General features: G+C 40.3%; 40 protein-coding genes and 1 other annotated feature. Of the genes, 18 read left to right on the plus strand and 22 right to left on the minus strand.

The features are described 5' to 3' along the window. Positions 1 to 124 precede the first annotated feature (124 nt). Together rplL and H6G41_RS28245 are read left to right on the plus strand one after the other, a co-directional pair. On the plus strand, positions 125 to 505 hold the full coding sequence (gene rplL, locus H6G41_RS28240; RefSeq protein ID WP_190750852.1) for a 50S ribosomal protein L7/L12: 381 nt from the start codon (positions 125 to 127) through the stop codon (positions 503 to 505). 296 nt (positions 506 to 801) lie between these two features. After that, entirely contained in the window at positions 802 to 2,226 is a 1,425-nt protein-coding gene (locus tag H6G41_RS28245) for a VWA domain-containing protein (RefSeq protein ID WP_190750854.1), read from the plus strand. 175 nt (positions 2,227 to 2,401) lie between these two features. Here the strand turns inward: H6G41_RS28245 and H6G41_RS28250 are convergent, their stop codons facing one another. Beyond that, on the minus strand, positions 2,402 to 2,701 hold the full coding sequence (locus tag H6G41_RS28250; protein WP_242038080.1) for a hypothetical protein: 300 nt from the start codon (positions 2,699 to 2,701) through the stop codon (positions 2,402 to 2,404). Positions 2,702 to 2,747: 46 nt separating this feature from the next. Between H6G41_RS28250 and H6G41_RS28255 the strand changes: the two genes are divergently transcribed. Continuing rightward, complete coding sequence (locus tag H6G41_RS28255) at positions 2,748 to 3,860, plus strand: IS630 family transposase (protein ID WP_190750856.1); 1,113 nt, start codon at positions 2,748 to 2,750, stop codon at positions 3,858 to 3,860. A gap of 42 nt (positions 3,861 to 3,902) precedes the next feature. On the opposite strand, the gene H6G41_RS28260 is transcribed toward H6G41_RS28255, so the two are convergent. Next, a complete protein-coding gene (locus tag H6G41_RS28260) occupies positions 3,903 to 4,148 on the minus strand; it encodes a hypothetical protein (RefSeq protein WP_190750858.1) in 246 nt (81 codons plus the stop codon). A 241-nt stretch (positions 4,149 to 4,389) separates the two neighbouring features. Then, positions 4,390 to 4,445, plus strand: a sequence feature (23S ribosomal RNA rRNA prediction is too short). A gap of 265 nt (positions 4,446 to 4,710) precedes the next feature. Here H6G41_RS28260 and H6G41_RS28265 point away from each other — a divergent pair. The 3 genes from H6G41_RS28265 to H6G41_RS36270 all read left to right on the plus strand — a co-directional run bounded on the left by H6G41_RS28265 (position 4,711) and on the right by H6G41_RS36270 (position 6,597). Then, entirely contained in the window at positions 4,711 to 5,541 is an 831-nt protein-coding gene (locus H6G41_RS28265; protein WP_190750860.1) for a hypothetical protein, read from the plus strand. Between the two features lie 5 nt (positions 5,542 to 5,546). Continuing rightward, on the plus strand, positions 5,547 to 6,185 hold the full coding sequence (locus H6G41_RS28270) for a ThiF family adenylyltransferase (protein ID WP_190750862.1): 639 nt from the start codon (positions 5,547 to 5,549) through the stop codon (positions 6,183 to 6,185). Between the two features lie 235 nt (positions 6,186 to 6,420). Further along, positions 6,421 to 6,597 (plus strand): hypothetical protein, encoded by a 177-nt coding sequence (locus H6G41_RS36270; RefSeq protein ID WP_374939447.1) that lies wholly within the window; start codon positions 6,421 to 6,423, stop codon positions 6,595 to 6,597. Here H6G41_RS36270 and leuD read toward each other — a convergent pair. The 6 genes from leuD to H6G41_RS28305 form a co-directional block, all read right to left on the minus strand. Continuing rightward, positions 6,594 to 7,202 carry a 3-isopropylmalate dehydratase small subunit gene (gene leuD, locus H6G41_RS28280; RefSeq protein ID WP_190750864.1) on the minus strand — a complete coding sequence of 203 codons (609 nt, stop codon included), beginning with the start codon at positions 7,200 to 7,202 and terminating at the stop codon, positions 6,594 to 6,596. The two genes, H6G41_RS36270 and leuD, sit on opposite strands and share 4 nt — an antisense overlap. Positions 7,203 to 7,361: 159 nt before the next feature. Beyond that, entirely contained in the window at positions 7,362 to 8,777 is a 1,416-nt protein-coding gene (gene leuC, locus H6G41_RS28285) for a 3-isopropylmalate dehydratase large subunit (protein WP_190750866.1), read from the minus strand. 123 nt (positions 8,778 to 8,900) lie between these two features. Next, positions 8,901 to 9,716 carry a hypothetical protein gene (locus tag H6G41_RS28290; RefSeq protein ID WP_190750868.1) on the minus strand — a complete coding sequence of 272 codons (816 nt, stop codon included), beginning with the start codon at positions 9,714 to 9,716 and terminating at the stop codon, positions 8,901 to 8,903. Between the two features lie 478 nt (positions 9,717 to 10,194). Continuing rightward, a complete protein-coding gene (locus H6G41_RS28295; RefSeq protein WP_190750870.1) occupies positions 10,195 to 11,643 on the minus strand; it encodes a DUF1802 family protein in 1,449 nt (482 codons plus the stop codon). A 2-nt stretch (positions 11,644 to 11,645) separates the two neighbouring features. Further along, positions 11,646 to 13,634: a P-loop NTPase fold protein gene (locus H6G41_RS28300; RefSeq protein WP_190750872.1), complete on the minus strand. Its 1,989-nt coding sequence runs from the start codon at positions 13,632 to 13,634 to the stop codon at positions 11,646 to 11,648. Between the two features lie 47 nt (positions 13,635 to 13,681). Next, the gene (locus H6G41_RS28305; protein WP_190750874.1) at positions 13,682 to 14,338 is read right to left on the minus strand and encodes a hypothetical protein; all 657 of its coding nucleotides are present in this window, start codon (positions 14,336 to 14,338) and stop codon (positions 13,682 to 13,684) included. A gap of 487 nt (positions 14,339 to 14,825) precedes the next feature. Between H6G41_RS28305 and H6G41_RS28310 the strand changes: the two genes are divergently transcribed. Both H6G41_RS28310 and H6G41_RS28315 read left to right on the plus strand, forming a co-directional pair. Further along, positions 14,826 to 15,317 carry a hypothetical protein gene (locus H6G41_RS28310; protein ID WP_190750876.1) on the plus strand — a complete coding sequence of 164 codons (492 nt, stop codon included), beginning with the start codon at positions 14,826 to 14,828 and terminating at the stop codon, positions 15,315 to 15,317. Positions 15,318 to 15,407: 90 nt separating this feature from the next. Further along, positions 15,408 to 15,782 carry a translation initiation factor gene (locus tag H6G41_RS28315; RefSeq protein ID WP_190750878.1) on the plus strand — a complete coding sequence of 125 codons (375 nt, stop codon included), beginning with the start codon at positions 15,408 to 15,410 and terminating at the stop codon, positions 15,780 to 15,782. A 281-nt stretch (positions 15,783 to 16,063) separates the two neighbouring features. Here H6G41_RS28315 and mdh read toward each other — a convergent pair whose 3' ends face one another. The 5 genes from mdh to H6G41_RS28340 form a co-directional block, all read right to left on the minus strand. Continuing rightward, entirely contained in the window at positions 16,064 to 17,044 is a 981-nt protein-coding gene (gene mdh, locus H6G41_RS28320; RefSeq protein ID WP_190750880.1) for a malate dehydrogenase, read from the minus strand. A gap of 249 nt (positions 17,045 to 17,293) precedes the next feature. Then, positions 17,294 to 17,509 carry an NAD(P)H-quinone oxidoreductase subunit O gene (locus H6G41_RS28325; RefSeq protein ID WP_096644372.1) on the minus strand — a complete coding sequence of 72 codons (216 nt, stop codon included), beginning with the start codon at positions 17,507 to 17,509 and terminating at the stop codon, positions 17,294 to 17,296. Between the two features lie 182 nt (positions 17,510 to 17,691). Then, positions 17,692 to 18,603, minus strand: coding sequence for a DNA-formamidopyrimidine glycosylase (locus H6G41_RS28330; RefSeq protein WP_190750882.1), 912 nt, complete (start codon positions 18,601 to 18,603; stop codon positions 17,692 to 17,694). 150 nt (positions 18,604 to 18,753) lie between these two features. Continuing rightward, positions 18,754 to 18,966, minus strand: a complete 213-nt coding sequence (locus tag H6G41_RS28335) for a photosystem I reaction center subunit IV (RefSeq protein WP_190750884.1) — start codon at positions 18,964 to 18,966, stop codon at positions 18,754 to 18,756. A 253-nt stretch (positions 18,967 to 19,219) separates the two neighbouring features. Continuing rightward, complete coding sequence (locus H6G41_RS28340; protein ID WP_190750886.1) at positions 19,220 to 19,804, minus strand: PAP/fibrillin family protein; 585 nt, start codon at positions 19,802 to 19,804, stop codon at positions 19,220 to 19,222. Between the two features lie 243 nt (positions 19,805 to 20,047). On the opposite strand from H6G41_RS28340, the gene H6G41_RS28345 reads away from it, so the two are divergent. Together H6G41_RS28345 and mraY are read left to right on the plus strand one after the other, a co-directional pair. Next, the gene (locus tag H6G41_RS28345; RefSeq protein ID WP_190750888.1) at positions 20,048 to 20,287 is read left to right on the plus strand and encodes a DUF3134 domain-containing protein; all 240 of its coding nucleotides are present in this window, start codon (positions 20,048 to 20,050) and stop codon (positions 20,285 to 20,287) included. An 80-nt stretch (positions 20,288 to 20,367) separates the two neighbouring features. After that, the gene (mraY, locus tag H6G41_RS28350) at positions 20,368 to 21,465 is read left to right on the plus strand and encodes a phospho-N-acetylmuramoyl-pentapeptide-transferase (protein ID WP_190750890.1); all 1,098 of its coding nucleotides are present in this window, start codon (positions 20,368 to 20,370) and stop codon (positions 21,463 to 21,465) included. 183 nt (positions 21,466 to 21,648) lie between these two features. On the opposite strand, the gene H6G41_RS28355 is transcribed toward mraY, so the two are convergent. The 4 genes from H6G41_RS28355 to H6G41_RS28370 all read right to left on the minus strand — a co-directional run bounded on the left by H6G41_RS28355 (position 21,649) and on the right by H6G41_RS28370 (position 24,683). After that, positions 21,649 to 22,152, minus strand: coding sequence for a molybdenum cofactor biosynthesis protein B (locus tag H6G41_RS28355; RefSeq protein ID WP_190750892.1), 504 nt, complete (start codon positions 22,150 to 22,152; stop codon positions 21,649 to 21,651). Positions 22,153 to 22,281: 129 nt separating this feature from the next. After that, positions 22,282 to 22,617: a photosystem II reaction center protein Psb28 gene (gene psb28 / locus H6G41_RS28360; RefSeq protein WP_190750894.1), complete on the minus strand. Its 336-nt coding sequence runs from the start codon at positions 22,615 to 22,617 to the stop codon at positions 22,282 to 22,284. Positions 22,618 to 22,723: 106 nt separating this feature from the next. Next, positions 22,724 to 23,176, minus strand: coding sequence for a D-aminoacyl-tRNA deacylase (dtd, locus tag H6G41_RS28365; RefSeq protein ID WP_190750896.1), 453 nt, complete (start codon positions 23,174 to 23,176; stop codon positions 22,724 to 22,726). 358 nt (positions 23,177 to 23,534) lie between these two features. After that, positions 23,535 to 24,683 (minus strand): GTP-binding protein, encoded by a 1,149-nt coding sequence (locus tag H6G41_RS28370; RefSeq protein ID WP_190750898.1) that lies wholly within the window; start codon positions 24,681 to 24,683, stop codon positions 23,535 to 23,537. Between the two features lie 249 nt (positions 24,684 to 24,932). On the opposite strand from H6G41_RS28370, the gene cysS reads away from it, so the two are divergent. From cysS to H6G41_RS28385, 3 genes are all read left to right on the plus strand, one after another. Continuing rightward, positions 24,933 to 26,390, plus strand: coding sequence for a cysteine--tRNA ligase (gene cysS, locus H6G41_RS28375; RefSeq protein WP_190750900.1), 1,458 nt, complete (start codon positions 24,933 to 24,935; stop codon positions 26,388 to 26,390). Positions 26,391 to 26,428: 38 nt separating this feature from the next. Continuing rightward, the gene (locus H6G41_RS28380) at positions 26,429 to 27,868 is read left to right on the plus strand and encodes a TldD/PmbA family protein (RefSeq protein ID WP_190750902.1); all 1,440 of its coding nucleotides are present in this window, start codon (positions 26,429 to 26,431) and stop codon (positions 27,866 to 27,868) included. A gap of 76 nt (positions 27,869 to 27,944) precedes the next feature. Then, positions 27,945 to 29,291 carry a TldD/PmbA family protein gene (locus H6G41_RS28385; protein ID WP_190750904.1) on the plus strand — a complete coding sequence of 449 codons (1,347 nt, stop codon included), beginning with the start codon at positions 27,945 to 27,947 and terminating at the stop codon, positions 29,289 to 29,291. Positions 29,292 to 29,452: 161 nt separating this feature from the next. Here H6G41_RS28385 and H6G41_RS28390 read toward each other — a convergent pair whose 3' ends face one another. Further along, positions 29,453 to 30,094, minus strand: a complete 642-nt coding sequence (locus H6G41_RS28390) for an iron-containing redox enzyme family protein (protein ID WP_190750906.1) — start codon at positions 30,092 to 30,094, stop codon at positions 29,453 to 29,455. 571 nt (positions 30,095 to 30,665) lie between these two features. Here H6G41_RS28390 and H6G41_RS28395 point away from each other — a divergent pair. Further along, on the plus strand, positions 30,666 to 33,422 hold the full coding sequence (locus tag H6G41_RS28395; RefSeq protein WP_190750908.1) for a hybrid sensor histidine kinase/response regulator: 2,757 nt from the start codon (positions 30,666 to 30,668) through the stop codon (positions 33,420 to 33,422). Next, on the plus strand, positions 33,419 to 34,753 hold the full coding sequence (locus H6G41_RS28400; RefSeq protein WP_190750910.1) for a response regulator: 1,335 nt from the start codon (positions 33,419 to 33,421) through the stop codon (positions 34,751 to 34,753). Before H6G41_RS28395 ends, H6G41_RS28400 begins: the two co-directional genes overlap by 4 nt. A 14-nt stretch (positions 34,754 to 34,767) precedes the next feature. On the opposite strand, the gene H6G41_RS28405 is transcribed toward H6G41_RS28400, so the two are convergent. The 4 genes from H6G41_RS28405 to coaD form a co-directional block, all read right to left on the minus strand. Further along, on the minus strand, positions 34,768 to 35,502 hold the full coding sequence (locus H6G41_RS28405; RefSeq protein ID WP_190750912.1) for a DUF554 domain-containing protein: 735 nt from the start codon (positions 35,500 to 35,502) through the stop codon (positions 34,768 to 34,770). Positions 35,503 to 35,577: 75 nt separating this feature from the next. Then, entirely contained in the window at positions 35,578 to 35,922 is a 345-nt protein-coding gene (locus H6G41_RS28410) for a Ycf66 family protein (protein ID WP_242038082.1), read from the minus strand. Positions 35,923 to 36,221: 299 nt separating this feature from the next. Continuing rightward, positions 36,222 to 36,890, minus strand: coding sequence for a DivIVA domain-containing protein (locus tag H6G41_RS28415; RefSeq protein WP_190750914.1), 669 nt, complete (start codon positions 36,888 to 36,890; stop codon positions 36,222 to 36,224). Then, positions 36,800 to 37,351 carry a pantetheine-phosphate adenylyltransferase gene (gene coaD / locus H6G41_RS28420; RefSeq protein WP_190750916.1) on the minus strand — a complete coding sequence of 184 codons (552 nt, stop codon included), beginning with the start codon at positions 37,349 to 37,351 and terminating at the stop codon, positions 36,800 to 36,802. The genes H6G41_RS28415 and coaD overlap by 91 nt, the downstream gene beginning before the upstream one ends. 343 nt (positions 37,352 to 37,694) lie before the next feature. Between coaD and lgt the strand changes: the two genes are divergently transcribed. The 3 genes from lgt (at position 37,695) to H6G41_RS28435 (ending at position 40,230) form a co-directional block, all read left to right on the plus strand. After that, positions 37,695 to 38,570: a prolipoprotein diacylglyceryl transferase gene (gene lgt / locus H6G41_RS28425; RefSeq protein ID WP_190750918.1), complete on the plus strand. Its 876-nt coding sequence runs from the start codon at positions 37,695 to 37,697 to the stop codon at positions 38,568 to 38,570. Between the two features lie 382 nt (positions 38,571 to 38,952). Continuing rightward, positions 38,953 to 39,762 carry a precorrin-4 C(11)-methyltransferase gene (gene cobM, locus H6G41_RS28430; RefSeq protein ID WP_190750920.1) on the plus strand — a complete coding sequence of 270 codons (810 nt, stop codon included), beginning with the start codon at positions 38,953 to 38,955 and terminating at the stop codon, positions 39,760 to 39,762. A 114-nt stretch (positions 39,763 to 39,876) separates the two neighbouring features. Then, the gene (locus H6G41_RS28435) at positions 39,877 to 40,230 is read left to right on the plus strand and encodes a phenylpyruvate tautomerase MIF-related protein (RefSeq protein ID WP_190750922.1); all 354 of its coding nucleotides are present in this window, start codon (positions 39,877 to 39,879) and stop codon (positions 40,228 to 40,230) included. Positions 40,231 to 40,666: the final 436 nt, after the last annotated feature.

Raw genomic sequence — 40,666 nt, forward strand, 5'->3', positions numbered from 1 at the left:
CTCTATTTGCTGGGAAGTTAAATGATTTTTTGCTGGCATTATTCCATTTTTTGACTGAATTCGGCTTTTTATTATACCCTATTTAAATGCTGAACAGCTTAACTGCAACTCATTGGAGGTTGCCATGTCTGTGAAAACTCTAGAAATTTTAGAACAAATCAAGTTTCTAAATGTCAACGAAACTGCTCAACTAGTAAAGCAGATTGAAGCAACTTTCAATGTTGATATTTTCATACCGAAGCTCATTCAAATTGATAAACGAGATGAAGATGAGGTTCAATTACAAGTTCAGACAGAATTTGATGTGTTATTGGTATCGGTTCCAGCAGAGAAAAAGATTGCCTTACTCAAGGTCATTCGGACGGTGACTGGACTGGGATTGAAGGAAGCAAAAGACTTTGTGGACTCTCTTCCTAAAGTCGTGCAGACAGGATTGGATCAAGAAGCTGCCCAAATCCTCAAGCAACAGTTAGAGGAAACAGGAGCGATCGTTTCTTTGACATAAAACGGTGCAATTAAAGATTTCCTCTTTGCGTCTTTGCGTGAGATTCTTTTTTAAACGAACCGCAAAGGCGCAAAGGACACGAAGAGAAGAAAAGAGATAGAGGATTTCACAAGTGAATTAGGACAGATATATAGAAATTCAAATTTATTAATTGGCAGTTGTTGCCGCGCCCCGATCGCAGAAGCTTACATAACTCTGAATAAGTTATACACTATGCTTCTACAACTTGCGCGGTGAATTTATCGCCCCGTGTGCAACATCTGCCTCCTCATTTATCACAACTGGAGGAGGTTATTATGAATACAGCAGAACGCGATTTACGCTTGGAAATGCTCAATAGTTTGCTCACAACTCCTCACCGCAAACTTGAGCAAGTCGCAGAAATTCATAAGTTAATTGTTGAATTAGATCCCCTGTTCTACGGACACCTAGCGGTTTGGTATCAGCGTTATGGTGATGTCCGCGATCATAAGGAAGTATTTATTGCTCACCTGTTAACTAGCAATCTAACTGAACACCGAGATGCTGGATTTATGATGCTGCAAGAGTTTCCGCCCTATCAGGTGGCTCGTGTAGTGGACTTTATGAAGCAGCAGCAAAATAAACTACCTCGTTCGGCGCGGACTGCGGTGCGGCGTTACCTGAAAGCACGGGAAAGCAATCCAGCATTGTTTGATCGGGCGGCGCTGCGGGGTCGAAAGGCGATGAAGCACTTGTATGCTTCGCTACACATCAAGCCAAATGAACGAGCAAATGCGATTCTCTTCCGCGATACTCCGCCAGAGGGTTCTTTAGCAAATGTGCTGAAGCAGCTTGCTAAGGCGGAAAGTGCCCCAGAACAAGCACAGCTAATTGTGGAATTCAATATTCCCTATGCGATCGCAATTGGTGCAATCAAGCAACTCACACCTGTTGTTTTGGTGGCGTTAATCAACAGTATGACTCCCCAAGAAGTGATCAACAACCTCAAGTCTCTCCAGGCGAGAGGTGCAATGGATCACCCAGAAGTCAAAAAGCTGATTGACTCCAAGCTGGAGGAAGCATCTAAGAGTGGGCGTGTGTCAGCTTTCAAAGCACAGATTGCCGCAGATTTAGACGCAGACACCCTTGCTAAACTGGAAAAAGTGACCAACGAGCAGGTAAAGCGGCGTGGTGCGATCGCTCGTCCTACTGCTTTACTGGTGGATAAGTCTGGTTCAATGGAAAATGCGATCGCAGTTGGTAAGCAACTTGCTGCCCTCATCTCTGGTATCACCCAGGCAGATTTGTATGTCTACGCCTTCGATACTATTCCTTATGCTGTCACCGCCAAGGGCAAGGAGTTAAGCGACTGGGAGCGTGCTTTCCAGCACATCAATGCAGGTGGTGGTACTAGTATCGGTTGTGCATTGGAAGCAATGCGCAAGAAAAAGCAGGTAGTTGACCAGATCATTATAGTGACTGATGAAGGTGAAAATGCTACACCTTACTTCAGTGAAGTCTACAAGACTTACTGCCGAGAATTGGCGGTAATCCCCAATGTAGTGATTGTCCGTGTAGGTACTCATTACAACTGGCTGGAGAGTCAACTGAAGCAGCAGCAAGCACCTGTAGATACGTTTACCTTTGCGGGTGACTACTACAGCTTGCCGAATCTTGTCCCACTGCTAACGCGCCCCTCTCGCCTGGATTTGCTGATGGAGATTATGGATCTGCCTTTGCCGGTGCGCGACGATAAGTAAGGTTAGAATACGGCATTGCTCATCAGATTTAATAATGAGCAATGCTAATTCAGCAGATAACACTTCAAATGAAAAGGTTAATTATGTTTTTATGAATGAATAGAAATCATTTTAATGCTTTGAGTGCGATGAATTGATCTTTCTAGTTTTTCATTAGTAATAAATTCCGTTGCTCCTACAAATATAGCGGACGCAATATGTAAAGCGTCCATTGCCCCACTCCAAATTTACTTGCTTCTTCATAAGCTGTTGCAATAATTGAATTGATATCCTTTGCCCAATAGGAAACTTCATCAAAGAATGCTTCGTAAAATTTAAATTCGCTTTTTTGTTGATTGTAAATTGCTTTCGGTAATACTTCTAATTTGAGAAAAATACTAGAAGCAAATTCTCGGTTTTCATCCTCTAAAATTTGTAAAGCTTTCTCAGCCATATCCCCTTGAGAACGAGCAGCGTAAATTAAGCTGTTCCACATTTAAAGCGCATAAAATAGCAATAAGATAAATTTCCGTGTGTGCATCATGCCAGTCAAAGGATTTCTCAAAACAGAACAGAGAGAAAACTTACAAAAAGTAGTGAAAGAGAGCGATTGTGCATTAGTAAGAGAAAGAGCATTAATGTTGCTGCTGATGAACGATGGAAAGAAATACAGAGAAATTAGTGAGTTTCTCGGATGCGGACTGAGAACAGTAATATATTGGTGTGTGCATGGAGACCCAAATAATATAGAAAGCCTTAAAGATAAACGGCAGAAAGGAAATAATTTAAAAGCTACGGATGAGTACGTTCAATTATTAATGGAAACAATTGAAAAACCACCAACAGAGTTAGGATATGAGTTTGGGAGATGGACGGCAGCAAGATTAGCAACTTACCTGGGAGAAAAAACAGGAATAAAATTAAGTGGAGAACAAGTAAGGAGGATACTACTTAAAAAAAAGTACGTTTACCTCTGGGCTAAGTATAGCTTAGAAGATAAGCAAGACCCAACTAAAAGAGCAGCATTTAAGCAGAAGTTAGAAGGATATCTAGAAGTGTCCAAATCAGAACCAGCAAAGCTTCAGGTCTGGTTTTGGGATGAATCAGGTTTCAGTTTAAGAGTAATTCGACGGAAAAATTGGAGCCAAAAAGGTCAAAGAAAAAAAGTTACAGGACAACGTAGCAGTGGCAAAGTCAATCTTATGGGAGCAGTAAGATTTAATGACCGTAAAAGAATGTGTTTTTTTGTAGAGAAAGGAAACGGTGAAATTTTTTATCAACAATTACAACAATTATATGAACAAATAAAGCAAGAATGGATAGAGCAGGGTAACGCATCGGAAGACTTTCCTGAAAAAGGTACAAAGATTCTCATTGTTTTAGATAATGCTAGCTATCATAAAAAGAAAATAATCTTAGCTGAAATTGAAACAAATTTACCAAATATTCAACTGTATTTTCTACCGCCCTATAATCCCGATTATAATCTCATCGAGTTAGTGTGGCACTCAGCCAAGGAATATATTGCTCATAGATTATTCCAATCAGTTGAGCAATTAAAGAATCTATTAGACCGCTTACTAAATCAAGGCGAATTAATTATTAAATGGCATCGTCGAGTGAAAAACAAAGGTAATGCTGTTACAGCAACTTAAATGTGGAACAGCTTAAAACACCAGCATCAATGAAAGTACGAATCATATCAGGTCTTCTCCACAGCCACCTCGACGTTCTGCTTTTTTTCTATCTGCTTCTTCAGCCGTTAACAAAGGAAGACCAGAATCAATAATTTCTTGACGAATTTGTCTTAATTTTTTACCTAACTTAGAGCCAGATTTTAGCTGCTGCTTTTGACGTTCGAGTGAATCAATAAATGCTAAAACTTTTTCTTGCTCATCTGCATTTAAAGCTGGCAATTTCTCCAGTATTTGTTCGATGCTCATATTGATTATTACTCTGATTATCAACAATAGGAATACATTTATATTGTACTTCCCAAGATTTGATTTGCATCAACAGTAAATCAACGACCAAAATATATTTTGGAAAATAGCAAATTTTAATTGTAGTATAATGTAATATATTTCTTGCGTGCCCCAACTCGTGGAGCCTACATACTAGTACGAGAGGAAAAGTAACACTGTCAAAACCAGTGGGCGTGTGTGAACGGGGAGTGCGAAGAACCTGGAAAGTGGGCTTAGAAGTAGCCATCTTTGAAAGAGTGTGTAACAACTCACCAGCGGAGTCCCCCTAGTAACTGAGAACACGCAATGCTCCACCAACTTGCACGCAATTAATTCGTAATTCGTAATTCGTAATTCGTAATTAGTCCTTTCATCAGGAACTTATCAAATTATTTCCTCTCTGCGTCCTCTGCGTACTCTGCGGTTAAAAAATAAGAAATATAACCACAGAGGCGCAGAGAACACAGAGGTAAGAAGTTACAGAGGAATTCCTGATGCCAAATTATTACTTAGCTTTGCATCCTATAAATTAGGATTATTTATGTCTGACATCCGTAAGCTAATCAACCAAATTGCTGAAGCAGAAGCACAGTTGTCTGCTACCCAATTTATCGCGCCTTGTGTCAAAGGTGGACGAGTTCGCACAAAGGTAGCTGGGATGGTTTACACCTTCACACCAAAGCCGCGTCAATTTGAAGGTTGGGGTATATTTCAGCCTGTGGATGCAAAGACAGCAACGGTTGTGGAATCAGCAGATTTACCCCAAATAGCAGAATACTTGCAACACTTTCCCCAAATTCGGCTGCGGTTAGCATACCAATTGCGGGGACAAACTTGGTTAGCATATCCTGTGAATGAAGTAGATATGCGTCAACGGTTGCAGGTGGTAAAACCGATCGCAGTCCATTTAGTAACTGAGGGTGTCGCTTTTGAGCAAATCATTACCCGTTGTCATGGACAATCCTGCTGGTTTGAAGAAATCGATCGCCGTACCGATCCAATAATTGCGGAAACTCTGCAATCTGCGATTCAGCAATTAACCCCATCTGCAAAATTGCAATTCAAGGGGATGACTCCAGAAATGCGGACAGTGTATGAATTAGCCACTGAGCGAATTGAGGGCTTTCAACCCCAACAAGATGAAAAACGACTGCGCAAAGCCTTACAGCAAGGCGGTGGTGAATTAAGCCAATTCCAAGATCATGGTGATTACTGGACGGTGAATTGGCGAACTGCTGATGGTATTCGCCATACAAGTGCGATCGCTAAAATTGACTTGACAGTGATTAGTTCTGGTATTTGTCTGAGTGGACGCGATCGCGATTTTGATTTGCAATCCTTAGTGGGTGTGATGGAACAACAGGAATGGTAAGGATTATGTCCATATTTTTTCACGAACAGCTTTACCGCAGCAATACTGTGATGAAAAAGCTGAAGGATTATCCTGTCACCATTTGTGGGGCTGGTGCATTAGGAGCTAACATTGCAGAAAACTTGGCTCGGTCTGGTTTTGATAAACTGACAGTGATTGATTGCGATCGCATTGAAGAGCGTAATCTTTCAACTCAGCCTTACTACCGTTCAGATGTGGGCGCATTTAAGGCGAAAATTTTGGCAAATAATCTATATCGCGCCATTGGTACTAAAATTGATGGCAAAACAAAGGAGTTAACACCAGCAAATACCAGTCAACTCCTCAAAGATAGCCAGCTAATTATCGACGCTTTTGATAACAGTATCGCCCGTCAAGCAGTCAAGGATTATGCGGAGAAATTCAATATACCTTGTCTTCATGCTGGGCTTTCAGCCGATTATGCAGAAGTGATTTGGAATGACGTTTATCGCGTTCCTTCTGATGTCAATGATGATATCTGTGATTATCCCTTAGCGCGAAACTTGGTAATGTTAACCGTTGCGGTGGCGTGTGAAGCGGTGATTTCCTTCATTGCGATCGCACAACAGCGAAATTTTACCATTACCCTCAAGGATATGACAGTTCAACCCCTCGTTTTGTAGCGACTGTTTGATTTAATACTCTTTCCTGTAAATAGACCACGCGGTAGGGGCACGGCACCAGTAATATTATTGTATGTACCAGAAGATTGTGGATGCCGTGCCCCTACTTTCTTCTCTCTGCGTCCTTGGCGTACTTGGCGGTTCATTAAAAAAAATAACCTTGATGACAAAGTTTCAAGCTTAACTGAACCCTATTATTTTATACAGTCAAGCGATCGCATCGGGTTGCAATTCGATTGTATCGCGTGACAATTCAATTGCATTCGGAAACAATTCAATTGCATCGGGTGACAATGCGATTGCATCCGGAAACAATTCGATCGCATCGGGTTGCAATTCGATTGTATCCGGAAACAATTCAATTGCATTGCGTGAAAATGCGACCGCATTGCTTTGCAAAATTAACCCCTAACCAGCAGCTAAATTACCCCAACCAACATAAGGTAACTTCGCCGCAGTCGCCCGAACTTTCTCAGCATTAGCTACCAACTGACCGCAAGCATCCCAAGTCCCAGCAGTGAAAGTGCTTCTCGTACCTTTGTTGATAGTTACTGAGGTAGTGTAATCTCCAATTTGGACTTGCAAAGTTTCCAAATTTACAGTGACAGATGCTTGAGGATTGGCGGTTACTAATTCTTGGAGCTTTTTGACAGTCGCACTATCAGCCGTTACACAAGGTATCCCCATCGCCACGCAGTTACCGAAAAAGATTTCCGCGAAGCTTTCACCAATTAAAGCTTTAATTCCCCATTTAGCAAGTGCTTGAGGTGCGTGTTCCCGTGATGAACCGCAGCCAAAGTTGCGGTTAACTATGAGAATATTCGCCCCTTGGTATTGTGCTTGATCGAAGGGATGCTCACCTTTAAGTGCAGTGCGATCATCAATAAATGCGCCTTCGCCTAACCCATCAAAGGTGATGGCTTTTAAGTAACGCGCTGGAATAATGCGATCGGTATCTATATCATTACCTACCAAAGGTACGCCGCGCCCTGCGACTGTTTTCACTTCACTAACCATAAATTTTACCCATCACCTCAAAGGATTATTTACAACCGCAGAGAAAGACAGTCCCAATGAAAACATTTCATAATCATGTATAAAAATGGACATTGGTAAACCGTCAACAGTCAACAGTCAACCGTCAACAGTCAACAGTCAACCATCAACAGTCAACAGTCAACCGTCAACCGTCAACAAATCCCTTACATCAGAGACTTCACCTTTAATCGCCGCCGTCGCCACCATTGCCGGACTCATTAGCAATGTCCGCCCAGAAGCTGAACCTTGTCGCCCTTTAAAGTTGCGGTTGGAGGAGGAAGCGCTGATTTGTCTTCCCTGTAGTTTGTCTGGGTTCATGGCTAAACACATAGAACATCCTGGTTCGCGCCATTCAAAGCCGGCTGCTTGGAAGATTTTGTCTAATCCTTCGGCTTCGGCTTCTTTTTTAACTCTTTCCGAACCAGGAACTACAAAAGCTTTGACTCCCTCTGCTACCTGGCGACCTTGGGCAATTTTCGCCGCTTCCCGCAAATCGCTGATTCTCCCGTTGGTGCAGCTACCAATAAAGCAGACATCAACTTTTGTGCCTTTGATAGGTTGACCGGGAAATAAATCCATGTAGCTGTAGGCTTCTTCAGCGATAAATCGGTCTTCTTCCAGTAATTCCTCTGGCTTGGGAATCAATTGGTTAACACCGATACCTTGACCGGGGGTAATTCCCCAGGTAACTGTCGGCGGAATTTCCCCAGCGTCAAATACGACAACATCATCGTATTCAGCATCAGCATCACTCTTGATGGATTCCCACCAAGCCACTGCTTGATCCCAATCTGCGTCTTTGGGTGCGAAATCTCTCCCTTTGAGGTAATCGTAGGTGACTTGATCGGGGTTGACGTAGCCACAACGCGCCCCGCCTTCGATGGCCATATTGCAGACAGTCATCCTTTCTTCCATGTTCATTTGCTCAAAGGTTGTACCTGCGTACTCGTAGGCGTAACCTACACCACCTTTAACGCCGAGGGTGCGGATGATATGCAAAATCACATCTTTGGCGTAAACACCGGGGTTGAGAGTGCCATTAACTTCGATTTTGCGGACTTTTAATTTAGACAGGGCGAGGGTTTGGGAAGCGAGAACATCGCGTACTTGACTAGTACCGATACCAAATGCGATCGCCCCAAATGCGCCATGACTGGAAGTGTGGCTATCACCGCAAGCGATCGTCATTCCTGGCTGGGTAAGTCCTTGTTCTGGCGCGATGACGTGAACAATACCTTGACTACCAGAACCGATATTATAAAATGTGATGCCATTTTCTTGACAGTTCTGCTCTAGCGCCTGAATCATTTCCTCTGCCATCGTATCGACAAAAGGACGCGCTTGATTCTCTGTAGGTACAATATGATCCACCGTGGCGATCGTGCGCTGGGGAAACAGTACTTTTAAACCCCGTTCCCGTAGCATAGCAAAGGCCTGGGGACTGGTGACTTCATGGATAAGGTGAAGTCCGATGAATAGCTGCGTTAGCCCTGATGGAAGCGTGCCGACGGTGTGTAAGTCCCAAACTTTATCGAACAATGTGCCTTTGCTCATACATCTATTCGTTAATTTAACGAGTGAGAGTTTTTATAGTATCAAAAAAGCTATGTCTTTGGGCATTGGGCAGAGACGCGATTGATCGCGTCTGTACAATTGTCTCCCTTCTGCCTTTCCCTCTCAACTACTTAAACGCTTAATAACTTGCGATAAATGTTCAATAAACTCTTCATCAGTCCAGTAACCATCATGGCTTTGAGGATTCCACGATTGCCAAAGATTTCCGGAATCAATCTCTATATCTTTATCTACTACTAAATCATAAGAAGGCGATAAAGGTTTTAAGGGCCAGCCTAAAACATCATCTTTATCGTAATAATTAAACCATTTAAAATCAGGATTTGGTTTAGAAATTGCCACAATATCTGCAAATCCTGCCACAAATAAGGGGATATTACAGCCAGTGGTAAATAAATAGCGGAGATATTTCAACTTCAAAAAATCTTCTTGCTCTGGAGGAAATACAGGATAATCGGGGCTACCTTTCTGCCAAATGCCTTTATTTTTCTGGCTATCCCAAAGATAATTAGAGATAACTTGGCAACCTAATGAATGAGCCAAAATAATGATAGGGACATCGTTTGTAGAGAATTGATTTCTGGCTATTTTTAAGGAATAAATAATCGATTTTTGAATTTTTTTGTATACACTACCATCATCTGTAGCTCGATGTTCTAAGGCAGATGCATCGCTAAACCCAAATAACATAAATTTGCGCAAATCTTGCCAAGATAGAGGCGCACTTTGACGCATCTTTTCCCAAACGTTATATTGGTACTCTTGCAAATCAGAATGATAGTAAATCGGTTCTAAATGAACTGTAGCCCAAATATCTTTGCCTAAAGCTTTTTCTAGAGATTGTTTGAGAATATGGTAATAGTCTTTCTCCGTTTCTCCCATGCCATGTATGGTGAGAAATACTAATTTTTTAGCCATAGGGAAATTTTGGCAGCGTGTGAGTTTGGTTAGTTTATCAGGAGTTTAGGTAATAGAGGATGTGGGGTGATGGGTCGATTAGGATTAATTTTATTGTTAACTTAACTGAAGCGATAGTAATAACTGTTGGAAATGCACCGCTAAGTGCGCCAAGTACGCCAAGGTAGGATAAAAGTATGGGTAAGTTGGTGATGCGTACTCTAGGGAAAGTATTGCAGATTTTATTTCTGTAAAATAAAAATCAAAAAGTAGCAGAAATTTGGATTATGATGCAATCCACAGCAAAACAAACTGCACGTAGAGGGTGAATTTTTCCAGAACGGACTTTATCGCCAGAGTAACTTGCTAGGCGTAAAGCTGAAGATGAAGCTTTTTATGAGCGTATTTTTTAACGAACCGCATTCGACGTACTCCAAAGGAGAACTCGCAGAGTAGTCGTTCCCACAGGGTAGGCGCAAAGGAAGCGAAGGTAAGAGGATTAAAGGGGTAAGTCGCGTAGGTAGTAAAAGTGATCGCCTTTTCTATCTTCTCCTTTAACTCGTCCTAAATAGCCTGTTAAGGGCGATGATAGTTCAATCAGGATTTCGTGCATTTCTTGTGGTTTTAATGGCTGTGGTGGATGCGATCCAAAATAAGCACCATGTAAAGCATCGACACCAGCAGCGTCTACACCTGAGTTTTGCAAATAATTTTTGACAAGCTGGATGATGTGCGATCGCAACTTAATCTGTTTTTCAGCTTTTTCAATATATTCATCAATTTTATAGTCAATCTGCCCAGGTTCTAAGTATTGCTGCAATTCTATTAAATTAATTGCACTTGGATATTTGGCTTTGAATTCAACTAGTTTTTGTAAAGTCATGACATTGATAATACTGATTTTAGATATTGCGGCAGATTCTTTGAGGTTTTTTGTGGGTTGACCTGGGCCAATAATCAACCGCACCGCTTGCAGATAATTTTCTTTAAGATGTCTTTTACCAATCCTATCTAATTCTTCTACTGCGCGATCGGGAATGCTTTTACCTGCTTTACATTCACAAACAAGAGGATAAGGTTTTGAGCAAAATAAATCTAAGCCACCTGCACCACCTTTGTAGTTTTCCTCAACCTTAAATCCTAAAAAATCCAGGCTACGGCGGGCGATATTTTCAAAGTCTGTACCAGCTTGATAGTTACTTTTACCCTCGTCTTTTTCAAGACTGCGATCGCCTAATGCTGCAATATCCTTTATCCAAGCTAAATCTGGATCGGATTGCTTAATTAGTTTGTTACTACTCCAACCTAAAAATACTTTGATATCATCATCTAATTGTTTAGCAGTTGCATTAGTCATGCTAAATAAGGCTAATGAACTCTGCAATTGTTCCAATTCAGGATACTGGGTTGGTTCTAAATTTTCTAACTGGCGTTTGCGCTGGGCGAAAGTGCGATCGCTTAATATAGGTTCTACTTCCGAAGCATTTAAGGAATGACGTAAAGGTACAAACTGACGATGTTTGGCTCGTACCGATATCTCAATTGGATGGAGAAATAAATAGATGCGTAGGTAGGCTAGAAAAATATAAGGTCGTTGCCCAAGTTCATATTGCAATGCTTCTTTCGTCCAGATTGTTAACTGGGATAAAACATCGAAAGACTCAGCAGTGTAAATTTTGCATCCTTCACATCTAGCCCAAGCTCTAATCAAAATATTGTTAGGGTCTAGTTTCTCTAAAGTTCCTCTAGCAAACATAGAAAAACTTGGGCAATAGTATTGCTGAAATAATTGGAAGTTCATCGAGTCATCGACTGGATAGAGAGCAAATTGTCGCCCTAGATTAATGAATTTACCAGGTATTACAGCAATCATCCGCCCTTGTACTAAGGATTCAATATCAGAGGCTGGTAAACACATTGCTGTATCTAATAACACCGATTCGCTCATCTTTAATTAAACAATTCACTCAAATCGTCAGAATCATCTGTTTCATGCACAATTAATGGGTTAAGAAAGTCGTTTAATAATTCTTCCCCTTCAATAGTATCTTCATCAATCTGTCCAGATGGATCGCTGAGAATTTCTAACAACAAAGGATTATTAGCAGTTAGGGGCTTTGCAAAATCAAAAATTTGTTCTTCTGTTAATTGATAGCTATTGCGTTTTTGATACACAGAATATATATCAATGAGTGGACGAACTTCTTCTAGTTTTAGATCAACATGTTCTCCACCTAATTCTTCAACCAACTTCTTGAGATGACCGTAAGAATCCCAATTCTTGTGAATCTTTTTTTCTTTGATTTTAGAACGGACTAAACATCCTCGTGTGATATCAAAGGTTTTATATTCAATTAAACGCCACATGCCTGCCCCTACGGCTTTTCCATGCGAGTATTGCAGCACAGCGACGCCAATTTTGAAAACCTTATCTTTCTCTTTGCCAATTACTTTAAAATTAATCCAACCTTGATTTTTTGATTTTGGCTCTATGTCAACAACATCTTCAATTGTGACTTCTTGTAATTTCTCACCTGTTGAAGTTTCACCATTTAATGTCTGACCTTTTAAAGCCTCAAAACAAAAGCGTAAAGCATGATTAATTAGATCATTATCCTCTATTATATTTAGACGTGTTAATTTACTTTCTCTATCTAATACTAGCTGGAAACGTTCTAGTGGTTCTACTGGTAGTGTGTCTTCTTCTACATTAAAATTATCTGCACACCATTTCAATGCTTCTCTGACAGTTAATCCGTTTTTACCATATTTTCTCACTTCACTCTCTTGAAATGGATAGAGTGGATTATGCGGTATCAAATTTCTTATTTCGTAAAAATTTTGTAGCCAAAGGGTGACTAGTTGAACCATAGAATCAGCACCCAGGGTTTTTAAATTTATAGCTTTACGTTGTGTATATTTTGAAACTCTATCTGGCGTGCCTCCAGGCATTAAATTTACTTTATTTGTCCATGTATCAGGCAGCATAACTGTGAGAATAACGACACCTCGGCCTAGTTCAGACTGTTCGAGAGTATCATGCAAACGTTTTACTAAATCAGCAATTACCTGCGGAGTTGTTAATCCATCATCATTACAATTATTTTCTACGTCAATCTCATCAAAACAAATGATTACTGGTTGATAATAACTTACCAAATTTAGAATTTCTTGAATAATTTTAAGAGCTTCAGCTTCTCTATCTTGATTAGTTTTTTGAGGATTGGGTAATCCCATAGCATCGGCATTAGAGTTTGCTAATTCTTCCCCAGATAACCATTTGATTGCAAAAGTTGCTCTAGTTTCTGAAAGTGTCCACAAAATAGCCCTGACAATATAAGGATCTGCATTTGGTTTTGCTCTAAGAACTTCTTTCGTTAGCCTATCCATTAAATTTTTGTTTCTAGCTAACCAACTTGCATATACTTTGTCAAATCGTTCTAGAAGTTCTTGTGGTGAAAGACTCGGAGCATCAGCATTAATAGCTTTAAATCCTTCGTTTGCCATTGCAGCTGCTACTTCTTGCCACTGCATAACCTCTTGGCTACCAGTTTTGCTGAGACTATCTGTCAAAGTTTGTTGGAATTGGTATTTAACCAAATTTAAATCAGTGTAGTTATTCACACCTGCATAAACGAATAAAGCCCCACCATCGCGTTCCAAACGATGACGAATGCGACTGAGGAGGTGAGTTTTACCTACACCTTGTGCAGCTGTTATGGCAATTGATGTTACTTTGTCATAACTAGACTGACTTGTACTTACTAATTCAATCGCCTGAAATACTGCATCAGAAGCATGAGCATTAAGAGAAGGAACATCAGGGAATCCCTTCCCCCAGATATCTTGTTCTTTGACTATTCCCGCATTGATAAATGGATTGTGACTTTTGATAGCGGCATTGAGAACTTCTAACGGAGAAACTGTTGAACTATCCATAGTGATTATGTTTGAGGTAAGGAGCTACACAGGGAATTTAGAATGATTTAGGAATTTAAAAGCTTTGTATAGTAGCGCAATCCACCACCAGGAATTGTTATCGAGTCATCACGCTTATCAGGTGTGATATCTGGCATTTCTCCAGCCATTAGCTGAAAAATATCGTTAGCCTGCATTTCCAAAAGCCACGTATTGAAATTTTCACGACTAACACGATTAGCTATTTCTCTTCTAATACGATAAATTGGTACCAAATCATTGAGGTTGTAGTTTTGGTTCAATTTTTCGTAGGTTTCCAAGACAACTGGCTTAAATTCGTCGTAAGAAATGATCGTATTTGTACTTTTTAATGATACAGATGTACTATCTAGTGCCACATCTATCTGACTAATCCATTTCACCAACGCATTCGCAGCCCAAGTACCAACAATTGTCCCTTCAAATTTAAAATCGCTATCTTTCAAACCCTCACCCAATACCTCTAAACCCTTGGGAGAAGCTAAAGAGTATCCCTTTTTAGAAATAGCGATCGCTCCTTGTTTCTGCAATTCTTCAAAGATTCCCTGATATTCTGCTACCTTCTTGCCTTTAGGTACAATTCTCTTGGTAAGTAGTCCTTTTGTTACCTCTTGCTGTGTTCCTCCCAAATCCCATAAAGCCAGTAGCAAGCGAGTTTTAGTTAAATTATTTTTCTTTACAGTCATTATCTGTAGCCTATTTAACTTACTTTAATAATGATAGTTTTATTTTTTTTACATTGACTACTTAAGAATAATCAAAAATTTGCCTAAAAAATGAGAGTTATGTCCGAATTATGAATAATAAATTAGCACAGGAGAATTTTAAGTAAAAATACTTAGTGCTTTATGATTTAAAATCTTAGATTTTTAGACTTTTAATAGCTTATAGGTTGTGAGTACTAGAAAATCTGTGTGCTAAATAATAGCGATCGCGTCCCTCTCCCAAAAGCTACTAGGTTAAATTTCAACATATTACTTAAGGATGAATGCGGTTTCTTTCAAAGGCAAGATGGAATACTTGCAAAACTGCATCAATATACATAACAGTGACACGCTTTACTTGTGCTGTTGTGAATGAGCCAATATTTTTTCTATATCTGGAAAAATCCTGGAAATTCTGATTCTGTATTTTGCAACAGCACGGCTTTAGCAAATGCAGGTAAAAAAAACGATGAACACAACATACGGAAAGCGTACATTTGTTTCGCGTCTGCTGGCTATTTGTCTGTCAGCATTGTTAATAGTACCCGTGCTAACTAGCTGCGGAGGCTCCCGAACTGCTAATGTCCCACCACCAGTTGATGATACGGTTGGTAGAACAGTGAGCGATCGCAACATCACAAACCAACCCGAAGCTAAGAAGGGGCTGGGTACAGGACAAAAAGTAGCAATTTTGGCCGGAGCCGCAGCGCTTTACTACCTCTACAACAGACATCAGAACGCGCAACAAGAAGGGCCTCAAGGTAAATATTACCTTTCTAAAAACGGGCGTGTATACTACCGCGATGCTCAACACCGCGCTCATTGGGTAACTCCACCACCAGAAGGAATTCGCGTCCCTGAATCGGAAGCGCAAAGATACCGCGACTTTCAAGGTTATAACGGGCGCTCTACAGGTAGAGATTTAACTGGTATCTCTGCAACTGAAGCTCCAGCATTGTAAATCAGTTAAACCTGTGTGTCATGCAAGCAACTTGAGAGAATAACGCCTGTCACGCAGGTGAAACCACAATATTCACAAAGGAGACAGATCGTGGTAGATGATTTTTTCCGCAGAGCGAGGGATTTGTTCTTAGGAAACAAAAACAATCAAGCTGAAGACGAATACCGCGATCGCGATGTCCGTCCAGCCAGTGAAGACCCCTATGGTGATCCCGCAGACCAAGACGTTTACGGAAACGCTATCCCCGCTAGTCAAGACCCCTACGGCGACCCCGCAGACGTTTACGGGAACGCTATCCCCGCTAGTCAAGACCCCTATGGTGATCCGGGAGACTATTACGGGAACGCTATCCCCGCTAGCCAAGACCCTTACGGCGACCCCGCAGACCAGAACATTTACGGTGATGTCCGTCCAGCTAGCGAAGATCCATACGGCGATCCCGCCGATGAAGAATACCGCCGTTAAAGCTAACTAGGATTGTTGAGGCTTCGATAACTTGGTAGATAGCATAAAAGGCAGTAGGATTGAAAACTACTGCCTTTTTTTTAAAGAAACTCGGCATTTGCGAATAAGCAAATAGTTCTCTTGCTTACCCGATATACCGCCCACAGGCTAGAAGCCTGGGGCTATTATTACCAAGCCTGCCTTTGCAGGCTTTGTTCAATTAGCCGCACCCTTCTAGGGTAGCGGCGAGATTGCGGGATCAGCAACTTTACTAAACCGTGAAATTTCTCCGAATTTGTTGATTAAACGCTCACAGCCGCTAAAATTTCTTGCGCTCGGTCAATATTTTGACGTACAGATTGGGCAGAAATATGCAAAGCAGCTTTTTCTTCGTCGGTGATATTTAATTCCAATACGCTCTCAATTCCACCGCAACTCAAGCGACAGGGAACGCCGATGAAGACATCATTTAAGCCGTATTCACCTTGCAGATAAGCGGCTACAGGTAACAATCGCGACTGATTAAGCAATATCGATTCCACCATGACGCTAACAGCAGAAGCGGGAGCAAAAAAAGCACCGCCTGTCTGCATTAATTCGACAATTTCCGCCCCACCATTGCGGGTTCTTTCTACTAAGCGTTCAATGGTGGATGTATCTAATAATTCTGTAATTGGGATGCCGTTGACGTTAGCATAACGCGGTAAGGGAACCATTAAATCGCCATGACTACCCAATACCATCGCTTTAACATCGGCGGGTAAAACTCCTAATTCTAAAGCAATAAAAGCTTCAAATCTGGCTGAGTCTAACACGCCAGCCATACCCATGACGCGATCGCGTGGTAATCCGCTAGCTTGCCAAGCTAAATAAGTCATCACATCTAAAGGATTGGTGACAACGATTAAAATTGCATTGGGAGAATGTGCGATCGCATTTTTGGCTGCTTCCACCACAATCTTGGCATTGGTTTTGAGTAAATCATCTCTACTCATACCGGGTTTGCGGGGAATACCTGCGGTAATCACGACAATTTCCGAACCCGATGTATCAACGTAATCATTAGTACCGATAATTTGACGATTATGGATTTCAATTCCCCTAGCTTCCATCAAATCCAGCGCCAAGCCTTGAGGCATACCTTTGACGATATCTAGCAATACTACATCTGCTAGGTTTTTTTCAGCAATTCTTTGGGCTAGGGTACTACCAACTCTACCAGCACCAATAACAGTCACGCGGGGTAAATGACATACAGCCGGAGATTCAAGATAAGAAGACATATATATAAGCGACTAAATAGTCGGAGATAGTATTCCACCACCTACCTCAACGATAGATGAGTGGTTTGGTTGATAAATTATGATGAGTTTGTTTTCAGCACAAAAGATGTTTTCCAACAAAGGACAAAAGTCCTGATTCATAGGGTTATAACTTTTTTATCAGCACAAAGGTGCTTTAAAATCCAGGACTGAAGTCCCAATTACTAGTTCGATCAACCCCAGACTAAAAATTAGTCTGAGGGGAGAGAATTATTTAAATTCTTCTAGTTGATCTACACGTAACCAAATGTTGGGTGTTGGAACTTGGCCAAATTTCACCAAGGCGTAATCACCTTTGAGATCAACAATTTCGCCTTTGCTGTCAAACAAGTAGTTAGGAAAGCGAGTATCGCTAGCTTTTGCTTCTAAGCTGTTTTCCAGCTTTTCGCGAACAGCGCGAACCATATCACCTTTTTTGATTGGCATGAGTTCCCCTCTCGATTTTATAAATCCTTTTATACAGGATCTTAGCTCGTGCCAATACATAAAGGCTAAAAGCTGGCATTGGTATCTGTGAATATTAAGGTTTAACTTTCCAATGTATTACGAAACGTAAATAAGGCGGTACATCAATATATTCTAGAGGGCATGGCAGTGCCATGCCCCTACTAATGTTGACATTCAGGGCAAAAGTGGCTCGAACGACCTCCTAACCTGATGCGCTGTATCACATTGCCACAGACGCGGCAAGGTTCTCCCGTGCGATTGTATACCAGAGCTACACCGCCATAGTTACCATTAATACCCTTAACATTGAGGAAATTACTAAAAGTTGTGCCGCCAGCCGCAATACTCGCCTCTAATACTTGAATAATGGCAGTGCGTAAAAGTTCGATTTGCGATCGCTCTAAATTTGTACAAAGAGTTTCGGGTAAAATCCCACTTTTAAAAAGTGCTTCATCAGCGTAGATATTACCCAATCCCGCCACCACCGATTGATCTAATAAAGCAGTCTTAATCGGACGGCGGCGATTTTTCAGCTTTTGCGCCAAGTAATCAACTGTAAACTCTGGGGAAAACGGATCTACCGCCAGTTTAGCTAAACCTGTCATTGCAGTTTCCACAGGTACGTTTGGCGGAACCCACCACATTTGCCCAAAGGTACGCTGATCGACAAAGCGCAATTCTTGTTGATCCCCAAAGAATAATCGCACCCGCGTATGCTTGTGTAATGGCTCATCTCGATGCAGCCACAGTAATTGCCCAGTCATCCGCAAATGTGCCCCCAGGTAGCCTGTATGGGACTGTGAAGAAGGGGGTGACGAGGAGAGAAGTCTGAGCGCCGGCTTCCGGCGATCAGAACTTCGGAGGGACAAGGGAGATAATTCGGCTAGGAGATACTTTCCGCGACGATGCCAAGTAGAAATAGTATTTCCTTTAATTCCATGAGTAAACTCGCCAACAGAAAACGGGTAGGCAATGGTGCGATCGAGCAACACATCTCCACCCGTGATTTCTTGATTCAGGGTCAATTGATTTAGTCCCCTGCGTACTGTTTCAACTTCAGGCAGTTCAGGCATTCAAGCTGATTAAGCAAGCAAATTGCTGTTTGAGGATAGAGGATAACAGAGTAGGAGGTAGCGAAAACCTCCAAAATTCCAATGGTTAGTTTGTAACCTGGGAATCCTACTCTATCATCCCACGAAAAAATCCCCTGATAGCTCAATTGCTTACTTTTTAGCTTTTGCGGCTGGGGGTGCAACCTCTTTTAATTCATCTGGGGAAAAGTTATTGGTGTTAACACCTGCGTAATTTACGTTGTCAAACCGGACAATCACTGAATACTTGATACCGCTTTGGTCAACAGAAGCTACGGTACCGACATCTTGATACCAGTAGGATTCTGGGCGGAGAATACGTACTTTAGAACCACGTTGAACCATGAGTTTTTTCCCTTTTAGTTATCAATTGCCAATAATTACGGCTAATTGATTTCACTCTACAACTAGAAGGACGCAGCCAGAAGCTTTGTTAAGTTATTTTTCTTGGTTGTCAGTTGTCGGTTGTCATTTCCCCCCCCATGCCCAATGCCCAATGCCCCATGCCCAATAATTAAAAAAGTGTGAAATCCTTCTTGACAAAAATCTGACAATAGTTTAATTTCGTGTCGTTCGCAGATAACACTTCAAGAAAACCTCATACTTTATTCAGTACAAACACACTACCTTCGTTCCCTCTACCGATCCGCAGATCGTTATCTAAATAAGTGATATCTAACCATCCTTGTTGGTTATCACTGTTAATCGCAGTATCAATCGCTGTGAATTTGTTACCAGATTCAATTTGTTGGATAAAATTTTCTGGCGAATTGTAACCTAATAACCGTTGCCAACCAATGATACTTCGATTAAATTTGACTTGGACACGACGACCTGAGACTGGCTCAAATTTGGCAGCAACACTGACCAAACCTTCTAAAAAAGGTAAGCCATAAATCTCGGCTATATTATAAACGCTAGTATTTTCTACGCGAATATACTGATAAATTTGTCCCAGTTTACAAAAAGGTAATCGATCCAGATTTAATAGAGCTTTGCTTGTGGTATATATTAATCGCCAGTTACCATCTAGCAATTCAGGAGCTTCTACAGGACGTGGTGTGGGGTTGAAGTCTTCTAAAGTGGCGATCGCTGCTAAGATAGCTTGTTTCTGTTGGTCACCAGCAAGTAAACCGCGATTAGTGCCTGCGATCGCATCTAAGAGAGCCGATTTTCCCAGCATCGCCTATTACCTCAAAAATAATCAGGATGAAATCAGTATCAAACATATAAAAATATTGAATGTATTCGGTCTCCCCAGATCGTGAATAATGTTCCGTCATCTGTCATAAGGTAATTAAATAAATGTCTTTTGATAGATTACGGATTAATCAACTCTTGAGTTGAATTAATAACTAAATTAACTCATATCCAGTGATAGACTCTTATTGTCTAGCTACTTGACTTCCTCGGTTTCAAATACCATATGTTGAACTCTCCATTACGTGAAGAACCCCGCAATCAGCGAGCTGCTGTGATTCCATTAAAACAAGAGACTTCTCTTTTAGACTGGTTACAAGCCAGCGGTCGGATTATCGCGAGAGACGTTCACGAACCTGATTTTCTCGAAGATGAAGAAGAAATATCAGAGTTTCTCGGTGGAGAAGATGGTATTGGTGATTACGATCTTGATGACGACGATGATGTAAGTATTACCGATGACTAGCCTGATTATGGCTGAGAAATTTGTGGCTTATATTGTCACTATTGTTCAGCTTTGTAAGTGTGGAGTGAAGGGAAATTTCCGTGGACGCTAAAATATCTCCTGACCAAGGGTTAAACTTTTCTGGAATCGGTATCGCTTCTTGTTTGGCTATCGGGCTAGGCGGAGCAGCACTGATTTTAGATTCAATGGCTAATAGGTTGCCTTGGCAGGGTATGTCTTTAACCCTGCCCCTATTATTGTGTGCACTAATAACAGCAGCCTTGGGCTTCTGGGTGATACCGCTGCTACAGGCACTCAAAACTGGGCAAATTATCCGTGAAGATGGCCCCCAAGCCCATCTCAAAAAAGCAGGTACACCCACAATGGGGGGAATATTCTTTATTCCTGTTGCGGTAGTAGCTGCTTGTGTATTGTCTAATTTTGCTAAGGAAGTAGTAGCTGTTTCTGCATTGACACTCAGTTACGGGTTTATTGGCTGGTTAGACGATTGGCAAATTTTACGTCGCAAGTCCAATAAGGGTATATCTCCTCGCACCAAACTAGCTTTGCAGATTGGTTTTGCAGTTTTGTTTTGTGTGTGGCTGATGTTCAATCAACCTGCTGGAATCACAAATATTGCTTTACCCTTGGTTAGTGTTTCCATTCCCTTAGGATTTCTCTTTTGGCCTTTAGCAGGCTTTGCTTTAGTGGCAGAAAGTAATGCAACTAACCTGACTGATGGTATTGACGGTTTAGCAGGTGGAACTGTTGCGATCGCACTTTTAGCACTTGCTGCTGTAGTTGCACCCACCGCACCAGGACTAATGGTTTTCTGTGCTGCATTAAGCGGCGCTTGTTTAGGTTTCTTAGCCCATAACCGCAACCCAGCCCGTGTTTTTATGGGAGATACCGGTTCCCTGGCTTTAGGGGGCGCTCTAGCGGCTGTAGCATTGCTAACTAACAGTTTGGTGGTACTGTTTATTCTCAGTGGTATCTTCTTCGTCGAAACCCTCTCTGTAATGGCGCAAGTAAGTTACTACAAAGCCACCAAAGGCCCCGATGGTAAAGGTAAGCGACTTTTCAAAATGGCACCTTTACACCATCACCTAGAACTCACTGGTTGGTCAGAATTGCAAGTGGTCGCAGTATTTTATTTAATCGCCGCAATCTTAGCTACAATCACGATGGCGATCGCTTAATTCGCAACTTGTTTAACAAAATCATTTGAAATAAAAATCACCCATCCCCACATCACAGTGGGGTTTTTTGTTTTGGGGCATTGGGCATTGGGCATTGGGCATTGGGCATTGAGAATTATTTATTTCTCTCTGTCGCCCAGTCTTATTTTCCCCCCTGCTCACTGCTCCTCAGCCTCATCCCCCTTATCCCCTCATATGGCTGACTAAATGAACTAGTTCTGGCAAAATTAACTTTTCCATCCCTAAGCGAACTGCATTACTGGAACCAGGGAGGGAGAAGATTAATTGATTTTGGTAAACGCCAGCAACTGCGCGAGATGCGATCGCTCGCGAACCGATTTCCTGATAACTGAGAAACCGAAACAATTCTCCAAATCCGGGTAAGGTTTTCTCTAATAATTTCTCAATGGCATCATAGGTGGTATCTCTGGGTGCAATACCTGTGCCACCATTGAAAATCATCACATCCAAATTTGTAGTTTCACCCAGCAGTTTTATCTGTGCTTGAATCTGTGCTGGCTCATCTTTGATAATTTTGTGAGCTAATACAGCATGATTGGCAGCTAAAATTAATTCTTTAATTAACTGACCACTTTTATCTGTTTCTAAAGAACGTGTATCGCTAACAGTGACAACAGCACAATTTACCGCGATTCTTACCGAATCTGGATGAGGTTGTTGGGTCATAAATTTAAGTTTTGCAGGGGAAGTTATTAGTCCTTAGTCTTTAGTTAATGACTAATGTATGGGCGGGTTCACAGATATCCTCAAATATCCATAACGATTTCGCATAAACCCGCCCCTACTAATTACTAATTAAGATTTACTCAATCCTAGACCGTTTTCTTCAGCGTAACGCTCCATGAAGCGCATAAAGCGATCCCATTCTTCAACAGATTTCATTAGGTATATTGCTTCTAATGCTTCTGGCTTACCGTTAACAAATCTAGCCTTCACTTCACGGGTAACGATCTCGCCTTCTTCGTCAATCAAATACATCCCGGTGATATCTTCGGTAGTGGTTTGAGCTAAAGCTTTGGGATTAACAAAAATAAATGTTGCAGTACTACTGTCACCACTACGCGATCGCGTTAAGCGGACATCAGGTACTACATCTTCGTCTATACCTCTAGAAAATTGGATTTTCGCCATGATGAGTGAACTTAAAGTTTTGTAATGATTAATATATTATTCTCTCATCATTTGCGAACCAAGCAATCTTTGCGATTACGGAGATTCTTGCATTACGGATCAATACTTAACTAGCTTCTCTTTCCAGTATCAAAGTTACTGGGCCATCATTTTCAATGCTAACTTCCATCATCGCCCCAAATTCACCAGTTTCCACTTTTAATCCACTGGTACGTAACTTTGTAACAAATCTTTCATATAAATCTTGAGCTAAGGAGGGAACAGCCGAACGATCAAAGGAAGGACGGCGACCTTTGCGACAATCACCATAAAGCGTAAACTGGCTAACTACCAATAATTCTCCACCAATTTCTTGGACAGATTTTTGCCAACGGTCTCCTCCTTCTTCATTTGGAAACAACCGCAATTCCAAACATTTACGCACCATCCAGTCGAGTTCAACATCCGTATCACTATCAGCAATCCCTACAAGTAAGTTGAGTCCCCGACCAATTTTGCCGATAATTTCTCCATTAATAGTAACTTGAGATGATTTAACTCTTTGGATAATAACGCGCATGAAAGATAAAAATTATAAAAATTTTGTTGAGAAAATATTATTCTAATCTCGAATTATTTATTTTTTACCACAGAGAACACAGCGAAAAGTCTGAGCATCGGCTTCCATCCATCAGAACTTTTCAAGCTAGAGACGCAGAGAAAAAATAAAGTTTCTAATTTAGATTACAAGGCTTATTTATAACTGACATGTTGATATAAAAATATTTAATTTTTATCTTAAACAAATTAAGTTTATTGTAGGGGTTTAGCAGTGCTAAACCCCAAAATCGTAGATATCTTTGCCATCGCAGCCATTGAATTAGTCAATTTCATTACAAATGACTAATGAGTAATGACTAATGACAAATCACCAATCCCTATTTCCCAAAACCTTTACCCCGACTCACCGAAGGAAGACAAACACAATTTTCTAGCTGATGGAACAAAGCTTCTCTATCTAAATTTTGACCAATCAAAACTAGCTGGTTCTTTGGTTGACCTTTCCACTCATCATCATCCATTGTGAAACGCTTACCACACAAGTGGAAAATATGACGTTTGGGGCTTTCTTCAAACCACATAATCCCCTTAGCTCGAAAGACATCTGTGGGTAGTTGGTTATCTAAGAAATATTGAAATTTCCTAATTGAAAAAGGCTTGTCACTTTGGAAGGACAAGGAGGTAAACCCATCATTTTCTAAATGGTCAGAATGATGGTGGTGATGCTCATGATCGTGATGGTCATGACCGCAGGTAGAATGATCGTGGTCGTGGTCGTGACCGCAGGTAGAATGGTCATGATCGTGGTCATGAGCGTGAGCATGATCGTGGTCATGATCGTGATGCTCATGTTCATCGTCTACAGTATCAAAATACTTATCAGACTCAAACAAACCAACGCTAAGAATTAAGGGAAGTGGAACTTCTGAACGAGTGGTGCGGAGAATTCTCGCATCTTCTTTGACTTCACCAATTTTTCTTTCTAATTCATTTAAAGCAGCTTCATCAACTAAATCTGCTTTATTGAGAATAATTACATCACCATAGGCAATTTGACTATATGCTGCCTGAGAATTAAATAAATCTAGGCTGTAATTCGCCGCATCTACTACGGTAATAATTGAATCTAAACGGGTTAAATCTCGTAATTCTGTCCCAAGAAATGTTAAAGCAACTGGCAATGGATCTGCTAGTCCAGTTGTTTCCACAACTAAATAATCTAATTTTTCTTCTCGTTCTAGAACTTTGTAAACGGCATCAACTAAATCACTGTTAATTGTGCAACAAATACAACCATTACTTAATTCCACCATGTTTTCGTCGGTGGAAACAATTAATTCGTTATCGATGCCAATTTCACCAAATTCATTAACTAAAACAGCGGTTTTTAATCCTTGCTGATTAGTCAGGATATGATTAAGTAATGTTGTTTTACCGCTACCAAGGAAACCTGTAATAATTGTGACAGGTATACCTTGTTTTGGCGCATCCATTGCTTGAGATTCAGGAGTAACTGCTGATTGCATAGCGCTCTAATCAAAACAAAATAAAGTCAAAAAGTAGGAGTGTAGCGCAACGAGTCCAGAAAAAACTAGCATAGGGATGCTGGACTCTCATCCCTGGTGCTTTACCCTATTATTACGTATCTATCTATTTCCCAATTACTGAGTGCAGCTGTATTTGCTTTAATGTTGCATATAGATAGGTAGCTAAGACGTTTAGCACATAATGGTTTTTCCATTCTGAATCTTGAATAACTGATTTTTGAATTGTTTATGACCCTAACCCTTTACAATACCCTCACCCGTCGTCAGGAACCCTTTCAAACCGTAGAACCAGGCAAGGTTAAGATGTATTACTGCGGCGTGACGGTATATGACTATTGCCATTTGGGTCATGCTAGAGCTTGTATTGTTTGGGATGTAGTCCGGCGATACCTCCAGTTTAGCGGCTATGAAGTACGCTATATCCAAAATTTTACCGATATTGATGACAAGATTTTAAATCGAGCTAGGCAAGAACGTTCCTCAATGGAAGCTGTAGCCGATCGCTTTATTAAAGCCTACTTTGAGGATATGGCTAGATTGGGCATTAAAGAGGCTGATGAGTATCCCCGCGCTACCCATACGATGAATGGGATTCAACGGCTAATTCACGATTTAGAAAATAAAGGTTATGCTTACCCTTCTGCTGGTGATGTTTATTATGCTGTGCGGCAGTTTTCTGATTATGGTAAGCTTTCTGGGCGAAAATTAGACGATTTGCAAGCTGGTGCCAGCGATCGCGTTAATATCGAAGATCCAGAATATCAAAAGAAAAAAGATCCCTTTGATTTTGCTTTATGGAAAGCCGCTAAACCAGGCGAACCCGCTTGGGAATCACCTTGGGGTGCAGGGCGTCCCGGCTGGCATATAGAATGTTCAGCAATGGTACGCGATCGCCTGGGCGATACCATAGATATTCACGCTGGTGGTGCTGACTTAATTTTCCCCCACCACGAAAACGAAATCGCCCAATCAGAAGCGGTAACAGGTAAACCTTTAGCTACCTACTGGCTGCACAACGGTATGGTGAAAGTAGATGGTGAGAAAATGTCCAAATCTCTGGGCAACTTTACCACCATTCGCGACCTCCTAGATCGAGGGGTAGAACCAATGGCGGTGCGGTTATTTGTACTGCAAGCCCAATATCGCAAACCCATCGATTTTACCGACGAAGCGATCGCCGCCGCTACTAATGGCTGGCATACTTTAAAAGAAGGATTGCTATTTGGTGACGAATACGGCGAAAAACTGGGATGGGAAGTCAACAACGCCGCAAGTAAAACAGAAATCTCCCCAGAATATGTCAACCGTTTTCGAGAAGCCGTAGACGATGACTTTAATTTCCCTGGCGGTTTAGCAATCATCTTTGAATTAGCCAAAGAACTGCGTCGCGAAGGAAATATCATTGTCCATGAAGGAAAAACTGCAACACCAGCCGCAGAATTACGCCAACAATGGGAAACCCTGGTTACCTTAGCGGGAGTTTTAGGCTTAGAAGCCAAACCAGAAGCCGAAAAACCAGCGAATAATGGTTTAAGCGATGCAGAAATAGAAAATTTGATTGCACAACGCCAAGCAGCCAGAAAAGCCAAAAACTTTGCAGAAGGCGATCGCATCCGGAATGAACTCCAAGCCCAAGGTATTACTCTAATTGATAGTAAGGATGGTACCCGTTGGCATAGGGGTTAACAATTTGAATTTTGAATTTTGAATTTTGAATTGAAATTATGTTTTCTGAATTAACAAACGCGATCGCTAATATCAATATTCCTGCTGATTGGGTTGGTATTAGAGTTGTCAAAGAAACAGCCGTTAACCGTCATGTTCGTGATGGTTTACCCCAAGCTAATGGCAAATACTCCACCAAGGGAGCAATGCTAGAAGTCTTGATAAATGGTTGTTTGGGTTATGCAGCTACCAATTATTTAGATATTGCCAGCTTACAAGCTGCCGCCGAAATAGCGTATAAACAGGCACTTGTTGCTAGCGAATGGCGAATCTATGATTTCCGCGAAACTCAGCGTCCTAAAGTTGTGGGTGAATATCACTCACCATTTGTAAAACCATTAGATGCCCTCACCCCCAGAGAAATCAACGATTTACTCGTGCGGATTTGCCAAACCCTAAAAGTTAGCGACAAAATTGTCCAAACCACAGCCAGCTTTAGCAGCAACGAAAAAGAGACATGGTTTGTCAGTAGTAATGGCTCCCAAGTATACCAAAAGTTTCTCTCTGTTGGCGCACATTACGGAGCTACAGCCCAAGATGGGGCGATCGTCCAGCAGCGTACTAACAACGGCTGGCACGCAAACTGTTATCAAGGCGGACTAGAACTGTTAAAACAAGATGGACTATGGGATCGGGTGCAGCAAGTTGGAGAACAAGCAGTAGAACTCTTGACAGCCGACGAATGCCCAACAACCCGCACCAATTTAGTCTTAGCACCAGACCAAATGATGCTGCAAATTCATGAAAGCGTCGGACATCCGCTAGAAATTGACCGAATTTTAGGAGATGAGCGGAACTACGCTGGCGGTAGCTTTGTCACCAAGAGCGATTTTGGCAACCTAATTTATGGTTCGCCACTGATGAACATTACCTTTGACCCCAGCGTACCCGGTGAATTTGCCAGCTATAACTTTGACGACACTGGCGCAGTAGCCACCAGAGAATATGTCATTAAAGGCGGGGTACTTCAGAGAGGTTTAGGCAGCCTAGAAAGCCAAGCCAGGGCGGGAATAGCAGGCGTAGCTTGTGCCCGTGCTTCATCATGGAATCGCCCCCCAATAGATCGCATGGCTAACTTAAATTTAGAGCCAGGAAACGCCACCTTTGAGGAAATCATCGCCGGGGTAGAAAATGGTGTTTACATGGAATCAAACCGTTCCTGGTCAATAGACGATCGCCGTTATAAATTTCAGTTTGGTTGCGAGTATGCCAAGTTAATTGAAAACGGCAAACTCACCAAAACCCTGCGTAACCCCAACTATCGCGCCACCACTCCCGAATTTTGGCAAAGTTTAACCAAAGTTGGTAATAATTCCAATTGGCAAATTTACGGTACTCCTTACTGCGGTAAAGGCGAACCAAATCAAGCTATTTGGGTAGGACATGGTTCGCCAGTTTGTCTATTTGCTAACGTCGAAGTATTTGGCGGTGGAAGTTAAATATTTATTAGTCCATTAGTCATTAGTCAGTGTCCCCCTTGCTCCCTGCTCCCCTGCTCTTTAATACCCCCTGCTCATGAAAATTGACGAATTATCTGCATTAGAAACCAGCTTTAACCAGCTAATTGAAACTCTCCTCATCAAAAAAACTGCAACTGAAGAATTCACAGTTAAACTCAACAGCGAGCGGAGTCAATTTACAAGGTTTAATCATGCGAAAGTCCGCCAAACTGGTTATGTTGCTGATGGTTGGATTGAACTAACTTTAATGGAAGAGCAACGCACTAGTATGCGTCAGTTTCCTTTCACTGGAAATTGGGAGATTGATTGGCAGACAGCATACACAGCTTTACAAGAATTACGGGAAGAAATTCGCTTTTTACCTGTCGATCCCTATCTGGTTTTACCATCAGGAAATAATACTAGTAGAGAAATACATTCTGGCAAATTGTTAGCTAATGAAGCGGTAGTACCTACAATCCTAGAATTAGTTGCTGACCTAGATTTTACAGGAATATATGCCGGCGGTGTTGTGGTTCAAGCTTATGGCGATTCCCAAGGACAAAAACATTGGTTTACTACCGATACATTTACCTTAGACTATTCTCTATTTAAACCATCAGGGCAAGCAGTTAAAGGTACTTTTGCAGGTAGTAACTGGGATGAATCTGCTTATATAAAGAGAATTCAAGAAGATAAAAAACAATTAGAATTACTTTCTTTAACTACAAAGGAAATACCTAGAGGCAATTATAAAACTTATTTCGCACCTGCCGCAGTTGCCGATTTAGTAAATATGCTTTCTTGGGGGGGTGTGAGTGAAGCCGATATCCAACAAGGAAATAGTTCATTAGCTACATTATCCCGCGAAGAAAAATTACTTTCCCCTAAGTTTAATTTAAAAGAAAACTTTCAGCTAGGGTTAGTGCCGCGATTTAATGAATTAGGAGAAATGGCAGAACCAGAGTTACCTATAATTGCCAAAGGATATTTAATCAATAGTTTAGTTAACTCTCGGACTGCTAAAGAATATCAAAAAACAGCAAACGGTGCGAATAGTTATGAAAGCTTACGCGCGCTTGAAGTCAGTCCGGGTAATTTAGCTTTTGAGCAGATTTTACTGACTTTAGATACAGGCTTATATGTCTCAAATTTACATTATTTAAATTGGAGCGATCGCCCTACAGGTAGAATTACAGGTATGACCCGTTATGCTTGCTTTTGGGTAGAGAAGGGCGAAATTATTGCTCCTATTGAAAACCTGCGTTTTGATGAAAGTCTCTATCGCTTTTGGGGAGATAATTTAGTAGATTTGACTAATTTTCAAGAATTTATCCCTGAAGTTGGAACTTACGAAAACCGTCAACTAGGAGGTAGCCTGGTTCCCGGAATGTTGGTAGAAGATTTTACATATACTCTGTAGCTAACCAACAGCACAAAGCAAAATTCAAACTTCAAGCAGAGCTAGGCTTTTAAGTCTATCAACAGTCAACAGCCATAGCAAAAAATAATAGGGAACATTATAAAGTTTAGGAATACAACCTGATTCTCAAAATTAGTACTTTCACAGTAGTTGGGATGAAATTAAACAGTAACTGCATTACCTACCATCGTAATTAAGAAATTAATTGCATAATCTCCACCTTTGTGAATTTTGCTTAATTGACAACCATTAGCCATGATAATTTCTATCGCTTCATGGCCTGATTGTTGATGCTCTTTTTCTACTGCATCATGGATAATAAAATACTCTGATTGCAATACATCTATTTCTGGTATATCTACAGCTATAAAAGATTGCTTGAGTAAATGTAAAATATCGTATGCAGGAGCTTCTAAGCCGACAATAAATCCAATCGCTTCATCCTGACTCATCTGGGATAAATGACTGATGGTGTGTTCAAAAAATTGGGCTAAAAATGGATCTATCTTTTGAGTAATAAGTTGAGCATTAGGAGATTGATTAATTAATTCCAGCAGTAATTTGCTATGAATTTTACTTCTATTTCCAGAACCACATTCACCGTAAGCTATTTCTGCTAACAAATATTGGATATCTGGAATATGTATTCTAGCTAACGCTGCTCCATGTAAGCGAACAACTTGACTCGAAAGATATGACCATCGACGTAAAAATGTGACCGCATCGTTAATCCCTGGTTCCACAACTTGCTTGCGGAATTCCAAGCGAAGAACATCTTCAATATTTTCTATCGACAGTAACATAGATACTCCAAATATATGTGTTGACTTACCAAGCAACATATCCAGGATTTTTCGCCTGAATATCTCTAAAATATAAGCAATAAATCAAATATCTACCAATGGTGTCATTACTTATTCAATGTGATTATCTGATAAAGAATTACTGGTTTATTTCTCACAACTTTAAAGCTTAAATAAAATAATTTGGTTCGTAATTCAGATATATATTGTGCTCAGTTTTTTTGCTCTAGAAATTCCCCCTAAAACATTTGATATTACTTTCGCCAACAGCTTTGAGGTGCGAAGGAAGAGTAGGAGCTACAAAATTAGCGTTTTTGAGTATTACTGAATTTCTTCAATCAGCAAATACTAATGCTATAGATAGATTGGAGATTTGATGGAGAAATTAATTTTTGCATCACAATAGCGTGTGAATAATATAGTCATCAAGATTTTTGATGATACATATAATAAATTCTCGAATACTTAGTTACAATAAAGACATTTTTACGCATAAACTCGGCGATACCTGGAGCAAAATCATCCTCATTGAAGAATTTTTACTAAGAGCATGACCAAACTGCGAAAAATCATGAAACAAAGCATAAAAAACGGATTAAGCAAGGTTCCTATACGCACAATCTTAATTGTGCCTTTTGTCATACAAATCTGCGTTACTGTGGGATTAGTAGGATATTTTTCATTTAGAAATGGACAAAAAACCGTTAATGATTTAGTCATTAAATTGCAAAATGAAGTGAATTCTAAGGTGTTTTTACATCTCGACTCTTACCTAAAAGATCCGGTAAAGTTAAATCAAATTAACGCTGATTTAATCAAATCTGGAGTTTTAGATTATCAAAATTCAGATAAATTAGAAAAATATTTCTATGCCCAAATTAAAAATTCTAATATTAGTTATATAAATTTTGGTCATGCAAATGGTAAATTCACCGGGATTCTGAAAGAAAAAAAAGGTGACAATCTAATTAATTTCAATCTAGAAGTTTTTGATGCTACGGCTGATAAAAAAATGTATGTTTATAACCTAAAACCAGATGGTTCTAGGGATAATAAATTAGAAGCTCGTGATATTAATCCTTTATTAGATCCCTGGTATACGGATGCAGTGAAAGCTGGTAAACCGATTTGGAGCCAGATTTACCAATGGCAAAATTTAGGGATTATTTCTATTTCTTATAGCTATCCAGTATATAATCAACAAAATCGTTTAGTTGGTGTGCTAGGAACAGATTTAAAGCTGTCTTCGATTGGCAATTTTTTAAGAAATATCAATATTAGCCCCAATGGTAGAGTATTTATTTTAGAACGTAACGGATTTCTAGTAGCTAATTCTAATATTCAGCCGCCATTTAAGTATGAAAATGGCAAGATTCTCCGATTAAAAGCAGAAGAAAGTGATGACGAACTAATCAAGGCGACATCTCAATATTTAAAAGCTAACTTTGATTTTTACAACATCCAAGGAGAGGAACATCTACAATTTGTAGACAATAAAGAAATAATTTTTGTCAAAATTGCTCCTTGGAAAGATAAATTTGGTTTGAATTGGCTGGTGGTAGAGTCAGTTCCCGCAGCAGATTTTATGGGGCAGATTTATGAAAATAATCGGAATACTCTGATTTTATCATTGTTAGCTTTACTAATATCTATAGGAGTTGGGATTCTCACGGCTCGCTGGATTACAAAACCAATTATTAAGCTAAAAGATGCCGCAACGGCTTTTGCTAACGGGGAATTTGGGCAAACAATTCCTACACAGCGAAAGGATGAATTAGGTGTTTTAACCATAGCTTTTAATAGTATGGCTGGACAATTGCAAAATGCTTTTGCAACTCTGCAAAAAACTAATTTGTTATTAGAACAAAGGGTTGAAGAACGAACTGCTGAACTCCAAGAAGCTAAGGAAATGGCTGATGCAGCTAATGCAGCTAAAAGTGAATTTCTAGCCAATATGAGCCATGAATTAAGAACTCCTCTCAATGGCATTTTGGGTTACGCGCAAATTTTGCAGCGAGACAAGAAATCTACAGCCAAGCAATTAGATGCTTTCAATATTATTTACCAATGTGGTTCTCATTTATTAACATTGATTAATGATATTTTAGACCTTTCTAAAATAGAAGCGCGGAAATTAGAACTAGTAAATCAAGATTTTCAATTTAATAGCTTTCTCAATAGTATTGTGGAAATTTGCCGCATTCGTGCGGAACAAAAGGATATTCAATTTAGTTATGAAGCCGTGAATAAATTGCCTCAGTTCATCCATACTGATGAAAAACGGTTAAGGCAAGTATTAATTAATTTGTTGGGGAATGCTATTAAGTTTACCGATCGCGGTAGTGTTTTACTGAGGGTCAGTGTTATAAATGAATCAATTCAGGCTAAGTATTGTCTCCGCTTTGAAGTCACAGATACGGGAGTAGGGATGACACCAGAGCAATTAGACAAAATTTTTATACCTTTTGAGCAAGTTGGCGATCGCCAGCGAATGGCTGATGGTACAGGGTTAGGATTGGCAATTAGTCAGCAGATTGTGGAATTGATGGGTAGTCAAATCCAAGTCAAAAGTACTTTGGGGGAGGGTAGCACCTTTTGGTTTGATGTAGATGTGGTTGCGGCTGCTGAGTGGCGAGAAATTCCGCCGCAAACCTCTACTGAAAACATTATTGGTTATGAAGGCAAACGACGACAGATTTTAATAGTTGACGATCGCTGGGAAAATCGCTCTGTAATTTCCCATTTATTAGGATTACTAGATTTTGAATTCATTGAAGCCAGTAACGGTGCGGAAGGATTAGACAAAGCTATGATACACAAACCAGACTGTATCATTACTGATTTGTCAATGCCTGTGATGGATGGATTAGAAATGGTAGCAAAATTGCGATCGCTTCCCCAATTTCAGCACACCATAATTATTGCTGCTTCTGCTAGCGTCTTTGATTTTAACCGCCAACAAAGCCAAACTGCGGGTTGCAATGAATTTCTACCCAAACCAATACAATCTGATGAGTTGCTGTCACAGTTGAGTGTTCACTTGGGTTTAACCTGGATTCGCGAAGCTGAGACTGTGCCTATTGTTGTGAATGATACTGCGAATCAGGCGATCGCTTTAGTCTTACCGGATATTCAAGAATTGGAAAATCTGCAATTAGCAGCACGCATGGGTGATATTGACACCCTAGAACAAGCAGCACAGCACCTAATTCAATTAGATCGACGCTACGAGCCTTTTGCCGCGCAATTACTACAACTGCTACAGGAGATGAACGAAAGCGCGATCGTTAAATTTATTCAACAGGCAATAGCGGAGGTTAAATCATGAATTCAACTCAACCCAACCAAATTTTGATTGTGGATGACAATCCTACTAATATTAAAGTTTTATTTGATTGTTTAAAATCAGCAGGATATCGAGTCTTTATTGCCCAAAGTGGCGAGAGTGCTTTAGAAAAATTGGCAGTAATAACTCCAGATTTAATTTTATTGGATGTCATGATGCCAGGAATTGATGGTTTTGAAACCTGCCAACGGCTGAAAAATCTGCCTAGCACTCAAAATATCCCTATAATTTTTATGACGGCTTTAAATGAAACCGAACATAAAGTTAAAGCTTTTTCTTTAGGTGCAGTTGACTATATTACTAAACCATTTCAACAAGAAGAAGTTTTAGCTAGAGTCAACGTACATTTACAACTGTGTAACCTGAATCAAGAACTACGCAGTATGAATGAACAACTAGAAAAAAGGGTAGCTCAAAGAACAGCTAGACTGAGTTATACCCTGGAGCAAATGCAAGTTATGCAACTGCAACTAATCCAAAATGAAAAAATGTCAGCCTTGGGTAATTTAGTTGCTGGAGTAGCACATGAAATTAATAATCCCATCAGTTTTGTAGCTGGTAATATTTTTCCTGCTCAAGAATACCTCAAGGATTTATTTAAACTGATTGCTTTGTATCAACAAGAATGTCCCCAACCGAGTCCGGTAATTCAAAAAACCATTAAATCTATTGATTTAGAATATATCAAAAAAGATTTTCCCGAACTGCTCAATTCAATGGAAATTGGCATTGAACGGATTACTAATATTAGTCATAGTTTACGCAGCTTTGCTCGTAGTGATACAGCAAAAAAGCAACTATTTGATATCCATGAAGGTTTAGATAGCACGCTGTTAATTCTCAAGCATCGCTTAAAAGCTAATGAGGATCGTCCGGAAATTCAAGTTATTAAAAATTATGGCGAAATACCGTTAATTGAATGTTTACCAAGTCCCATCAGTCAAGTTTTTATGAATATTTTCGCTAATGCCATCGATGCTTTAGAAGAGGCAAATCAAGGCAGAAGTTTTGCCGAAATTAAAGCTAAACCAAATTGCATTACTGTGACTACAAATCTCAGTCAGGATGAGCAATATGCAATAATTTCTATTAAAGATAATGGCACTGGTATGCCACAACATATTAAGCAACAAATTTTTGAATATCTTTATACAACTAAGACTACTGGGAAAGGTACGGGATTAGGTTTAGCAATCTCCCATAAAATTATTGTTGATGAACATCAGGGAAAAATTGAAGTAAATTCTCAACCTGGTGCATGGTCAGAGTTTATAATTACTATTCCAGTTATGGCAAGTAAAGGAGTAAGCTAATAGTCAATGATTGCCTATTTCAGAAATAAATAAAGTAGAGGTGCAATGAGTAAACTTGGTAGTAAAGAAGCGACTCTGATTTGGGTTACTGCCAATAAGTTTAATCCCAATCCGAGAATTGTTAAGCCACCTACACCTGTAATTAATAACAAGCAGGGATGATTGGCTGGGTTGGGTAAGACTTGGATTAACAATCCAGCGATGAGGGAGACACTACCTTGATATAAAAGTAGGATGACGGCGGAAAATCCTACGCCGATACCATAGCTACTACTAAGTGCGATCGCGCTGATGCCATCCATTGTGGCTTTGAGCATTAATATATTGTTATTCCCGGTTAAACCATTGTTAAAACTGCCAATTAAAGCCATTGGCCCGACACAAAATAATAAACTACTAGCCACAAAACCATCTGTAAAATTGCCGCTTGCGGGAAAAAGTGCTTTAATGAAGTCGCCTAAAGAATAGAGTCTTTCTTCTAATTTCCACCACTCGCCTAAAATTCCCCCAACTGCGATCGCAATTAGTCCTAATACTATGCCATCGACGCGAGTATTTTTCACTTGCGTTAAACTACCAGCCATTTGCAAACCAATAAATATGGTGATTAACGCTACTCCTTGGGTAATTATCAGCTGCATTTTTGCGGGAAGATGCTTCTTTAAAAAGAGTCCGCTAATTGTACCTGCAATAATACTGATAGCATTGATCCAAGTGCCGTTAGTTCGCACCCAAAAATCTAGCGTCACTTCATTCCACTCCCTATAGTTAAATTTCTTGACAAAACATAAAAACTTCTCCTCTAGCCCCTATTTTAACTAACATCATCTATTTCTCTCAATTTCATTTACCAGCAAGTCTTTCACGCTAAAGTAAATAATTAATATAGTTAATAAGAATTGAGCAAATTGTAAAATCGGATCTAATCGCCAGCCTTGAAAAACAAAAATAAAACCTACAAGCAACATAACACTTGGTACTAATAAAGCTTGCAGCAGATAAATTACAAAAGCTATACCATTAAGGCTGCTAGCCCGTCTAAATAGCAAAGTTACCATAAAAATCATGTAAAATATCCCAAAAATTATATATATTATTCCTAGCAAGCTAGCTATATTAAAACCGAAATTAACTTGCATCAAAACTAGATTTTGGAAACTTGGCATCATATATTTTTACCTATAATTTATGTAATAAATTTACTCAAAAAATAAATAAGTTCGCAGTCATATTTCACTACGAACTTACGGAAATTCATGAATTTAAAATACCTTCCACTTGCTCGCTAAAAAAGAATTAAAATTGTTTTCTCAACAAAGTATTTTCTTAACTTTAAGCACAAAGACAGCTTATACAGATTCAATTCACCGCTAATTAATAGCGATAATTCTTACCGTGCGGACATAATTTGATTTTTAATTTTGATTTTATTAACACAGTTTTGTGATATTTGCAACCTCCATCAAGTTTATCTTTTCTTAGGTGGCGGAGAATTTCGCTGCGGAGGCATTTCTGCTCGCAGTTCTTGTCTGCCATTGGTAACAATTCGCAACATATCTTTAAGATCCTGTTCAATACCTTCTAGGACGCTATCAGCATATTGATCCGCACCATTTTCGATTTGTTGAGCTTGAGCGATCGCAGCTTGTCGCATTTCTTCTAACTCTTGCATACAAGCACGGCGCTTTTCCTCAATTTCCGCCAGAGTTTCTTGCATCATGGCGTCGCATTCTTGTTGCACTTGTCGTCTTAGCTGTTCAGCTTCGCGTTCTGCTTGCTTGATAATATCGCTTTCCGCCAAGATTTGAGCGCGTTTAGCTTGCGCCGCCTCAACAACTTGCTGGCCATATTCTTCAGCTTCCAGCAAAATTTCCTCTTTTTGATCGAGGATTAATGCTGCTTCCTGAAAAACTGATGGTAAAGAAACCCGAATGAAATCGAGCTGCTCTAACAGCTTTTCATCATCAACTAAAGTACGTCCAGTTAATGGAATTCGGAATCCGCTAACGATAATATCCTCAAGGCGAGCGAGTTCCTCCTGAAGATCTATGGTTCCCGCTCCTTCGGGATAGTCTTCAGCGGGGGGATTGCTTCCGTTGTGATTGGGTTCAACATTGGAGAGTTGTGGTTGTAGCATTGGTATATTTCTAAAGCAACGTGTGGGGGAACGAGATGATCGACGGAGCCACCAAACCTTGCAATCTCTTTTACCACACTACTACTTAAAAAACTATACTCATTGGAGGTGGCTAGAAAAACTGTCTCTATTTGGGTAGAAAGAGTTTTATTAGTATGAGCCATTTGTAGCTCAATTTCAAAGTCGGAAACTGCTCTTAAACCCCTTAATAAAACTTGTGCTTGTCGCTTTTGAGCATAGTTGACTGTCAAACCATCAAAGCTATCTGCTTCGACATTGGGCAAATGTCGTGTAGATACACGAATTAGTTCTAGTCTTTGCTGCACAGTAAACAGCGGTGTTTTATTGGGGTTACGAAGAACAGCCACAATCACCTGGTCATACAATCGGCTAGCCCGCTGTATGATATCCAGATGTCCCAAAGTAATCGGGTCAAAGCTACCAGGGTAAATAGCAATCACAGTCTTCGATACATCAAAGTTATGTAGGTGATTATATCGGAACCTGCTGATAAACCCATGACATCTAAGGGAAGTATTATTTTTGTTAGAGAAATTAACGATACTAAGTAATTATTATTAACTACGTATATTTATCGTTAGGTATGGGGCATGAGGTAAGGAGAGATTTGCTTGTTTGGTTGTGAGATTTTATCGTGATTAGCTGACTAATAGATAGGTTTTTACCGCAAAGCAAAACCTGCTCTAATTAGTTATATACTCAAAGCCCCTGGTTTCTTGTCCTCATGATGGGAAACTGCTCAGGCTGATTAATAATTTTAGTTATTTAGCTAGGTACTTTTGCATGGCACTGGATATTTCCACATTGCCTTTGGCATTTCAATTTACTTCTCCAGGCCCTATTCTCTGGAGAATTGGGCCAATAACTATTCGCTGGTATGGCTTATTAATCGCCTCAGCAGTGTTAATTGGTGTCAGTCTTTCCCAGTACTTGGCAAAGCGCCGTAACGTTAACCCAGACTTACTCAGCGATTTGTCGATTTGGTTGGTGATTGGGGCAATTCCCGCAGCCAGGCTATATTACGTTTTGTTTCAATGGCCAGAATATGCCCAGCATCCAGAGCGAATTATCGCTATCTGGCAAGGGGGGATTGCGATTCATGGGGCGATTTTAGGTGGCTTGGTAGCAGCATTAATATTTGCCAAACTCAAGCAAGTTTCTTTTTGGCAACTAGCAGATTTAGTAGCGCCTTCGCTAATTTTAGGGCAGGCGATCGGGCGTTGGGGAAATTTCTTTAACTCGGAAGCGTTTGGCGATCCTACCAATTTACCTTGGAAGTTGTATATCCCAGTGGATCGTCGTCCCCCAGATTTTATTGATAATGAATACTTTCATCCCACCTTCCTCTATGAATCTTTGTGGGATTTAATGGTGTTCGCCTTGCTGATAACTTTGTTTTTTCGCAGTTTGCAAGGAAAACCACGCTTAAAGATAGGTACGTTATTTCTCACATACTTGGCAACTTACAGCTTAGGACGCTTGTGGATTGAAGGGTTGCGGACTGATAGCTTAATGCTAGGCCCTTTAAGGATGGCTCAAGTTGTGAGTTTAATCGGGATTGCTTTAGGATTAGCGGGATTAGCTTGGCTTTACTTAGCGAAACGTCCTTTACCAGATGTCGTTTCTAGCCCAAGAAGTAACGGCGCAATCGGGGAATGAGGAGATAGTTGACGGTTGACGGTTAACGGTTGGCTGTTAATCAATCGCAACTGACTCTTACGAGTTCGGCAGTTGCTACCCTGCGGGAAGCCGCTCCGCGTCTACAAGTCGGGGAACCCGACGCCACTTGCTACCCTGCGGGAACGCCTCCGGCGAACAAGTCGGGCAACCCGTCCAACGCAGTGGCTCCCCAACGCACGGCCTCACAACTGACAATTGACTATTGACTATTGACCAAAAAATAAAAAATGCCCCAGAGGGTTCTCCAGGGCTTAACCAGGGTGCATCTACCATTACTCTCTACTAGAGGAATAGAGATTATCCGGAGAGACACTGAAAATTTATCAAAAATTTTTTTTGCAGAATTGAAGTATATGCTTTTATGAGTGAATTTACTGCCATAACATGTGACCCAAAAACATTGCAGCCTGTAGAACCGAGGGTTTACATTGTGGGTGCTGGGCCTGGAGATCCCGATTTATTAACGGTAAAGGCACAAAAACTTCTGGCTGTAGCGGATGTGATTTTATTTGCGGACTCTTTGATCCCCGCACAAATTTTGGATCTTTGTCGTCCAGATGCGGAAGTTATTCGGTCGGCGAATAAAACTTTAGAAGAGATTGTACCGCTGATGATAGAGCGAGTGCGATCGCAAAAATCTGTGGTTCGTCTGCATTCTGGTGACCCCAGTCTCTATAGCGCTATCCATGAGCAAATGTACCTGCTATCTGAGGCGAATATCCCTTTTGAAGTTATTCCTGGTATTAGCGCCTTTCAAGCCGCAGCCGCTAAATTACAGGTTGAATTAACTGTACCGGGTTTAGTGCAAACTATTATTCTTACCCGTATCAGTGGACGGACTGAAGTCCCCGTCAGTGAAGAATTAGCTACACTCGCCGCACATCAAGCTAGCCTGTGCTTATATTTGAGTGCGCGTCATGTCGAAGATGCGCAAGCCAAGTTACTAGAACATTATCCCAGCGACACCCAAGTAGCAATTTGTTTCCGTGTCGGCTGGCCTGATGAAAAAATTCGAGTGGTTCCCTTAAAGGAGATGGCTGACTGTACCCACAAAGAACAGTTAATTCGCACCACACTTTACATTATCAGTCCAGCACTTTCACCAGCAACAGGGCGATCGCGTTTATATCATCCTGAACATCAACATTTGTTTCGGTCATCCCATCATTAGTTAATTGTCAGTAGTCAGTAGTTAGTAGTCAGTAGTCAGTAGTCATTTATCTTATGCGACTCTCAGGTTCGGTAAACTAAATACTATTGACTGTTGATTATTGAATTTTTGACTATGCCATTAATTAAAGTACAAACTTCTGTATCTACGCCGGAAAAATCTGAAGTTGAAGCAATGCTGTTAAGCTTATCGGCAAAATTAGCCAAGCACTTGGGAAAACCGGAATCTTATGTAATGACGGCTTTTGAACCGGAAATTCCCATGACATTTGCTGGAACTACAGACCCTGTTTGCTATATTGAAATTAAAAGTATCGGCTCAATGAAACCTGACCAAACTCAAAGTATGAGTCAGGATTTTTGTCAACAAATTAACCAATCTCTAGGTATACCAAAAAATCGTATTTACATTGAATTTGCAGACAGCAAAGGTGCGATGTGGGGTTGGAATGGTACAACCTTTGGTTAGATACTGATTTAATTACAACTGATAAAACTTACAGGGGATAAGCACATATTACACGTAAATCAGTAGTGCTTTATCTCCCTATTTTTTTATTAATCCTTAATTTTATTAATTAATTTAGGTATTATAACTCAATAAAAGTGATAGGAATCACATTGATTTGATATATCAAAAGCATCTGACTGTTTAACTCAGAATAGCTATAGAAGCCAGCTAGTTTCTCTCGTTTGGTTATTGTCAGTAATTTATAGAAATAATTACCTAATTACATTGAAAACTGTTTATATGAGCAATTTCTAGGGAACACTATAATCAGTAGCTCCTGAGAATTTATTAATTGGTTCTTTAGTACTTGTTATGCTAAACTAACAATCAAAATGCCAGTTTAACAAGCATCTAATTCGGAAGTTTTCAAAGTTTCTAAATCCATAAGCCGAGC

This window comes from Tolypothrix sp. FACHB-123, assembly GCF_014697075.1.
Lineage (GTDB): Bacteria > Cyanobacteriota > Cyanobacteriia > Cyanobacteriales > Nostocaceae > Aulosira.

What these genes read in the sequence shown, in the direction of transcription:
- H6G41_RS28335 (WP_190750884.1), bottom strand. Translation starts at nt 18,966, where the DNA reads ATGGTTCAACGTGGTTCTAAAGTACGTATTCTCCGCCCAGAATCCTAC.
- cobM (WP_190750920.1), top strand. Translation starts at nt 38,953, where the DNA reads ATGAGTGAATTTACTGCCATAACATGTGACCCAAAAACATTGCAGCCT.
- H6G41_RS28345 (WP_190750888.1), top strand. Translation starts at nt 20,048, where the DNA reads ATGTTGAACTCTCCATTACGTGAAGAACCCCGCAATCAGCGAGCTGCT.
- dtd (WP_190750896.1), bottom strand. Translation starts at nt 23,176, where the DNA reads ATGCGCGTTATTATCCAAAGAGTTAAATCATCTCAAGTTACTATTAAT.
- H6G41_RS28255 (WP_190750856.1), top strand. Translation starts at nt 2,748, where the DNA reads ATGCCAGTCAAAGGATTTCTCAAAACAGAACAGAGAGAAAACTTACAA.
- H6G41_RS28380 (WP_190750902.1), top strand. Translation starts at nt 26,429, where the DNA reads ATGTTTTCTGAATTAACAAACGCGATCGCTAATATCAATATTCCTGCT.
- leuD (WP_190750864.1), bottom strand. Translation starts at nt 7,202, where the DNA reads ATGGTTAGTGAAGTGAAAACAGTCGCAGGGCGCGGCGTACCTTTGGTA.
- mdh (WP_190750880.1), bottom strand. Translation starts at nt 17,044, where the DNA reads ATGTCTTCTTATCTTGAATCTCCGGCTGTATGTCATTTACCCCGCGTG.
- H6G41_RS28310 (WP_190750876.1), top strand. Translation starts at nt 14,826, where the DNA reads ATGAACACAACATACGGAAAGCGTACATTTGTTTCGCGTCTGCTGGCT.
- H6G41_RS28270 (WP_190750862.1), top strand. Translation starts at nt 5,547, where the DNA reads ATGTCCATATTTTTTCACGAACAGCTTTACCGCAGCAATACTGTGATG.
- H6G41_RS28410 (WP_242038082.1), bottom strand. Translation starts at nt 35,922, where the DNA reads ATGATGCCAAGTTTCCAAAATCTAGTTTTGATGCAAGTTAATTTCGGT.
- psb28 (WP_190750894.1), bottom strand. Translation starts at nt 22,617, where the DNA reads ATGGCGAAAATCCAATTTTCTAGAGGTATAGACGAAGATGTAGTACCT.
- H6G41_RS28245 (WP_190750854.1), top strand. Translation starts at nt 802, where the DNA reads ATGAATACAGCAGAACGCGATTTACGCTTGGAAATGCTCAATAGTTTG.
- H6G41_RS28395 (WP_190750908.1), top strand. Translation starts at nt 30,666, where the DNA reads ATGAAACAAAGCATAAAAAACGGATTAAGCAAGGTTCCTATACGCACA.
- H6G41_RS28390 (WP_190750906.1), bottom strand. Translation starts at nt 30,094, where the DNA reads ATGTTACTGTCGATAGAAAATATTGAAGATGTTCTTCGCTTGGAATTC.
- H6G41_RS28260 (WP_190750858.1), bottom strand. Translation starts at nt 4,148, where the DNA reads ATGAGCATCGAACAAATACTGGAGAAATTGCCAGCTTTAAATGCAGAT.
- H6G41_RS28355 (WP_190750892.1), bottom strand. Translation starts at nt 22,152, where the DNA reads ATGACCCAACAACCTCATCCAGATTCGGTAAGAATCGCGGTAAATTGT.
- H6G41_RS28300 (WP_190750872.1), bottom strand. Translation starts at nt 13,634, where the DNA reads ATGGATAGTTCAACAGTTTCTCCGTTAGAAGTTCTCAATGCCGCTATC.
- cysS (WP_190750900.1), top strand. Translation starts at nt 24,933, where the DNA reads ATGACCCTAACCCTTTACAATACCCTCACCCGTCGTCAGGAACCCTTT.
- H6G41_RS28330 (WP_190750882.1), bottom strand. Translation starts at nt 18,603, where the DNA reads ATGCCTGAACTGCCTGAAGTTGAAACAGTACGCAGGGGACTAAATCAA.
- H6G41_RS28265 (WP_190750860.1), top strand. Translation starts at nt 4,711, where the DNA reads ATGTCTGACATCCGTAAGCTAATCAACCAAATTGCTGAAGCAGAAGCA.
- H6G41_RS28290 (WP_190750868.1), bottom strand. Translation starts at nt 9,716, where the DNA reads ATGGCTAAAAAATTAGTATTTCTCACCATACATGGCATGGGAGAAACG.
- H6G41_RS28325 (WP_096644372.1), bottom strand. Translation starts at nt 17,509, where the DNA reads ATGCCAATCAAAAAAGGTGATATGGTTCGCGCTGTTCGCGAAAAGCTG.
- H6G41_RS28400 (WP_190750910.1), top strand. Translation starts at nt 33,419, where the DNA reads ATGAATTCAACTCAACCCAACCAAATTTTGATTGTGGATGACAATCCT.
- H6G41_RS28295 (WP_190750870.1), bottom strand. Translation starts at nt 11,643, where the DNA reads ATGAGCGAATCGGTGTTATTAGATACAGCAATGTGTTTACCAGCCTCT.
- rplL (WP_190750852.1), top strand. Translation starts at nt 125, where the DNA reads ATGTCTGTGAAAACTCTAGAAATTTTAGAACAAATCAAGTTTCTAAAT.
- H6G41_RS28250 (WP_242038080.1), bottom strand. Translation starts at nt 2,701, where the DNA reads ATGTGGAACAGCTTAATTTACGCTGCTCGTTCTCAAGGGGATATGGCT.
- lgt (WP_190750918.1), top strand. Translation starts at nt 37,695, where the DNA reads ATGGCACTGGATATTTCCACATTGCCTTTGGCATTTCAATTTACTTCT.
- H6G41_RS28370 (WP_190750898.1), bottom strand. Translation starts at nt 24,683, where the DNA reads ATGCAATCAGCAGTTACTCCTGAATCTCAAGCAATGGATGCGCCAAAA.
- H6G41_RS28435 (WP_190750922.1), top strand. Translation starts at nt 39,877, where the DNA reads ATGCCATTAATTAAAGTACAAACTTCTGTATCTACGCCGGAAAAATCT.
- H6G41_RS28415 (WP_190750914.1), bottom strand. Translation starts at nt 36,890, where the DNA reads ATGCTACAACCACAACTCTCCAATGTTGAACCCAATCACAACGGAAGC.
- H6G41_RS28340 (WP_190750886.1), bottom strand. Translation starts at nt 19,804, where the DNA reads ATGCTGGGAAAATCGGCTCTCTTAGATGCGATCGCAGGCACTAATCGC.
- leuC (WP_190750866.1), bottom strand. Translation starts at nt 8,777, where the DNA reads ATGAGCAAAGGCACATTGTTCGATAAAGTTTGGGACTTACACACCGTC.
- H6G41_RS28305 (WP_190750874.1), bottom strand. Translation starts at nt 14,338, where the DNA reads ATGACTGTAAAGAAAAATAATTTAACTAAAACTCGCTTGCTACTGGCT.
- H6G41_RS28385 (WP_190750904.1), top strand. Translation starts at nt 27,945, where the DNA reads ATGAAAATTGACGAATTATCTGCATTAGAAACCAGCTTTAACCAGCTA.